Origin of the sequence: Silvibacterium bohemicum, from assembly GCF_001006305.1 — a bacterium.
Lineage (GTDB): Bacteria > Acidobacteriota > Terriglobia > Terriglobales > Acidobacteriaceae > Silvibacterium > Silvibacterium bohemicum.
This window is the reverse complement of the sequence record NZ_LBHJ01000020.1, coordinates 749,731-807,401: the sequence shown is the minus strand read 5'-3', so window position 1 is coordinate 807,401 and position 57,671 is coordinate 749,731. Positions and strand designations below refer to the sequence as shown.

General features: G+C 59.5%; 50 protein-coding genes and 1 pseudogene (2 of these 51 only partly in view). 26 read left to right on the top strand and 25 right to left on the bottom strand.

What is annotated here, in order from left to right:
* The 11 genes from malQ to XX99_RS26365 form a co-directional block, all read right to left on the bottom strand.
* Positions 1-211 carry the beginning of a 4-alpha-glucanotransferase gene (malQ, locus tag XX99_RS26415; RefSeq protein ID WP_050062372.1) on the bottom strand. Its footprint begins 1,322 nt before the window's first position, so 211 of the gene's 1,533 nt are visible here — the first part of the coding sequence; the start codon lies at positions 209-211; the stop codon falls past the left edge of the window.
* Between the two features lie 124 nt (positions 212-335).
* The gene (locus tag XX99_RS26410) at positions 336-2,309 is read right to left on the bottom strand and encodes a peptidylprolyl isomerase (protein WP_050062371.1); all 1,974 of its coding nucleotides are present in this window, start codon (positions 2,307-2,309) and stop codon (positions 336-338) included.
* Between the two features lie 149 nt (positions 2,310-2,458).
* Positions 2,459-3,325, bottom strand: coding sequence for a metallophosphoesterase (locus tag XX99_RS26405; protein ID WP_050062370.1), 867 nt, complete (start codon positions 3,323-3,325; stop codon positions 2,459-2,461).
* 440 nt (positions 3,326-3,765) lie between these two features.
* On the bottom strand, positions 3,766-5,046 hold the full coding sequence (locus XX99_RS27905) for a BON domain-containing protein (RefSeq protein WP_050062369.1): 1,281 nt from the start codon (positions 5,044-5,046) through the stop codon (positions 3,766-3,768).
* 169 nt (positions 5,047-5,215) lie between these two features.
* Complete coding sequence (gene pgi / locus XX99_RS26395) at positions 5,216-6,859, bottom strand: glucose-6-phosphate isomerase (RefSeq protein WP_050062368.1); 1,644 nt, start codon at positions 6,857-6,859, stop codon at positions 5,216-5,218.
* Positions 6,860-6,990: 131 nt separating this feature from the next.
* Positions 6,991-7,371, bottom strand: a complete 381-nt coding sequence (locus XX99_RS26390) for a cupin domain-containing protein (RefSeq protein WP_050062367.1) — start codon at positions 7,369-7,371, stop codon at positions 6,991-6,993.
* A gap of 171 nt (positions 7,372-7,542) precedes the next feature.
* Positions 7,543-8,985 carry a phosphoglucomutase/phosphomannomutase family protein gene (locus XX99_RS26385; protein WP_050062366.1) on the bottom strand — a complete coding sequence of 481 codons (1,443 nt, stop codon included), beginning with the start codon at positions 8,983-8,985 and terminating at the stop codon, positions 7,543-7,545.
* 121 nt (positions 8,986-9,106) lie between these two features.
* Complete coding sequence (locus tag XX99_RS26380) at positions 9,107-9,514, bottom strand: PIN domain-containing protein (RefSeq protein ID WP_050062365.1); 408 nt, start codon at positions 9,512-9,514, stop codon at positions 9,107-9,109.
* Positions 9,504-9,734: an AbrB/MazE/SpoVT family DNA-binding domain-containing protein gene (locus tag XX99_RS26375; protein WP_050062364.1), complete on the bottom strand. Its 231-nt coding sequence runs from the start codon at positions 9,732-9,734 to the stop codon at positions 9,504-9,506. The genes XX99_RS26380 and XX99_RS26375 overlap by 11 nt, the downstream gene beginning before the upstream one ends.
* 71 nt (positions 9,735-9,805) lie before the next feature.
* On the bottom strand, positions 9,806-10,915 hold the full coding sequence (locus XX99_RS26370; RefSeq protein WP_050062363.1) for a mannose-1-phosphate guanylyltransferase: 1,110 nt from the start codon (positions 10,913-10,915) through the stop codon (positions 9,806-9,808).
* A 166-nt stretch (positions 10,916-11,081) separates the two neighbouring features.
* Entirely contained in the window at positions 11,082-12,029 is a 948-nt protein-coding gene (locus XX99_RS26365; RefSeq protein WP_050062362.1) for a type I phosphomannose isomerase catalytic subunit, read from the bottom strand.
* 113 nt (positions 12,030-12,142) lie between these two features.
* Here XX99_RS26365 and XX99_RS26360 point away from each other — a divergent pair, with 113 nt between their 5' ends.
* The 4 genes from XX99_RS26360 to XX99_RS26345 all read left to right on the top strand — a co-directional run bounded on the left by XX99_RS26360 (position 12,143) and on the right by XX99_RS26345 (position 15,387).
* On the top strand, positions 12,143-12,364 hold the full coding sequence (locus XX99_RS26360) for a hypothetical protein (protein ID WP_050062361.1): 222 nt from the start codon (positions 12,143-12,145) through the stop codon (positions 12,362-12,364).
* A gap of 79 nt (positions 12,365-12,443) precedes the next feature.
* The gene (locus XX99_RS26355) at positions 12,444-13,406 is read left to right on the top strand and encodes an SDR family oxidoreductase (protein ID WP_050062360.1); all 963 of its coding nucleotides are present in this window, start codon (positions 12,444-12,446) and stop codon (positions 13,404-13,406) included.
* A gap of 470 nt (positions 13,407-13,876) precedes the next feature.
* Entirely contained in the window at positions 13,877-14,635 is a 759-nt protein-coding gene (gene aqpZ / locus XX99_RS26350; protein WP_050062359.1) for an aquaporin Z, read from the top strand.
* A gap of 224 nt (positions 14,636-14,859) precedes the next feature.
* A complete protein-coding gene (locus tag XX99_RS26345; protein ID WP_050062358.1) occupies positions 14,860-15,387 on the top strand; it encodes a hypothetical protein in 528 nt (175 codons plus the stop codon).
* Between the two features lie 130 nt (positions 15,388-15,517).
* Here the strand turns inward: XX99_RS26345 and trxA are convergent, their stop codons facing one another.
* The gene (gene trxA, locus XX99_RS26340) at positions 15,518-15,964 is read right to left on the bottom strand and encodes a thioredoxin (protein ID WP_050062357.1); all 447 of its coding nucleotides are present in this window, start codon (positions 15,962-15,964) and stop codon (positions 15,518-15,520) included.
* A gap of 170 nt (positions 15,965-16,134) precedes the next feature.
* Between trxA and XX99_RS26335 the strand changes: the two genes are divergently transcribed.
* Positions 16,135-17,286, top strand: coding sequence for an FUSC family protein (locus tag XX99_RS26335; RefSeq protein WP_050062356.1), 1,152 nt, complete (start codon positions 16,135-16,137; stop codon positions 17,284-17,286).
* Positions 17,287-17,349: 63 nt separating this feature from the next.
* On the opposite strand, the gene XX99_RS26330 is transcribed toward XX99_RS26335, so the two are convergent.
* The 4 genes and pseudogenes from XX99_RS26330 to XX99_RS26315 form a co-directional block, all read right to left on the bottom strand.
* Positions 17,350-18,855, bottom strand: coding sequence for an alkaline phosphatase family protein (locus XX99_RS26330; RefSeq protein ID WP_050062355.1), 1,506 nt, complete (start codon positions 18,853-18,855; stop codon positions 17,350-17,352).
* Between the two features lie 267 nt (positions 18,856-19,122).
* Positions 19,123-19,842 (bottom strand): annotated as a pseudogene (locus XX99_RS26325) (YoaK family protein); the annotation flags it as partial.
* 122 nt (positions 19,843-19,964) lie between these two features.
* Positions 19,965-20,654, bottom strand: a complete 690-nt coding sequence (locus XX99_RS26320; protein WP_050062354.1) for a hypothetical protein — start codon at positions 20,652-20,654, stop codon at positions 19,965-19,967.
* Positions 20,655-20,947: 293 nt separating this feature from the next.
* On the bottom strand, positions 20,948-22,144 hold the full coding sequence (locus XX99_RS26315; RefSeq protein WP_231581632.1) for a VWA domain-containing protein: 1,197 nt from the start codon (positions 22,142-22,144) through the stop codon (positions 20,948-20,950).
* A 134-nt stretch (positions 22,145-22,278) separates the two neighbouring features.
* Here XX99_RS26315 and XX99_RS26310 point away from each other — a divergent pair, with 134 nt between their 5' ends.
* The 7 genes from XX99_RS26310 (at position 22,279) to XX99_RS26280 (ending at position 33,926) form a co-directional block, all read left to right on the top strand.
* Positions 22,279-24,159, top strand: a complete 1,881-nt coding sequence (locus tag XX99_RS26310) for a SpoIVB peptidase S55 domain-containing protein (RefSeq protein ID WP_050062352.1) — start codon at positions 22,279-22,281, stop codon at positions 24,157-24,159.
* A gap of 103 nt (positions 24,160-24,262) precedes the next feature.
* Positions 24,263-25,270: an NAD(P)-dependent alcohol dehydrogenase gene (locus tag XX99_RS26305; RefSeq protein WP_156186222.1), complete on the top strand. Its 1,008-nt coding sequence runs from the start codon at positions 24,263-24,265 to the stop codon at positions 25,268-25,270.
* Positions 25,271-25,450: 180 nt separating this feature from the next.
* A complete protein-coding gene (locus tag XX99_RS26300) occupies positions 25,451-27,676 on the top strand; it encodes a ligand-binding sensor domain-containing protein (protein ID WP_050062351.1) in 2,226 nt (741 codons plus the stop codon).
* A gap of 81 nt (positions 27,677-27,757) precedes the next feature.
* Complete coding sequence (locus XX99_RS26295) at positions 27,758-29,011, top strand: FtsX-like permease family protein (protein WP_050062350.1); 1,254 nt, start codon at positions 27,758-27,760, stop codon at positions 29,009-29,011.
* Positions 29,008-30,294: a zinc dependent phospholipase C family protein gene (locus XX99_RS26290; RefSeq protein ID WP_050062349.1), complete on the top strand. Its 1,287-nt coding sequence runs from the start codon at positions 29,008-29,010 to the stop codon at positions 30,292-30,294. The genes XX99_RS26295 and XX99_RS26290 overlap by 4 nt, the downstream gene beginning before the upstream one ends.
* Positions 30,295-30,532: 238 nt before the next feature.
* Positions 30,533-31,249 carry an ABC transporter ATP-binding protein gene (locus tag XX99_RS26285; protein WP_050062450.1) on the top strand — a complete coding sequence of 239 codons (717 nt, stop codon included), beginning with the start codon at positions 30,533-30,535 and terminating at the stop codon, positions 31,247-31,249.
* Between the two features lie 223 nt (positions 31,250-31,472).
* Positions 31,473-33,926, top strand: a complete 2,454-nt coding sequence (locus XX99_RS26280; RefSeq protein ID WP_050062348.1) for an ATP-dependent Clp protease ATP-binding subunit — start codon at positions 31,473-31,475, stop codon at positions 33,924-33,926.
* A 74-nt stretch (positions 33,927-34,000) separates the two neighbouring features.
* Here the strand turns inward: XX99_RS26280 and XX99_RS26275 are convergent, their stop codons facing one another.
* Together XX99_RS26275 and thiC are read right to left on the bottom strand one after the other, a co-directional pair.
* The gene (locus tag XX99_RS26275; protein WP_050062347.1) at positions 34,001-34,270 is read right to left on the bottom strand and encodes a YtxH domain-containing protein; all 270 of its coding nucleotides are present in this window, start codon (positions 34,268-34,270) and stop codon (positions 34,001-34,003) included.
* A gap of 466 nt (positions 34,271-34,736) precedes the next feature.
* Positions 34,737-36,206: a phosphomethylpyrimidine synthase ThiC gene (gene thiC, locus XX99_RS26270; protein WP_050062346.1), complete on the bottom strand. Its 1,470-nt coding sequence runs from the start codon at positions 36,204-36,206 to the stop codon at positions 34,737-34,739.
* Positions 36,207-36,472: 266 nt separating this feature from the next.
* Between thiC and XX99_RS26260 the strand changes: the two genes are divergently transcribed.
* The 5 genes from XX99_RS26260 (at position 36,473) to XX99_RS26240 (ending at position 39,928) form a co-directional block, all read left to right on the top strand.
* The gene (locus XX99_RS26260) at positions 36,473-36,973 is read left to right on the top strand and encodes a cytochrome c maturation protein CcmE (RefSeq protein WP_082125984.1); all 501 of its coding nucleotides are present in this window, start codon (positions 36,473-36,475) and stop codon (positions 36,971-36,973) included.
* A 48-nt stretch (positions 36,974-37,021) separates the two neighbouring features.
* Positions 37,022-37,870, top strand: a complete 849-nt coding sequence (locus tag XX99_RS27900) for a biopolymer transporter Tol (protein WP_231581631.1) — start codon at positions 37,022-37,024, stop codon at positions 37,868-37,870.
* A gap of 141 nt (positions 37,871-38,011) precedes the next feature.
* Positions 38,012-38,743 (top strand): heme ABC exporter ATP-binding protein CcmA, encoded by a 732-nt coding sequence (ccmA, locus tag XX99_RS26250; protein WP_082125983.1) that lies wholly within the window; start codon positions 38,012-38,014, stop codon positions 38,741-38,743.
* A 19-nt stretch (positions 38,744-38,762) separates the two neighbouring features.
* Positions 38,763-39,257 carry a Cys-tRNA(Pro) deacylase gene (gene ybaK / locus XX99_RS26245; protein ID WP_050062344.1) on the top strand — a complete coding sequence of 165 codons (495 nt, stop codon included), beginning with the start codon at positions 38,763-38,765 and terminating at the stop codon, positions 39,255-39,257.
* Entirely contained in the window at positions 39,254-39,928 is a 675-nt protein-coding gene (locus tag XX99_RS26240) for a heme exporter protein CcmB (RefSeq protein WP_050062343.1), read from the top strand. The genes ybaK and XX99_RS26240 overlap by 4 nt, the downstream gene beginning before the upstream one ends.
* A 307-nt stretch (positions 39,929-40,235) precedes the next feature.
* Here the strand turns inward: XX99_RS26240 and XX99_RS26235 are convergent, their stop codons facing one another.
* Positions 40,236-40,448 (bottom strand): hypothetical protein, encoded by a 213-nt coding sequence (locus XX99_RS26235; RefSeq protein WP_050062342.1) that lies wholly within the window; start codon positions 40,446-40,448, stop codon positions 40,236-40,238.
* A 113-nt stretch (positions 40,449-40,561) separates the two neighbouring features.
* On the opposite strand from XX99_RS26235, the gene ccsA reads away from it, so the two are divergent.
* The 8 genes from ccsA (at position 40,562) to XX99_RS26195 (ending at position 50,092) form a co-directional block, all read left to right on the top strand.
* Complete coding sequence (gene ccsA / locus XX99_RS26230) at positions 40,562-41,266, top strand: cytochrome c biogenesis protein CcsA (RefSeq protein WP_311732213.1); 705 nt, start codon at positions 40,562-40,564, stop codon at positions 41,264-41,266.
* Positions 41,263-41,394: a hypothetical protein gene (locus XX99_RS28480; RefSeq protein ID WP_260315235.1), complete on the top strand. Its 132-nt coding sequence runs from the start codon at positions 41,263-41,265 to the stop codon at positions 41,392-41,394. Before ccsA ends, XX99_RS28480 begins: the two co-directional genes overlap by 4 nt.
* Before the next feature lie 83 nt (positions 41,395-41,477).
* Positions 41,478-42,161 carry a peptide-methionine (S)-S-oxide reductase MsrA gene (gene msrA, locus XX99_RS26225; protein ID WP_050062448.1) on the top strand — a complete coding sequence of 228 codons (684 nt, stop codon included), beginning with the start codon at positions 41,478-41,480 and terminating at the stop codon, positions 42,159-42,161.
* A 328-nt stretch (positions 42,162-42,489) separates the two neighbouring features.
* Positions 42,490-44,574: a S9 family peptidase gene (locus XX99_RS26220; protein WP_050062340.1), complete on the top strand. Its 2,085-nt coding sequence runs from the start codon at positions 42,490-42,492 to the stop codon at positions 44,572-44,574.
* Between the two features lie 208 nt (positions 44,575-44,782).
* Complete coding sequence (locus XX99_RS26215) at positions 44,783-46,798, top strand: M1 family metallopeptidase (RefSeq protein ID WP_050062339.1); 2,016 nt, start codon at positions 44,783-44,785, stop codon at positions 46,796-46,798.
* Positions 46,799-47,151: 353 nt separating this feature from the next.
* Positions 47,152-47,586: a hypothetical protein gene (locus tag XX99_RS26205; protein WP_050062337.1), complete on the top strand. Its 435-nt coding sequence runs from the start codon at positions 47,152-47,154 to the stop codon at positions 47,584-47,586.
* A gap of 1 nt (position 47,587) precedes the next feature.
* On the top strand, positions 47,588-47,959 hold the full coding sequence (locus tag XX99_RS26200) for a hypothetical protein (protein WP_050062336.1): 372 nt from the start codon (positions 47,588-47,590) through the stop codon (positions 47,957-47,959).
* Positions 47,960-48,031: 72 nt separating this feature from the next.
* On the top strand, positions 48,032-50,092 hold the full coding sequence (locus tag XX99_RS26195) for a beta-N-acetylhexosaminidase (RefSeq protein ID WP_231581630.1): 2,061 nt from the start codon (positions 48,032-48,034) through the stop codon (positions 50,090-50,092).
* Between the two features lie 30 nt (positions 50,093-50,122).
* Here XX99_RS26195 and XX99_RS26190 read toward each other — a convergent pair whose 3' ends face one another.
* The 3 genes from XX99_RS26190 to xylB form a co-directional block, all read right to left on the bottom strand.
* Positions 50,123-52,009 carry a sensor domain-containing diguanylate cyclase gene (locus XX99_RS26190; protein ID WP_050062334.1) on the bottom strand — a complete coding sequence of 629 codons (1,887 nt, stop codon included), beginning with the start codon at positions 52,007-52,009 and terminating at the stop codon, positions 50,123-50,125.
* Between the two features lie 319 nt (positions 52,010-52,328).
* Entirely contained in the window at positions 52,329-52,667 is a 339-nt protein-coding gene (locus XX99_RS26185) for a hypothetical protein (RefSeq protein ID WP_050062333.1), read from the bottom strand.
* A gap of 81 nt (positions 52,668-52,748) precedes the next feature.
* Positions 52,749-54,218: a xylulokinase gene (gene xylB, locus XX99_RS26180; RefSeq protein ID WP_050062332.1), complete on the bottom strand. Its 1,470-nt coding sequence runs from the start codon at positions 54,216-54,218 to the stop codon at positions 52,749-52,751.
* Positions 54,219-54,448: 230 nt separating this feature from the next.
* On the opposite strand from xylB, the gene XX99_RS26175 reads away from it, so the two are divergent.
* Positions 54,449-54,886: a DoxX family protein gene (locus XX99_RS26175; protein ID WP_050062331.1), complete on the top strand. Its 438-nt coding sequence runs from the start codon at positions 54,449-54,451 to the stop codon at positions 54,884-54,886.
* Between the two features lie 49 nt (positions 54,887-54,935).
* Here XX99_RS26175 and XX99_RS26170 read toward each other — a convergent pair whose 3' ends face one another.
* The 3 genes from XX99_RS26170 to XX99_RS26160 form a co-directional block, all read right to left on the bottom strand.
* Positions 54,936-56,021, bottom strand: a complete 1,086-nt coding sequence (locus XX99_RS26170; RefSeq protein ID WP_050062330.1) for a YeiH family protein — start codon at positions 56,019-56,021, stop codon at positions 54,936-54,938.
* Positions 56,022-56,351: 330 nt separating this feature from the next.
* The gene (locus XX99_RS26165; protein ID WP_050062329.1) at positions 56,352-57,116 is read right to left on the bottom strand and encodes a hypothetical protein; all 765 of its coding nucleotides are present in this window, start codon (positions 57,114-57,116) and stop codon (positions 56,352-56,354) included.
* A 223-nt stretch (positions 57,117-57,339) separates the two neighbouring features.
* Positions 57,340-57,671: the final stretch of a malectin domain-containing carbohydrate-binding protein gene (locus XX99_RS26160; protein ID WP_050062328.1), read on the bottom strand. Its footprint extends 2,962 nt past the window's final position; only the last 332 of its 3,294 coding nucleotides appear in the window; its start codon lies beyond the right edge, outside the window; its stop codon occupies positions 57,340-57,342.

The window sequence follows — 57,671 nt, the reverse complement described above, 5'->3', positions numbered from 1 at the left end:
GCAGCGGATTCCCGGCGAAAGCGGAGAGCGCGGCATACGGCGAGTTGCCGTATCCCGTGGGACTCAGCGGAAGCACCTGCCAGAGCCGTTGCTTGCCGGCAGCGAGAAAGTCCGCAAACTCATAGGCTGCGGGGCCAAGATCGCCGATGCCGCCGTTAGAAGGAAGGGAAGTGATGTGAAGCAGAAGTCCGGACGAGCGGTCGAAAGGCATAGATAATTTCCCAGGCAGACGTTCCAAAGAAAAAAGGCCCGCGCTTCGAGAGATTCGAAAACCACGGGCCCCGGTTGCTTATTTGCCGATTGCTCGTTCCGGTTGCCTGTATTCAGGCTGGGAATTAGCCCGGCAGATTCATGCCGCCCGGCCCTTGCTGCGCCTTGCGGTTGGTGCGAATGCGGCCTTGCTTCTGGTAAGTCTGCTCCAGGTTCGAGACGAAGACCGAGAACATCTCCTCGCGGCGCTGATCGAGAAGCGCTTCCCGCGTCGAGTCGAAGTTCTTCGCCGCTTCATCGCTGGTAGGCTGCTGCTTGTCGACGATCTTCGCCACCACCCCGCTATGGCCGGTGCTGATGGCCGAGCTGATCTGCCCGGGGTTCAGGTCGAAGAGCTGAGGCGCGGCAGTAGCCAGCGCACCGATCTCAGGAACCTGCGCGTCACGGCCAACCAAATCGCTGGTCTTGATGGTCGCGCCGACCTCCTTGGCAACCTTGGCCAGATCGTTCTCGGCATGGGCGCGATCCGCCAGCTCTGCGGTCTTCTTGGCCAGCAGCTGAGGCAGCTGCTGATCGCGGAAGTCCTCAACCAGATGCGACTTGTAGGCATCGAACGTCGGCGCGTGTGCCGGCTGAATATCGGTGACCTGATAAACCGCATAACCGCCGCCGGTCGACGAGCTTTGCGGAGCCGCACCCTTCTTCGCGGCGAAGGCATCCGACAAAAGCTTCGAGCCATCGGGAAGACCCGGCACCACCGAAGCCTGCGACAGGAAGTCCGTCGTCACAACCTCCAGATGGTGAGCCGCGGCAGTTGCCGCCAGCCCCGTCTTCTGCGCTTCGGCAGCCAGCTGCTGCGCAAAGGCCTGCTCCTGCTGGCCTTCCTTCTGGCGGGTCAGCAGAGCCTGAATCTCAGGCTTCACTTCGTCCAGCGGACGTGTGTGCGCGGTCTGCTTCTCTTCCGTCTGGATGATGTGATAGCCGAACTTCGACTTCACCAGGCCGGAAGTCTGCCCCGGCTGCAAGGAGAACGAAGCCTGGTCGAACTCCGGCACGGTCACTCCGTGCTTGATCCAGCCCAGTTCGCCGCCCTGTTCCTTGCTGCCCGGATCGTCCGAGTTCTCTTTGGCCAGCTTGGCGAAGTCGCCGCCATGATGCAGCTGATCGAGAATGCCCTGCGCCTTGGCCTTGGCCGCGGCATCGGCCTTGGGATCGTTGCCGTCGACCTTGATGAGGATATGCCGCACCTTCACCTGGTCATCGATCTGATAATCCTTCTGGTGCGCCTGGTAGTACTGCTGGATCTCCGCATCGCTTACCTGCGGCGCTCCCTGCGGCAGATTGCTGTCCGTGAAGGCGATGTACTGGATCTTGCGCGCTTCGGGAATTGCCGTCGCGTAGCGGGAGGCATTCTGCTTGAAGAAGGCCTGCAGCTCGGTATCGGTGGGATTGATGGTCTTGCGCAGGTCGTCCGAGCTCAGCACCGCGTAATCGAACTTGATCTTCGTCGCCTGCTGCAGGTAGCTGGCGCGAACCTCGGAGTCGGAGACCGTCACGCTGCCGGTGATGAGCGAGCGCAGGCGATTCTCCAGGATCTCCTTCTTTACCTCGTTCTCGAACTTGTCGCGGCTGAGGCCGAACTGTTCGGAGATGAACTCCGCATACTGCGCATCGCCGATATACTTTCCGCCCGGAAAGAGCATCATGCCCCACTGTCCGGAGTGCAGGAAGCGGCGAATATCCTCGTCCGTCACGTTCAGGCCAAGCTGCTTCGCCTCCAGCAGTTCAATGTGCTGCTGGACCAGTCCCTGGCCCACGCGCTGCATCATGTACGGCAGCAGCATGTCGGGCAGCTGCTGGCGCTGCAGCATGCGCTGCGCAAGCTGCTGGACGTCGGTGTTCGAAATCTCATCCTGAGCGGGCATGAAACGCCCCAGAACTCCGCCGTGGCCGATGACCGCGTAGGTGTCGGCGGAGCTGGCATCGTCCTGGAAAATTCCCGGCACCAGGGTGACGACCATGGTGATGCAGGCGACCGCGATAATGACGACGAAAACGCCTTTCACAAAGCGGCTATCTTTTTGAAGGAAACGAATCATGGATGGGTGACGACCTTTACTGTCAAAAGCTCGGCTGCAGCACCAGGCCCACGGCATCGGGCTGCGCGAGAAGATTTTTCCTGGCTTTTACAGGAAGTGCCTTCAGTATAAATGACCCGGTAGCCGGTAGTGTGAACTGTCAGCGACAGTTAGGCCAGTGTCAACACCGTAATCTCAGGCGGGCAGTTGAACCGGAGCGGCAGGCCGACCGACCCGATTCCGCGATTGACGTAGAGATTGGTATTGCCCACCCGGAACAGCCCCTCGATGAACTCCGCGCCCAGCTGGGGAAGAAAAAGCGGGGGTAAAAACGGTATCCGAATCTGCCCGCCGTGGGTGTGTCCCGAAAGCATCAGGTCGACTCCGTAAGGCGCAACATATTTCACGATATCCGGCTCGTGGGTCAGCAGAATCACCGGTTCGCCGCCCGTGATTGAGGCCCGGGGAATGGCGCGATCCAGATCCGCCGAGTGCGAAAGCGCGTCGCCGGTGCCGGCAAACCACAGCCGTTTCCCATCCCGCTCCAGGGGCTCGGATCGGTTGGTCAGCACGGGAATGTTATGGCTTAGTAGCGCATCTGTAACGATCTTCGAGTTGAAGGCGTAGTCATGATTTCCCAAAACCGCATAGCGAATCGGGCAGGTCACGCCGCTCAGGATTTCGGCACAGCTATAGGCAAAGCGGGCAATATCCTGGGGAGTCCATAGGCCGACGGAAATATAATCCCCGGTAAAGACGACGATGTCGCCTTTCAGCCGGTTCACATGCTCCACAACCTGCTTGATGAAAAACGGCTCGGTGTAATTCGCGTAATGCAGATCGGAGATCTGAATCATCCGCGTGCCGCGAAAGACATCCGCCATTCGAGGCATGGGAATCGTCACATGCTCGACGCTGATCTCATGCCGGGCAATCTCCGCCGAATACAGTGGCAGGCCGATCGCCAGGGCGCCGGACAAAGCCAGAAAGCGGCGTCTGGAGATCGCTGGGTTCGGCTCCGGAGCAGGTATGCCCATCCTTTAATTCTAGCTGGACCTTAGGCAAGAGCGCATGAAAAGCACCAGAAAGGAAAGGCCAGCGTTATCCACAATGGATAAAGATCAGTGTGAATCCCAGTTAAAGAATTCCATCCGGTCATCGGTTGCGAATCAATCGGCGATTCTTTTCAGAGAGGTTCGGAGGGAGCGTGAGGCTTCAGCCTCACGAATAAATTGCCGACAAAGTCCGGTCTTGGTAGATACGGCCTTCAGGCCGTACATAAACCAAACAAAATGAGCGCGGCTTCAGCCGCTGAGGGAATGCTCTTGCTCGCGAGATAGAGGAGGGTTTGTAGACAATTTCACGGCTTCAGCCCCGGAAATTTGCTTCCCAAACCCAGCGCAACGGCATCATAAAAAAGGCCAGATGGGAGATCCCATCTGGCCTTTTCCACGCTGATTCAAAATAGCTTAGCTGATTAATAAGGGTAATATCCCGGAGGCGGCGGGGGCGGATACCCGTAGCCATACGGATAGGGATAAGCCCGCCGAACCAGCCGCGGTTGCTGCGGCGTGCTGGCCGTGGCCAGGCGCTGCGCCTCCTGCCAGGAGACCGGCTGCACCGTGACCGGAGTCGTCAGGTGAAAATCCACCTGCGCTTCCGTGGGCAGCACCAGCCGCGGACCGTTGGTCGCCGCGGATGCTCCCAGGCCTGCGGCTCCGCCTACGCCTGCGCCGATAGCCGCTCCCGCGCCGCGTCCCACAATGCCGCCGATGATCGCGCCAATGGCTGCTCCACCAACGGTATTCGCGGCAGTGTAGCCGGCCTTATTCGGTCCCTTGTTCGACCACACGTCGGTCGCAATCGGATAGCTGCGGCCTTCGAGATTGATGTTGGTCAGGTTGAGGCGCAGAATCGCCGATCCGCCCAGTGCGCCGCCGTCCTTTGCTTCGACGACCTGCCCGGTCAGCACAGCGCCGCGCGGAATGGCCAGCACGCCACCCTGGTAAACGTCCGCGGCGGCGGTTGCCTGGAAGTAGGCTCCATTCTTCACGTGCGCGGTATCCAGCGGCTCACTCAGGCGGACTCGCACCAGAGTCCCTGCGCCCAGCGTAACCGGACCGCTCGGTTGCTGGGGCGGAGGAGGTGCGTTGTAGCCCTGCTGTTGGTAGGGATAAGGCTGTTGCTGATAGCCGGGCTGCGCTTGGTACTGCGGCCGTCCCGTGCCAGGATAGGGCTGGGCGGACGGCGGCGGAGCGCCGTAGCCCTGATTCTGTCCAGGCTGCTGCGCGCCGGTAGCCGGATCTGGCGGCGGCGGCGGAGCCTGATCTTGCGTCGCAGGAGGAGCCTGGTCCTGCGCCGTAGTATCTTGCTGCTGCTGTGCGCTGATGGCGGACGACGGCAGAGGCGAGTTCGGATTGCTGACCGCAATATTGTTCAGGATGCCGCTGACTCCCTGCATCCCGGCCACGATCGTCTCCGCCTGCAGGCGCTGCGCATTGGTCTGCACCGTTCCGCTGAGCGTCACCTGCCCGCCCGAGACGGCCGCGGTAATCTGCTGCCCTTGCAGCGTCGAATCCTTGCTCAACGCGCCGGCGATATTTGTTTGCAGGTCTTTATCGTTCTGCGACATCTGCTCCGATGCCGGAGCCGTCTGCGCCAGCAAGACAGGTGCCGCTGAAAACCACAGGCAGCCGGACAGAAGAACAATGGAACCTGTCCGACGGATACTTGGAATATTGCTGCGATTGATACTCATGTCGCTGACCCTCTTGACTTCATGACTTTCCGCTCCAAGCCACTTCAACATGGACGCGGATTCTGTCCAAAGCGTTACCAGTTTGAACCCTGGACGGCCGAAAAAGTTTTGGGAACGGCTCCTGAGTATTCCCAGAAGACCGTCCCCGGAAGTTCTTGCTCCTGATGCTCTAACCGCGCTGTTTCTTGTAATGCGTAATCAGAGTATTGGTCGAGCTGTCGTGCTTGTCGGTGGGCTTCGGACCCTCCAGTTCGCCAATGATGCGCTTGGCCAGAACCTTGCCCAGCTCGACGCCCCACTGATCGAAGGAATCGATCTGCCAGATGGCTCCCTGGGTGAAGACGCTGTGTTCGTAGAGTGCCACCAGCTTGCCCAGAGATTCAGGAGTCAGCTCTTCGAGCAGCAGCGTGTTCGATGGACGATTGCCCTCAAAGACGCGGTGCGGGACCAGCCAATCGGGGGTTCCCTCGGCCTTCACTTCCTCCGCGGTCTTGCCAAAGGCCAGCGCTTCCGTCTGCGCAAACACATTCGCCATCAGCAGGTCATGATGATTCCCCAGCGGATTGAGCGTCTTCGCGAAGCCGATGAAGTCGCAGGGGATCAGCTTCGTTCCCTGGTGGATGAGCTGATAGAACGAGTGCTGGCCGTTGGTTCCGGGCTCACCCCAGAAGATCGGTCCGGTCTCGTACTTCACATGCTCGCCGGAGAGCGTCACATGCTTGCCGTTGCTCTCCATGGTCAGCTGCTGGAGATACGCAGGGAAGCGTTTCAGGTATTGGTCGTAAGGCAGCACCGCCACCGTCTGCGCGTCGAAGAAATCGTTGTACCAGATGGAGAGCAGACCCATCAGCACCGGCAGGTTCTGAGCAAAAGGCGTGCTGCGGAAGTGCTCGTCCATCGCGTGGAAGCCGGCCAGCAGCTTGCGGAAGTTTTCCGGCCCAACCGCCAGCATGGTGGAGAGCCCAATCGCCGAATCCATCGAATAACGGCCGCCGACCCAGTCCCAGAAGCCAAACATGTTCGCCGTATCGATGCCGAACTTGGTCACCTCTTCGGCGTTGGTCGAGACGGCGACGAAGTGCTTCGCGATTGCCTTGTCGTCGCCCAGCTTCTTCAGCGCCCACTCCCGCGCCGTGTGCGCGTTGGTCATGGTCTCGAGCGTGGTGAAGGTCTTCGACGAGATGATGAACAGGGTCTCTTCGGCGTCGAGATCGATCGTGGCTTCGGCAAAGTCCGTTCCATCGACGTTGGAGACGAAGCGGAAGGTCATATCGCGCTGGCTGTAGTGCTTCAACGCCTCATAGGCCATTACCGGGCCGAGATCGGAGCCGCCGATGCCGATATTCACGACATTCTTGATCCGCTTGCCGGTGTGCCCCTTCCACTCGCCGCTGCGGATGCGCTCCGAAAAGGCCGACATGTGGTCGAGAACGGCATGCACCTCGGGAACCACGTCCTGCCCGTCGACGACAATCTTCTCGCCCTTGGGAGCGCGCAGCGCGACATGCAGGACGGCGCGCTTCTCCGTGATGTTGATCTTGTCGCCGCGGAACATGGCCTCGATGCGCTCTTTCAGTCCGCTCTCCTCGGCCAGTTGCAGAAGCAGCTTGATCGTCTCATCGGTGATGCGGTGCTTCGAGTAGTCGAGATAGATGCCCTCGGCTTCGGCCTTCAGACGGGTGCCGCGGCTGGGATCTTCCGCGAAAAGCTCGCGCAGGTGCCTGGTATGAATCTTCTCGTGATGGGAGGTAAGGGCTTTCCAGGCGCTCAGTTCGGTCAGTGGAGTCTGGGTAACAGCAGGAGATGTGCTCATGATCGTGCCTCAAACCTTTCGGAGTTAACTCTTCGAGCTTTATATACCTTTGATTCCGCTACCGTCCGGCAGGCAGCGCGAAAATGCAAAGATCGGATGAACTTTAAAGCATCAGCATGTCATTTTGATTCCTAGTCGCCGGTCGGGATAATCCCGGCATTCTCGACCATCAAGATGACCGTCCTCTGCAGTGCGCGGGTGCGGTGAACCACCCCCTTGGGCACCACGTACCCTTGTCTAGGCGACAGCGCGATTTCGCGGTCCTCGAAATCGATCAACAATTGCCCTTCGACCACGTAAAAGAATTCGTCGTCCTCGTCGTGCTTATGCCAGTGATACTCACCCTCGATCACGCCCATGCGGACGACCGAATCGTTCACCTTGCACAGCGTCTGATTGAACCACTTGTACTGGTTGCCATCGGCGATCGCCTTTTCGTCGATCACTTCCATCGCCGGAAAGAGAATGTTTAAGCGGGTTTCGTAAGGATAAGCAGGAGCGGAATCGGCCATAGTTGCACCTCCTGGCAGCTTCACTCCATGTTAGCGCTATCGACGAGCCGGGTGCCCCACATCTCGCTTCTGAGATGTGGGATGACACAATCCCGCAGCGCAAAAGGCGCGACCGCCTGGACGGCCAGTCCTGCCCCACGTCTGGTTTTCAGACGTGGGATTCACATTCCTTTACGAATTCATCGCAAACGCCCGCGCCGCTTCCAGTAACTTCGTCACTGACTCCTTCGAGCATGACTCGGAGTAGATGCGCATCAGCGGCTCGGTTCCCGAGGCGCGCAGCAACAGCCAGGTCTTCGCGGCATTCGGCTTGGTCTTGGCTTCGGGATTGTCGAGGAAGAACTTGATGCCGTCGAGAGTCTCGACATGCTCAACCTTCATGCCGGCGAACTCCTTGACCCCGGCCCTGGCGCGAGCGATCGCCGCATTCTTCTGCGCATCGGGAATATGCAGATCGATCCGCCCATACTGATGCTCGCCATACTGTTCCTGAAGATGCTGAACCAGTTGCCCCAGCGTCTTGCCTTCCTCGGCCATCACGTTGGCTAACAGCAGCGAGTTAAGCAGTCCATCACGCTCCGGCAGGTGGCGCGAGATGCCGATGCCGCCCGACTCCTCGCCGCCGATCAGAATGTCTTTTTCGAGCATCAGGTCGCAGACATACTTGAAGCCGATGCCATGCTCATACAGTTTGCGCCCATAGCGCTCGCAGATGCGGTCCAGCATGCAGGTGGTGTTGAAGGCGCGCGTCACGTCGCCCGGCCACTTCTTGCGCGAGAGCAGCCACTCCAGCAGCACCGCATAAATTTTGTGCGGATCGACGAAGTTTCCATGTTCGTCCGCCGCGCCGATGCGGTCGGCATCCCCGTCGGTAGCCAGCCCGGCCGCGCACTTGTGCTCGACAACAGCCTTTTCCAGGGCATTGATGTGCGGCTCGATGGGCTCGGGATTGATGCCCGGAAACAGCGGATCATGCTCGGCGCGAATCTCGACGTGGTCCACGCCGATCTCCTGAAAGATGCCGGAGATGATCCCGCTGCCCGCGCCGTACATGCAATCCACGGCAAACTTCATCCCCGATTTCGCAATCAGCGGAAGATCGGCGAATTTCTTGATCGCGGCAAGGTACTCGGGTAGAAAGTCGTAGCTCTCGATGGCCGCCGGCTTCTCCGCCTTGCGAACCGGATCGCTGAGGTGCGACTCAATTGCCGAGATGATCGAAGGCTTGCCCGATCCGCCGTAGTAGGCCTTGTACTTCACGCCATTCCACTGGAAGGGATTATGGCTGGAGGTAATCATCACTCCGCCCGCTGCGCCGAGATTCCGAACTCCATAAGACAAGGCAGGCGTGGGGGTAATGCCCGTCGCCAGCTTCACCGGAATCCCCGAAGCAGCGATCACCTCGGCCACAGCTTTCGCGAAGCGGTCCGAAGCAAAGCGCGTGTCGTACCCGATGCAGACACCCTTCTTCGGATCTTCCTTGGGATCGGTGCTCGCATGCAGATAGTTGGCGATCGCTGATGCCGCGACCCGAACGTTGTCGAAGGTAAAGTCGTCGGCGATAAGTCCGCGCCAGCCGTCGGTTCCAAACTTGATGGCAGTGGGTGTACCCATGCTCCTCCTTATGTCTACCGGTAGGATGTATCGAGTCAATTAGGAATTACGAACCGCGACGCAAAGACGATGATCCGGTTCTAAGGCTGAAAGGTCATCGACATCGCTTCGAAGTTAAACACTACACGTGAAGAAAGGGGTTCTGGATCGTGAGCGAACCAATCTTCTGTCCATGCTGCAGGTCTTCCGAGTAAAGGATTGCGCATCCTGCTTCGATGGCAGATGCAAGAATCAGCGAGTCGTAAATATGAAAACCATAGCGCTGCGCTATTTTGAACGCCGCCTCGTGGGTTTCGAGAGTAAGCGCCGCTGCGGGCGAACACAGGTCGCGTAAACCTTGCAGTGCTTCTCCGATCGAATGCCAGTCCATCTTCAGTTTGAGACGTGTGACATTCACGAATTCATTCAGTACCTGCACGCTGATGAAGCCGCCGGAGGAAAGTAAATGTTCGGCCGTCGCCGCTCGCGGATCATCCTTTTTCAAGGCATAAACTACCACCGACGTGTCGAAAAAAACATTAGCGGGCATTCGCCTCTTCCCGATCGAACTTGAAGTCGGGAGGGAACGGCCGACGCAGCTCTCTCAGTTTTGCCAGTGCCCGTTCCCGTGTCTCGTCGCGGCTCACTTCAAACTCGCGTTCCCCCGCAACCCTGATCTCGATCTGGTCGCCTTCCTTCAGATCGAGAGCCTCCACGACAGCGGCGGGCAGCCGCACCGCAAGACTGTTACCCCATTTTGCAACCTGCATAACTCAACCTCCCGGCTGGATATACGTCGAGGAAAGTATATCAATCGAAGCGCGACCGTACCGGAAGTTGACTATATGAGGTCTTTACGTCCGCGCGCCGCCAGCTCTTTCACCACCTTGCCGACGTCCTGTGAGTGATGGCGGCTGGTAATCAGCACCGCGTCTTCGGTCTCCACCACCACCAGGTCATCGACTCCGACCAGCGCTACGAATTTATTGGGGGCGAAGACATAATTGTTCCTCGCGTCGAAAGCCAGGCTGCCGGTGCTCTCGCTCACATTGCCCTGCTCATCGGTATTCACCTGCATGCCATGCTGGTGTTCGAAGAGAGCGGCCCACGACCCCAGGTCGTTCCAGCCGAAGTTCGCTGGCAGGCAATACAGGTTCGAATGATGCTCGCCCTTGGCCGAACGCGGTTCGAGAATCGCGTAATCCACGCTGATGTTCTCGCACTTCGGGTAGTTCTCGGCAAAGACTTCCTGGAAACGTGGCGTGCCGAATGCCGCCGCGATCTCCTCGAGCAGCGGAGTCATCTCCGGCAGATGTTCGCGCACCGCGTTGGCCAGGGTTCGAGCGCTCCAGATAAAGATGCCGCTGTTCCAGTGGTAATTCCCGGCAGCGACGAACTGCTCCGCGCGTTCCTGGTTCGGCTTCTCGGTGAAGCGGCGGACGCGGGCCATGCCGCCCTCCAGCACGTGGCCGGTTTCGATATAGCCGTAGCCGGTCTCGGGACGCGTCGGCGTCACGCCCAGCACAACCATAGTTTCGCCGGACGCCGCGACTTGAATCGCACGCTCGATCACCGCGCGGAAGCCCGGCTCGTCGGCAATTACATGATCGGCGGGGAACATCCCCAGCACCGCGTCGGGATTGCTGCGCTCGATGATCAAAGCCGCCAGTCCCGCTGCCGGAGCGGTATTGCGCGCAGCTGGTTCGCAAACCACCTGCTCGTCGGGAACCACCTCGAGCTGCCCGCAGATGGTGTCGGAGAGCAGATCGTTGGTGATCACCCAGACGTCTTCCGGCTTAGCCAGCGGCTGCAGCCGGTCGACCGTCCGCTGAATCATGCTGCGCTCGCCGTCGAGGGTCAAGACCTGCTTGGCGCGGGCTTTACGGCTGCGTGGCCAGAAGCGCGTACCGCTGCCTCCGGCAAGAATGACTGGGCGGAAGTCGATCGTCAATCGTTGTCGCCTTTCTTTGGAAGAAGGGACTGCTAGTTATACATCTGCGAGGCGGACTGGCCGGCGCGATTGCCGCCCAGTCCGTCTCATGCTGAAGGAACACCAGCGAACGCTAAAAATTCATGCCGAGTTTGGCTGGCACTTTAAACAGAGTTTGGCCAGCACTTCATACAGAATTGGGATAGATCCGGATCACGGTCGCTGGAGACTCAGCCTCGATGCGCACCTCGTGCGACTCGGCAGGAACCACCGCGAGTTCGCAGCGCCCAACCGTAAATATCTCGCCGCCTTCGGCCGAAATGCGCAGCGCCCCGTCGACGACGAAGAACATCTGCACCGATCCCGTGCTTGCGGCAAGCCTGCCGGTGTCGCCCGGCTTCGGCACATCCCAGCGCTCGATCTTGAAATACTTCTCGTCGATCAGCACGCTGTGGCCGTTCTCCGCGTGTGCCGGAATCTTTCCCGCCCGCGTCTTCACCCGCATCGCTTCCAGGGACTTGTCGATGTGCAGCTCGCGCGGCCGTCCGTAGTCATACATGCGATAGGTGCGGTCGCTGGTCTGCTGCGTCTCGAGGATGACCACCCCCGGCCCCATGGCGTGCACCGTGCCGGCATCGACAAAGAGCATGTCGCCTTTGCTGACCGGCACCATCTCCAGCAAATCTTCGAGCGTGGCTGATTCGATGGACGCGCGAATCTGGTCGGCGGTCACTCCGGGACGCATGCCCAACGCCACCGCTGCGCCGGGTTTCGCATCCAGCGCATACCAGCACTCGGTCTTGCCGCGCGGCTCACCGTACTTCTGTGCCATGGCATCGTCGGGATGCACTTGCACGCTCAGTTTTTCCTTGGGAAACAGCAGCTTGATCAGCAAGGGAAACTCGCCCGTGCCGTAAGCCGTGCCCAGCAGTCCGCGGCCCAGCTTTTTGGTGATCTCGGTGAGCGATTGTCCAGCCAGCGGCCCGGTGGCCGCGGTGCACATCTCTCCGGTAAGCCACACCTCGCCGATGGGCTCGCCATCGGTCTTGTAGTCGTACCAGGGGTTTAAATCGTTGAATCCCCAAATGCGGGTGCGAAAGTAAGGTTCCAGTCTGAATGGGAGGAGTTCGTTCATGCATCTCCAGTATGCCTTAGCGCGTGTCATGATTCCAGAAACACAAAGGAAGGGGAAAATTGCCTCGTGTATCAGGTCGTGCGACATACGAGCATACTGTTGAAGGATCTGCCATGAAGACGATTCAACTGCCGGACGAAATCTATCAACAGGCCGCGAAACTTGCGGAATCAGATCACGTTTCCGTCGACAGGCTGGTAGCAGCTCTGGTGAGCGAAGGCGTTGGCGATTGGTCGAAGGTGCAGGCGCGCGCCACGCGGGGTTCCGTCGATAGACTGAAGCGTGTTTTGTCGAAGGTTGCCGATACTGTGCCCGAGCCCCCAGATTGGATATAGCCCGGGTATAGCCCCGGCTGTAGCGCTGTCGAGATCTGCAGAGGCATTCGCGCCCGCCAAGCAATTACCATAATGGAATATGCCCCGTTATCTAGTCACCGGCTGCGCCGGTTTTATTGGTTCATGGCTCACCCAGGCGCTGGTCGAGCGTGGAGAAGACGTCCGCGGTCTCGATAATTTCGAGACCGGCAAGCGCGAGAATCTGTCCGCCATCGAGAACAAATTCGACTTCGTCGAATGCGACCTGCGCGACGCCGAACGCACCGCCCGGGCCTGCGAAGGAATCGACGCAGTCTTCCACGTCGCCGCCCTGCCCTCCGTCCCGCGCTCGGTTACGGATCCCCGCACCAGCCACACCGCCAACATCGACGGCACCTTCAATCTCCTCGAAGGAGCGCGTGCCGCTGGAGTCAAGCGCGTCGTCTACTCGGCGTCATCGTCGGCTTATGGAAACCAGCCCGGCTTTCCGCGCGTCGAGACCATGGTCCCCATGCCCATCGCGCCCTATCCGGTGCAAAAGTTGACCGGCGAGTTCTACATGAAGAGCTTCTGGCAGGTTTACGGCTTGGAAACGGTCTGCCTCCGCTACTTCAATATCTTTGGTCCGCGCCAAGTGCCTGACTCGCCCTACAGCGGCGTGATGGCCAAATTCACTTTGCAGATGATGCGCGGCGAACGGCCCAGCATCTTCGGCGATGGCGAACAGGGACGCGACTTCACCTATGTCGAAAACGCCGTCTCCGCCAACCTCAAAGCCATGGCCGCCCCGGCCGAAAAGGTGTCGGGAAGGGTATTCAACGTGGCCTGTGGTGATCGGCACACGCTGAACAAGACATTTCAGGTACTGGCCGATCTCTTGGATTTCAAAGAGCAGCCAATCTATGGACCCGTGCGCGCCGGCGATATTCAGAACTCTCTGGCAGATATCTCCGCCGCCCGCGAAGCCTTCGGCTACGCCCCGGCAATCGGCTTCGAGGAAGGCCTGCGCCGAACGGTCGCCTGGTACAAGGAGCAATACGCGGCAGAAAGCGTTCGCGCCTAACCGCCGAAATGGTTGACCAAACCGGTCAATGGAAAGGCCGCCGATGTTGCCCAGCAAATGACCACTATTGCATGATCCCAGTGGGGGCCAATCAAAATGGATTGGAAGGGTACGGGCTTCATCCCGTTCCCTTCAAATCAGGCAGAAAGACAGGGCTTTAACCCCTGAGGGCGACCAGAGGTCCTACCAGCAACCAAGGCCACCATGGACTCCCGGAGCATTTGGGTTCGAAGAACAAAAGGGTTTGAATAACAAAGATTTTAAAGGGTAGGTACGGGCTTCAGCCCGTACATTAAATCCAATAGAAACGATCCGGCTTCAGCCGCTGAGGAATGGGTTTGACTTTGCCAGACCTATCCTTTCTTTCCCAATCCGGAACAATTTGCAGCCGCGATTTTTTCTATGGTCTGTCCGAAATCGGGCGTATAGTGACCTCGCCGTACGATCCACTCCCTCGCGAGGTCACAAATATGAAGAAATATGCAGCGGAACTGATCGGCACCTTTGTGCTGGTCTTCGGCGGTGTGGGCAGCGCGGTGCTGGCTGGCACTCACATCGGATTTCTCGGCGTCTCCCTGGCCTTCGGCCTCACCCTGCTGACCATGGCCTACGCCATCGGTCCCATTTCGGGATGCCACATCAATCCCGCCGTGACCCTTGGCATCGTCATCGCCAGGAAGATCGGGATCAAGGATGCCATCGGCTACGTCATCGCCCAGATCATCGGAGCGATCATCGCCGCGGCGATGATTCTCTTCATCGCCCAGGGCGCGCCGGAGGGTTACAGCGCAGCCGTCTCCGGCCTCGGAGCCAACGGCTTCGGGCTCCACTCTCCTGGACAGTACTCGCTTGCCGCCTGCTTCCTCACCGAAGTCGTCCTCACCGGCTTCCTGGTCCTCACCGTCCTGGGATCGACGGACATCAAGGCTCCCGTAGGTTTCGCCGGAATCCCTATCGGCCTGGTGCTGGTCCTGATTCATCTCGTGGGCATTCCCATCACCAACACCTCGGTCAATCCGGCGCGCAGCATCGGACCGGCGCTGTTTGTCGGTGGCTGGGCCATCCAGCAGCTATGGCTGTTCATCGTCGCTCCGTTGATCGGTGCAGCATTGGCAGCTGTCGTCTACAGCGTCATTCGCACCTCTGACACCATCATCAGCGTGCCGCAGGCCGAGCGCGCTCTGCCCAGCGAGCAGAGGGAGCGAGCAGCCGTCGCCAGCCGCAGTTAGCGATGAAACATCCCGTCATTATGAGGAACACTGGAAGAAAGAAAATCGGCGATATATCGGCGATATATCGCCGATTTTCCCCGCTGCGCTCGGAATGAGGGTCATTGAGGAGCCAAGCTCAAGCTGCAAGTTTCTAATTTCACGAGGCTTCCGTTTCGCCGCAACCTGCTTCTTACGTCCAGATGAAAGAACGAGGGACAAGAATGCACGGCAGGATAACAGGAATGGCTCTTTTTTTTGGACTTTTAGCAATCGCTGGCTGCGGCCCCGATACGAAACCGACCAACGCCAAGCTGGAGAAAGCGATCGACGCCTATTACGAGAGCCGCAACGAATGCCTCTTCCCCACTGGCCTCAAATTTCCCTACGAAGTGAGCCCGGGCAGTGACGCGAAGGAAGAGAAGAAGCGGATGGACGCCATGACCGACGCCGGGCTGCTGAAGCGGCAGGATGCTCCGGCGATTCATGTAGAGAACTACACGCTGACCCCGCTCGGCGAGCGTGTCGCCCCACGTTTCTGCTACGGCCATCGCGTCGTCAAGAGCATCGATTCATTCACGCCGCCCGCCAAGCAGAACGGCTTCGTAGAGAGCAACGTCAGCTACCACTACACCATGATGGACGTGCCGGTGTGGGCCAAGACCGATGCCATGGAGGCGGCATTCCCCAAGATGGCAAACTCCATCTCCGACAATGCCGGCGACCAGATCGTCCTGGCCACGGTAGGAGCAGGCTGGCAGGTTCCGGAGTGATTACCTAGCTCCCCGAGTCATTTGTTTCTCGCATACCGCACTTCATTGTCATCCCGACCGGAGTGGAGGGACCTGCAGTTTCAGCCAAGCTCAATGCCACAGCTCGGCCATGGGAAGGCGCGCTCCTGCCTCAGTGCGCAACAGTGGATGCGGCCGATTTCAGCCACGCTTCCATCTGCTCCGCGCCGACCAGCCCTGCCTGCTGCTGCACCAGCTTACCGTTCGCAAAAACCGCGAAATTAGGAATGCCGCGCACGTTGTATCGCGCGGCAAGCTGGGGATTGGCCTCCGTATCCACCTTGAGCACTACCGCCTGCCCCGCCATATTCGCCGCGGCACGAGCCACGTTTGGAGCGGCCATGCGGCACGGTCCGCACCACTCGGCCCAGAAATCGACGAGCACGGGAACGCGCGCATTCTGAATCACGTCGTCGAAGAGCGCGACGTCCGCAGCCAAAGGCTCATGAACCGGCGGCAGACTGGCCTTACAAGACCCGCACTTTCCGGTGTCGGCGAGATGCGCGGTGGGAGTCCGGTTCTTGGTTCCGCAGTTCTTGCAGCTTTGAATAATTGCCATGGCGCGCCTCACGTTCTTTCTTCCTGAAATCCCGGCCGGCCCTCGAGCGAACGGAGCCGGGACCGTCATTATCCGAAAAATTGGATGCGGCTGCCCGCAAATTCGGCTCATGGCCTTCCTCGCTCGGCGCCTACCCTTGGGACGTTCGTGCCATCCTTATTGAGATAGCTATGCCTTCTGAATCCATCGGCGAGATCGCCGCCCCGGCTCCCCAAACCTCCCGCATCCCGGCTTTTTTCCGCGACGTCCTGATCTTCGACTGGAAGAAGCAGACTTTTACCGCCGATCTGGTCTTCGTTCTGCCCGTAGCGCTCTGCCTGACCATCGGATTGCTTATCGGCCATCCCGGCGCCGGCCTGATCTCGGCCGGAGGCGCCATGACCATCGGCTTCGGCGCCAAACAGCAGATTGGGGAATCTCGTTTGCTGCCTATGATTTTGGCCTCGCTGGGCATCGCTTTTTCGACATTCATCGGCATGATCGCCGGCCACGGCAACGCCATCCTGATTCCTCTGGCCGCCCTGTGGGGCTTCGGCTACGGCATGCTCACCGCCCGCGAGGCAGGCTATGGATGGGTAGGGCAGCAGTGCGTGGTGACCCTGCTGGTGGGCTCGGCCTTCCCCTTTTCGGCGCGGGCCGCCCTGGTCAGAGCTTCTCTTCTGCTGGCCGGCGGATTCATCCAGGTGCTGTGGTCGACCCTGGCCCTGAGCCTGTGGAGTCAGCTCCGCACCGATTTGACGGAGCTGCACCATTACATCCGCGACGAGCAGGAGGCGCTGCGCGCCATGCTCGCCGAGGTCGCCGGTCATGTGAAGACCGGAAGTCTCCCCGGATCGGCCACCGGCTCGGTCGTACCCTACGCGATCCGCCTCATGGTCACCCTGGCGGTGAGCACGGAAATCTATCGCGAGTTGAATTTTGCCAGCGGCTACTGGATTCCGATGACCGCGCTGCTGGTGCTGAAGCCGGCCATCGCCGACACCGCCAGCCGCGCCATTGCCCGCACCCTCGGCACCATCGCCGGAGCCTGGCTGGTCACGATTCTGGTCGCCCACTTCACGCCGTCGCTGTTGTGGCTGGCCATCTTCACCGTGATCTTCGCCTGGCTCTCGTATGCCACCCTCAACGTGAACTACGCCCTCTTCGCCGTCTTCATCACCGCATACATCGTCTTCCTGCTGGCGCTGGCCACCATTCCCGAAACGGAGATCGCCCACCGCCGCGCCCTGTGCACCGCCATCGGCGGAGCGTTGGCGTTGATGGTGCGGCTGGTGGTGATCTGGAGGAGGAGCGCAAAGGTGCGGGAAGCTGCAACAGTCTAGCGCGGATGAGGTGCGATTCATCGCTTCATCCGCTGCCTGCCTAAGCCGCATCAAACCGCAACCTCAACGGGGTGGCTGACCCAGGGCTGCCTTTCGTTTTGCTGAAACGCTTGCCAGGTAGGCGGCCGCGTCGGAGCGCGTCTTCAGGGCCGCAACCCGCGCGATAATGCCTTCCCGCTCTGCCAGCGGCGAGAGTTCGAGATCCTGCTGCATGGCAGCTCCAACCACGACAGGAAGGTTGCCGTCGTCAACCGAATCCGTAGGCCTGACTGGGAACGATGGAGCCTCGTTTGCATCTGGCATGGCCGCGGGTGCGAACGCCCCGCCAGCCGGGGACGCCGCCGGCGCCGGCAAGACGGTTGGAGTATCGGTGCGCGCCGCATTGAGTGAAAAAAGGGAAAGCAAGTCGTTTGCCGCCTTGTCGCGCTCTGTCAGCGACGGCATCCCAAACAGTCTTTCCAGGGTCGCCGGAACGGACGAGTGGTCATAGAGTCGATGGTCCACGATGTTCTTGGGAATCCACGGCGAGATGATGACAGCCGGAACCCGCGGTCCATATTGTTCAAAGGTGAATCCGAACTTGCTATGACTGTTCGTCGGAGTGGTGTCTCCCGGAGCGATTGCCGGAGGAGGAACTGCATGGTCGTAGAAGCCGCCATGCTCATCCCACGTCACGATCAGTACACACTTGTCCCAAACCGGCGAATTGCGGATAGCTTCGTAGGTCGCCTTAATCAGGGCTTCTCCGAGCCTGACATCGTCGAGCGGATGTTGGGATGTGCTGCCTTTGTAGTCGTTGAGCAGGCTGTAACTCGGTTCGATGAAGATGTAGCTATAAGGAAAGGGAGACTGCAGGTCGGCAGCGAAATGCTCATATTGCCGGATATCGCCCAGCCGGATCCCCTTCAACGCAGACATCATCGGGAAAAGGTCACCCGCGTAGAGGCGCCGCTGCAACCCCTTCGCGGCGATACGGTCGAAGATATCTCCATTCGGGAAAGCAAAAGGAGCTATGGTCTCCCATTCGGCTATTTCGGCAGTGGTGGGACTGTGATCGAGGCCGCCTGATGAGGCCGCATGGACGAACATCCTGTTGGGCCACGTAGGGCCAGGCATGGACGCATGCCACTGATCGCAAATTACGAACTCCCGTGCGAGAGCATTGAGAACGGGAAGCTGATCGGCAGAGTAGCACTTTAATATTTCCGAGACATCTCTCGTCTGCCGCGCTTTCTGACAGGCTGCAGCATAGGAAGCGACGAAGCCGGAATCATCAATCGGGGGATAAGCTCCCCCGGAAGTGTACTTGGCATCGGAACCGCAAAGTTGGCCAAGCACATCCGGGAATTCGTGACCTGGATCGACGACCATTGCGTAGTCCGCAGGGGAAGAGACTGTCGAGGTTATTCCATTGAAGGAGTTCGTTTCTTTCCCCGACAATCCATTCAAGGCTGTTGGAACACCGGAGGCGGCGTCGGTTCCGGTGATGCCGGAAAATCCAAGCAGATGGTCGAAGGAGCGATTTTCAAGCATTAAGACGAAGACGTGCTGAATTTGATCGAATGCCATACATTGCCTTTCAGGCCTGGAAGCAGATGGAACAAAGTGAAGCCACTTGCGGCGCGAGAGAAAGGTCACATTCCTCCGCCGCATGACTCCTAACTAATGAACGGCCAGTGGGACAAGTTATTCCCTCATGATCGATGTGTATGGTTTTTCTGTCGATGGGCTCAAGGACTTCTTGGATGGAATGTACCCACGTCGAACGAACGAAATTCAATTTCCTCGAGTGAATAGGCTACGAGCCGTTGCTCAGGCCGCCGTCTGGCGGTAGCGGCGCACGTCATCGATGACCGGCATGACTGCCATCAGAAGCAATATCGCGGCGAGCGGCAGGGTGAAGAGGAAGCCTGCGTGTTTGAAGCCGAGGGCGCCGGTGAACCCTCCCGCAAAGAACAGGCCGACCAGCGAGGTGTGGAGGCGCAGCTTCGCATAATCCGCATCGAGCGAATCGCCGTCGCGTCGATAGAGCGTGGTAACGATCCGTCCCAGCGAGATGCCGATATCGGTCACCATCCCGGTCATGTGAGTGGTGCGGATCACGGCGTCGGAGATCTTGGTGATGATGGCGTTTTGCAATCCCATGGTGAAGCAGAGCAGCATCACCGTATCCAGAAAGGCGTGGCCCACCACGAAGACCCGCCCGGTGAGGCCGAAGACCACCAGCAGCGCCGACTCAAGCATTAGAGGCAGGGCATACTCGCTCTCCAACTGGCGGGCGCGCGCCCATCGAATCAGCAGAGTGGTGACGAAAGCGCCGGAGAGAAAAGATCCGACCGCGCCGAACCCGCCGAGAACCAGCGAAAGGCTTCCGGTGGAAAGATTGTCGGCCATCGACGAGATGATGCCCGACATGTGCGAGGTATATTGTCCCACCGCCAGCAGGCCTCCTGCATTGACTGCTCCGGCGATGAAGGCCAGGATGCGTGCCAGGTGGCGATTAGCGGATTCGGTGCGCCGGGTGCCGATCAAGCCGCGGAGATAGACAAGAGGCATGACCCATGATGGCAGGCCAAAGACGCGGAGTACAGGAGGACTGGCCGTCCAGGCATCGCGCTGCGCGCCAAAGCTCACCCGATCGGTCAGACGTCGAATCGTCCTTCAGGATTTCCAGCTCTCTATTGCCTGCTGAGAGGATGTTCAACGGAAGTACTATCTTGAGAAATTGGTTGAACGGCGGAAAGTTTGCCGCCCCATGTCCGGTGTATAGCCGCGTCCAGCCGCGAGAATGACTCGTCACCCAGTTCTTCATGAATGCGATTCATCGTGCTCATCACCAGCGCCCATCGTTCACTGTCTAACCTGCGTGCTTCGGGCAGAACGGGCAGCCGCGACCATTCGTAGGGGGTATATTTCTTTCTCTCAGCCTGGATGAAGTCGTTAAATTCCTGGTCTTTTGCGTGGATGGAATAATATCCGTCGATGGCCGTGCTCAGCATCTGAGCCGTCTCTTCATCGCTTAAGTTAAATATCTTGGCATAATCCCAACGTATGCTCGAGGTATCCTTCCCAGCCGCTTCCGCCTCGCGGAAGCGTTCGTCTTCGTCTCCTACATGCTGAAGAAAAAAACGATATATGGCGCGATCCGGCACTACCAGCTTTGCCGGCTTATTGCTCTGATCTGTCTTTGAGATATTAGGGTCGTTCGCGGAGCTTGGATTCGGCTCCTCTGGGGCAGTCTGCTGTGTTTGCGCTTGAGTACTATTTGACTCAATGGCACGTTGCTGCGCTTGAGAGTTGACCGGATAGACAAACGCTGCAAAGACGACGGGCAATATCCACTTTGCGCCTGGAACTTGCGTAGTCATACTCTTTCCCCTTTGTGCGGGTCGCAACGAAGTATCTTCCCGATGCTGTTCGTGAAACGCCGCTGAGATTCTACCTCCCGCTGGTCGTCAAAATGACAGTCGGTTGGGGAGGGAACTGCAGTCTCCCATGATTTGCGCAACTATGGAATAGCAAAAGAATGTGATCCAGCGGATGTGGAATCCCAGGTCTCAGAAGCGAGACCTGGGCACCCATAATATCGAGCGCGAAACGATCGGAGGGAGTGCAGCTGGATGATCTGGCGGCGAAGCCGCGTGTGCCTGGACGGCCAGTCCTATTCCACTTCTTGCTTGGCTTTGTACCCGTCCCTGGAGATCACGTCGTACTTCACCGGCTTGTGCTTCTCGTCCTGCATCTTGAGCGGATGGCCTTCGTTGTCGACCAGCTCGACATGCAGCTTGCGATAGGTGCCATCCTGCTTGTTGTTGCTGGGCTTGTAGGTGAGCACGTACTGGTTGCGGATGGACTCGTTGATGAGCCCGAAGTCGTCAGGCAGCTCTCCGGCGAAGCGGGGAAAGAAGGCCATGCCGCCGGTCATGCGGGCGAAGGTGGTCATCTGGTTGTCGGCCTGGAGATAGTCCATTTCGCGGATCTGGCCGCCCATACCGCCGCGGCCTTCGGTCATCAGGCGGGCGAACTGTCCGGTGCCAATGGCGAAGATGGTGACGTTGGGAGTGGCTTTGATCTTCTGCAGCACCTTGTCCAGAGTGATCTTCGAGAAGGTATCACGGCCCGAGGAGACCAAAACGACGTACTTCCGGCCTTCCACGCGGCTCAGGCGATCGAGCGTCTGGTACAGCGCGTCGAAGAGATTGGTCTCGTGCCATGTGGGAATGGTGAGCTGGTTAAGAGAGCTCATCACCACGCGCTTGTCGGTAGTGAAGTCGGTCAGGATCTCGGTGTGCATGTCATAGGTCATGACGGCGACGTAGTCGTCCGGCCGCAGCTGCTCAGCGAAGGTGTACGCCGCGTTCCGCATATCGTAGATGAAGGAGTAGCTGTTGGCTGCGAACTCGACCAGCAGAACGGCGGTGATGGGCGCCTTGATCTGCTGAAAGCTGGCAATCTCCTGAGGCTTTCCATCCTCATAGACGCGAAAATTCTCTTCTTTCAGGTTGGGCACAAACTGGTGGGTCTTCTCGAGGATCACACCCACATCCAGCGTGACCACCGGGACATCGACGCGCAGGGAGAAGTTCTGCAATCCGGGAGGGTTCTTCACCGTCGGCTCGGGCGGTGGAGGCGGCTCGGGCTCCTTTTCTTTCTTTTTAGGAATGGCGATGGAGCCGTTGTCTCCGGTGGGTCCTCCAGCCTCGGGCGCGGTCTGATCCTGCGGATTGGGAGGTTGGGTGCTGGGCTGCTGCTGAGCCGGAGGAGTCGGGCTCGAAGGAGTGCTCTGCTGCGCGAACGCCGGGCTCGAGAGCACCAGCGCGGTTAACGCAGCCGCGGACAGACCGGAGACAAATTTCATAACTAGCCTCAATTGTGGGACTACATCAACTTTGCGGCAAGGGCTACCTTGCGACATCGTCAATTCCGTATTTCCAGTTCGCGGAATTCTCTTCCCCGATACGGAAAATTCGGAATTGCTCTAGTCTAAGAGACGTGCAAAGCCTTCGAAAGGACATCTCCCTGGCGGCCGTGCTGCTGGGCGTGATGCACGCTTCGTTTATGACTGGCCAGAATGCCACCCCCGGCCAGAACGCTCCGCCTCCGTCTGCCACTCATTTTTTCCCGCTGAAGGATATCCATCGCGGCCTGCGGGGGACGGCATATACCGTTTTTGAAGGCACCCAGCCGGAGCCGATGGACGTGGAGATTCTCGGCGTACTGCACAACGCCATCGGCCCGCGTCAGGACATGATCCTGGCCCGGCTGCATGGAACCAAGCCCGAATATACCGGCGTGGTGGCGGGCATGAGCGGCAGCCCCGTGTATATCGATGGCAAGCTGGCCGGAGCGCTGGCCTTCCGCATTGGAGAATTCAGCAAGGAGCCGATTGCCGGCATCACCCCCATCGAAGAGATGCTCCAGGTGCGCGACCAGAGGGGCGGCGATAAGGAAGCGGGCGCAGGGAACTGGATCCCCAAAATTGGCGATGAAGCTGCAGGGAAGCCGGTTCTCACCGAGACTTCGCTCGCTGCCGATCTCTCCAGCAGCAGCCACATCGGCGACGCACACAGCCCCGATCCGATTCGGTCCGACTTGATCCGGCCTATCGACACGCCGCTGGTCTTCTCCGGCTTCAGTCCCGAAGCGCTGGCGCTCTGGAAAGATCACACTCCCGGGCTAGGCCTGACGCCGGTCGCGGGATTGGGTGGTGCGGGCAGCGATGCACCCACGCCGGATCCCATCGTTCCCGGCTCGGCGGTGAGCGCCATCCTGGTTCGTGGCGACCTGGATATCTCGGCAACCTGCACCGTCACTTACGTTGATCCCAAGACACTTCTGGCCTGCGGTCATCCCATCACGCAATTCGGTCCCGTCTCCATGCCCATGACCAAGGCCGAGGTGGTGGCGACCCTGCCCTCGCCTTACAACGCCTTCAAGATCATCAATACGACGGAGACCGTCGGCTCCTTCACCGAAGATCGCGAGACCGCCATCAAGGGCGAGTTCGGGCTCAAGGCGCAGATGATCCCCCTGACCGTACACATCGCCCAGGACGGCGCGGAGGCGGCGGAAAAGACTCTGCATCTCGAGGTCATCGACCAGGAGCAGATCACGCCTTCGGCAGTGATGGTGTCGGTCTTCCAGGGGCTGATGCAGTCGAACTGGTACGGTGCGGAGACCACCTACCGGGTGCGCGCCGCCGTCCGGCTAAAAGGCTATCCCGCGGTGAAGTTCGAAAATTTAGTCGCACCCAGCGACTTTGCACCCTCCAACCTGCTGACCGCTCTGGAACTCGGCGAGCGCTTCAACCGGCTCTACGCCAACGCCGCCCGCCGCACCCCGATCGAAGGCATCGAGCTGAGTGTGGATGCTATGCCCGGCCGGCGCACCATGCAGATCCAGGCCGTGCAGTCCAGTCAGTCCGAGGTGCGCGGAGGCGATACGCTTTCGATTGAAGCAACCTTACAGCCCTGGCGCGGCGAGGTCAGAAATGTCCGCATTCCGGTCAAACTGCCCTCCACTCTGCCCGCAGGCAAGGTGCGCCTGCTGGTGAGCGACGGCGGCACGCTCGATCGCCTGATGCAGCCGGCGCAGCTGGGAGGCACGGCTCTGGATGTGGCGGCCACCATCGCCCAGCTGAACAGCCAGCACGCGACCGACCGGCTCTATGTCACCCTTCTGGCCCCGGATGCGCAGGTGGCCATCGATGGCCGGACATTGACCGCCGTTCCCTTGTCCCTGGCCAATGTTTTAGAGCCTGCGCGTGAGAATCACAGCATGTCCTTGAGCGGTGAATCGGCGGTCCCTCTGGGGTCGGTCGGCACCGATGCGGTATTAAGTGGTCAACAGGTGATCACACTCCGGGTAGAATGAGTTGATTCCTCACGGGTTGCAAAGCGATTCCAGAATGGGCCATCATGGGGGTCGCAATTCCGGATATCGCTCCGAATAGAAGGACACAACAGGTCGAATTCCAATGGCATTGATACAGGGCTATGCTGCACACGCGGCCGGGGCTGAACTTCTGCCTTTCAAGTACGATCCCGGTGAACTTAATCCTTACGACGTGGAAGTGCGGGTGACGCATTGCGGCGTCTGCCGTTCCGACGCCTCCTTGATCGACAACGATTGGGGCACCAGCCAATATCCGCTGGTTCCCGGTCACGAGATTGTCGGCACAGTCTCGGCGTTGGGCTCCGCCGTGCACGGTCTTTCCATCGGCGAGCGCGTGGGTATCGGCTGGCAGGCCAACTCCTGCGGACGGTGCGAGTGGTGCCGCCAGGGTAAAGAGAACCTGTGCGCGACCGCCCAGCCCACCTGCGTTCATCGCCACGGCGGCTTCGCCGAAGCGCTGCGTGTGAACGCCCGCTTCGCCATCCGCCTCCCCGACGCCCTGAACAGCGAGACCAGCGCGCCTCTGATGTGCGCGGGCATCACGGTGTACACCCCGATCCGGCAGATGGGGATCAATCCTTCGTCCCGCGTGGGCATCATCGGCATCGGGGGACTTGGCCATCTCGCAATTCAGTTCGCCCGGGTCTTCGGAGCCGAGGTGACGGCCTTTTCAACCTCCGCAGCTAAGGAGCAGGAAGCGCTGGAGCTGGGCGCACACCACTTCGTGAACTCGCGGGAGTCGAAATCGGTGAATGGCCTGGCTGGCAGCTTCGATCTGATCATCTCCACGATCAATGCCGATCTCGACTGGGCGGCCTTCGTCAACACCCTGCGTCCGCACGGAACGCTGTGTTTCGTCGGCGCGCCGGCCAAGCCGATCTCGCTACCAGCGTTCCCGCTCATCTCCGTGGCGCGCAGCGTCTGCGGCTCGAATACCGGCAGTCCGGCCGGAATTGCAGAGATGCTGGATGTAGCCGCCCGGCACGGTGTGAAGGCGCACATCGAGAAGTTCAAGATGTCCGACGCCAACCAGGCAGTCAACCGGCTCAGGAAGAGCCAGATTCGCTATCGGGCAGTGTTAAGTGCTTAACTACAGCTGGAAAGCGGGTGGTTGAAAACCGGTCAGCTAAAGTCCGGTCAGCTAAGAAGCGGATAGCAAAAACCACTCCTCTCAGCTTTGCAAGCTTTTCGCCAACCGCTTTATAGCCAACCGGACTTGAGCGGCCCGCTTTATAGCTACCCGCGACTTAGCTGCTAGACTTTCTCCAGCATGATGCGCCGCTTCTCTCCGCTCTTTCTTACTCTCCTCTCGTTCTCTCTTCTCCCGTCGCTGGCGCATTCTCAGGGCACGCGCCTGTGGTCGCAATCCAGGTTCGAAGAGCTGGAAAAAGGGAAGCCGAATGGCGTCGCCATCACCAGCGACGGACATCTGGTTGCCGGTCCTGAGAGCCGTATGGTCTTCACCACGCCTTCGACCTACGTGTGGTCGGTTGCGGCCGACCGTGACGGCAATGCATATGTGGCGACGGGCACGCCCGCGACCGTGCTGCGCGTGACGCCGGATGGAAAGTCCACCAAGCTGGTCACCTCCGCCAAGCTTTTCACTTCCAAAGACCTGAGCGTGCAAGTGGTGCGCGTAGGACCAGACGGCGCGGTGTACGCTGCCACGCTGCCCTCGGGCAAGGTCTACAAGCTCGATCCGCAGGTCGCCGACCGCAATGAGGACAACGCCACCGTGGTCTTCGACCCGGCTGCGACGGCGGAGAAGCCGAAGTACGTCTGGGATATGGCCTTCGATCAGGAGGGCCGCCTGTACATCGCCACCGGAGGACCGGCCGCGATCTATCGGATCGCAAAGAATGACAGCCAGAAGCCGGAGCTGTTCTTCAAGAGCGACGAGCAGCACATCCGCTCGCTGGCCTTCGACGCCAGCGGCAACCTGATTGCCGGCTCCGACGGCACGGGGTTGGTCTACCGCATCGACAAGAGCGGCAAGGGCTACGTGATCTTTGACGCCCCCAAGCGCGAGATCACCTCGGTCGCCGTCTCGCCGCAGGGCATCGTATACGCCGCTGCGGTCGGCGAAAAGGGGCGGTCGTCCTTGCCCGCGCTGCCGGTGCAGGGAAACGCAACTGTGACTGCGACGATTACCATTGTGCAGCCGGGTTCCGTGCAGGCATTTAACGGCAATACCGTAATCCCGGATGGTTCGGAGGTCTACGAGATCGCTGCCAACGGCGCTCCGCGCAAGCTTTGGGCCGGTCATGACGACATCGTCTACGCCCTGCGCTGGACGCCGGAGGGATTGGTGGCCGCCACCGGCAATCGCGGCCGTGTCTACCGCATCCATGAAGACGGCACCTTTGCCGATATCGCGCACCTCGAAGCCTCGCAGGCCACAGGCTTTGCCGACAGCAGCCGCGGGACCTATATCGCGACCGCCAACACCGGAAAGCTTTATCTGCTGTCACATGGCGACGCGCCGGAAGGTACATACTCGAGCGACGTCTTCGATGCCGGCGTGTTTTCGCAGTGGGGACGCCCCGAAGTCAGCGGCACGAGCGGCGACTTCGATCTCTATGCGCGTGCAGGCAACGTCGACAATCCCGAGCGCGCCTGGACCGAGTGGAAGAAGGTGACGCCGAATGACGGCGCGTTAGGATTGGAACCGGCCCGCTTTGTCCAGTGGAAAGCCGTGCTGCATCCCGGCGCAGACCTTGCTTCGGTGGGTCTCAACTATCTGCCGGTCAATGTAGCTCCGGCTGTTGATGAGCTGGTTGTCGAAGTAGGGGCGCGGGTGAACTCTCCGGGAATGCAGCCATCGCTCCCGCAGCAGACCACCATCAATTTCCCCTCCTCGCAGAACGCCAACGTCATCAGCTTCGTGCAGGAGCCGGGACGCGAGCCGCTGCCCGCAGTGAAGGACAAGACCTCCGTGACGGCGCGCTGGCTGGCGCATGACGACAATGGCGACGAGCTGATTTTCTCCGTCTACTATCGCGGCGACGGAGAGCAGACCTGGCGTCTGCTGAAAGACAAGGTGACGGAGCGCTACCTGAGCTTCGACGCCGGTACCTTGCCCGATGGGCATTACCGGCTCAAGGTGCTGGCCAGTGACGCGCCCTCGCATAATCCCGGCGAGGCATTGACCGGCGACCACGTCAGCGAGCGTTTCCTGATCGACACGACTCCGCCGGTCATCAGTGGCCTCGAGGCTCATTTCATCGGCGGCAGGATTCATGTCGAACTCACCGCCACGGATGCGGCCACGCCGATCGCTCATGCCGAATATTCCGTCGACGCCGGTCCCTGGCAGTATGTGCAGCCTGTAGGCAGCATCTCCGATTCGCTAGCCGAGAAATTCGCCTTCGATGCGCCCTTGAATCCGCCTGCGCCGGGGCAGCCTTCACCGGCAAACGCTGCGGAGCACCTGATTACGGTGCGCGTCTACGACCGCTATGATAACGCCGTGACGGCGAAGAAGGTCGTGCGATGAGTGAGCTGATCCCACGTCTCAAGGACGAGACGCGGGGCGCCCAGTCTAAGGGGACACGAAGCGTCCGGCTGACAGGGAAGCATGCGTTTTGAATTCTTCGTCGCCGCGCGATATCTGAGAGCCAAGCGCCGCCAGGCCGTGGTGGGCGTCATTACCGTCATCTCCATCATTGGCGTGGCGGTGGGCGTGGCCTCGCTGATCGTCGCGCTGGCCATCACCAATGGCATGAGCCGGGACCTGCGCGACCGCCTGGTCAGCTCGACCGCGCACGTCGATCTGTTGCGCGTGCAGAATGACGGCATCCGCGACTGGCGCGAGCTCACCGACCGGCTTCGTCGTCTGCCGCACGTGACGGCGGACGCGCCGGGACTCTACGAGCCGGTGCTGGTGTCGCGCGGCTCGCTCTCGGGCGGAGCTTATCTCAAAGGCATCATTCCAAAGGACGAGAGCACGGTCAGCGGCATCCTCGCGCATCTGGAATCGGGCTCTGCCGCTGACCTCGACCCGGCCGCAGCCGAAACCACCGACAGCGCCGGGGAAGCCACGCCGCCGATCGTCGTAGGTTACGACCTGGCCAACACGCTCGATGCCAAGGTTGGATCGACGGTGATGGCCATCAGCCCCCAGGGCGAGCTCACTCCCTACGGATTGGTCCCCAAGTACCAGCGCTTCCGCATCGTGGGTGTCTTTCATTCCGGCTTCTATCAATACGACGCCACCTTCGGCTTCGTCCGCCTGAAAGACGCGCAGGCATTGTTCGGCGAGCCCGATCTCGTCTCCGTGATCTCCTTCAAGGTCGACGATCTCTACCACGCGGACCGCATCGGAAAAGAAATCGAGGCCGCGGCTGGCCCGGGCTTCGAGACCACCAGCTGGATGGAGCAGAACCGCGAGCTGTTTCGCGCCCTAAAGCTGGAGCAGGTGGTCACGTTCATCGTGATCGGCTTGATTGTCTGCGTCGCTGCGTTGAATATCCTCATCGCGCTGACCATGATGGTCATGGAGAAGACGAAAGACATCGCCGTGCTCATGTCGCTGGGGGTGAAGCCCGGCCAGATCCGGCGTATCTTCCTGATGCAGGGTTTTCTGATCAGCGTGGTGGGAACGGCTCTGGGACTGGTGCTCGGCTATCTGCTCTCGTGGATCGGCGGACACTATCAGTTCATCCATCTCTCGGCCGAGGTCTACTCCATCGACTACCTGCCCTTTGCGCCGCGCCTGATCGACGGCATCACGGTCACGGTGGTGTCGCTGGGCGTCTCGCTGCTGGCGACGATTTATCCTTCGAGTTCGGCGGCGCGCGTGCTCCCGGCGGAGGCTTTGCGATACGAATGACACGGCGTCTCGGGGCGGTCCTTCTCCTGTTGTTGGCATGCTGCGCCCCATCGGGGTTCGGCTACTCGGTGCTCACCCATCAGCAGATCATCGACCTGGCATGGCGGGAATCGATCCGGCCGGTGCTGCTGAATCGCTATCCCAACACCACCGACGAAGAGCTGCGCCGGGCCGAGGCCTTCGCCTTCGGCGGCTGCGCCATCCAGGACGCCGGCTACTATCCCTTCGGCAAGGTCTTCATGAGCGACCTCACCCACTATGTGCGCACCGGCGATTTCGTCGCAGCGTTCATTCGCGATTCGCGCAACGTGGATGAGCTGGCCTTCGCTCTGGGCGCGCTTTCGCACTACGTGGGTGATAGCTACGGGCATCAGGACGCGGTGAATCCGTCGACGGCTGTTGAATTTCCCAACCTGGCGGCGAAGTATGGGCCGGTCGTGACCTACGACGAGAGCCCGCACAGCCACGTGCGAACCGAGTTTGCCTTCGACATCAACCAGCTCAGCAAGCGGCGCTTCGCTCCCTCGGCGTATCTGCAGCACATCGGCCTCAGGGTGCCGATGCGGCTGCTGGAGCAGGCGTTTTACGAGATATATGGACTTCGTCTGCAGACCATGGGAGTCGACCGCAGAGCCGCAGTTGACAGCTATCGATGGTCGGTGCGGAATTTCCTCCCGTCGTTCGCCCATGCCGAGGTTCTGTTGCACAAGAAGAGCTTTCCCGACGATCTGCCGTCGCCGGACTTCGACCAGTTCCAGAAGCGGCTGGCCGATGCGGATTTCAGCAACGGCTGGGAGAAATACCGCAAGAAGGCGGGAGTGAAGACACACCTGCTGGCGTTTGTCATTGTGATTGTGCCCAAGATCGGTCCGGCATCGGATCTGGCCATCCGCGGTCCGTCGCAGGCGACAGAACAGAGCTATGTGGTCAGCGTCAATCGGACCCTGAATCGATATGAAGAGCTGCTGAAGGATCTTGTTCAGGCTCCAGCAGCCGATCCGCTGGTCACCATGAACCTGGAGAACCGCGATCTCGATACCGGATACCGGGTAAAACCGGGATCGTATCCCTTGACCGACCAGACCTACGCGAAGCTGCTGGACCGTGTGGTCAAGGTAGGCGAGCCGATTCCGGATCGCCTGAAGCAGGATATCGAGGGCTACTACGCCGATCCTGCCGCTCCGATTACGACCAGGAAGAACAAGAAGGCCTGGCGCCGAGTGCAGGCGGAGCTGCTCCAACTGCAGGCGATCCCGGCTGTTCCTGTGCATCAGGCGGAATAAACGCGGCGGCTTTCTTTGCCCGGCCTTCCCTCGTCGCAATCAAATTTCATGTTGAAGCGCTGAATTATCTTGCGAATCTATTCCGATTGGGATGCCTGTATCTCATTGGGAATGCGTGTGCGGAAAATTAGACGGCATGGAATCGTTTCCTTCCCTTTCGTGTTCAGGAGTGATACAGGTAGATATGGAATCCTCCTTATCCGCGCCGCAGCCTGACCCGCAGCCTTTTGGCGCTGCGATGAGTCGTTTCGCGGCTCCGGAACATCCAATCGTCATAAAAATTGGGAACTTGCGTAAGGAATACACCACAGGCCGGGGACGGCTGGTGCTGTTCGACGGGTTGAGCTTCGAGGTCGCCGAGGGAGAGATGCTGGCGATCATTGGCGAGTCGGGAGCGGGTAAAAGCACACTTTTGCACATCCTGGCCGCTCTTGATACCCCTTCCAGCGGTGACGTATACTCCGCCTCAACCCAGTTGAGAAACCTGTCTCCCAGTCAAGCAGCCTCCTTTCGCAATTGCGAGGTCGGCTACGTGTGGCAATTTCACTATCTTTTACCGGAGTTTACAGCCCTTGAGAACGTCGCCATGCCCCTGCTGGCGCGGGGCGAAAATCGCGGCACTGCTTTGAAGAGCGCAGCTAAGTGGCTGAATGAAGTGGAGTTGGCGGATCGCGCCAGCCACCGCGCAGGAGAGCTTTCGGGTGGAGAACAGCAGAGGGTATCCCTCGCCCGTGCTCTGGTTACCGAACCCAAAGTGTTACTGGCCGACGAGCCAACGGGGGATTTGGACCGCCGGACAGCAGGTGTAGTTTTTGATCTAATTCAGCGGTTGCATAAATCGCACCGTCTAACATCGGTTGTAGTAACGCATAACGAAGATTTGGCATCTCGATGTAGCAGGATTTTGCGCCTGGATAAGGGGCGCTTGGAAGAAGTTGCTCCGCAGCTGGCTTAACCGCGGAGGAGTGAAGGGGCCGAAGGCGAAAGCCGTCGGTCTGGATGTGGGATGGATGCAGAAGAGTGCACCCAGCCTGGGGGCCGCACCACAGAGCAGCATTTCTGGACCCACTTTTTGGTCTGGCGCGGTGATATAGGACGAAGGCTCTCAAAGTCTTCGATACCCGGAGGAAAGCTTCCGCGATCGAAGATGAGGCGAGCCGGGCATTGCCAGGGGGAACATGTTCGAACGCTATACGGAAAAGGCACGGCGCGTAATCTTCTTCGCCCGTTACGAGGCAAGCCAGTTTGGTTCCCCGTACATCGAGACAGAGCATCTGTTGCTCGGTCTTCTGCGCGAAGACAAGGCGTTGACCAATCGCTTCCTTCGCTCACATGCATCGGTTGAATCAATTCGCAAACAGATTGAGGGACACACCACCATTCGCGAGAAGGTGTCAACCTCGGTCGATCTGCCACTCTCGAATGAATGCAAGCGGGTTCTGGCCTATGCAGCGGAAGAGGCCGAACGGCTCTCGCACAAACACATTGGAACGGAGCATCTGCTGCTCGGCCTGTTGAGGGAAGAGAAGTGCTTCGCCGCGGAGATCCTGCACGAGCGCGGATTGAAGCTGCTCGCTATTCGCGAGGAGCTGGCCCGCACCACACAGGAGAAGGCTCCGGCGCAGCAGCGCAATCGCGAATCCAGCCTGCTGGCGGAATTCTCGCGCGACCTGACCCAGGCCGCTCTCGACAACCAGCTCGATCCGCTGGTGGGACGCGATCAGGAGCTGGAGCGCGTGGTGCAGATCCTGTGCCGCCGCACCAAGAACAATCCGGTGTTGATCGGCGAGCCCGGCGTAGGCAAAACCGCCATCGTCGAAGGCCTCGCGCAGCGCATCTCCGATGGAGACGTGCCCAGCTTCCTCGCCGACAAGCGGGTGCTGGCGCTCGACCTGTCGCTGATCGTTGCCGGAACCAAGTATCGCGGCCAGTTCGAAGAGCGTCTCAAGACCATCATGAAAGAGCTGATGGAGAATCAGAACTCCATCATCTTCATCGACGAGCTTCATACCCTGGTGGGTGCGGGATCGGCCGAGGGCTCGCTCGACGCCGCTAACATCCTCAAGCCGGCTCTCTCGCGCGGCGAGATTCAGTGCATCGGCGCAACCACGCCCCAGGAATATCGCAAGTCGATCGAGAAGGATCGTTCGCTCGAACGGCGTTTCCAGGCCGTCAAAGTGCCGCCTCCGAACGAGGAAGACGCGATCAAGATCATCATGGGCATCAAAGACCGCTACGAGAAGTTCCACGCGGTCAGCTATACCGATGACTCCATCGAGTTCGCGGTCTCGCACTCCAACCGCTATATCCCGGATCGCTTCCTTCCGGACAAGGCCATCGATCTGATCGACGAAGCCGGCGCGCGCGTGAAGCTGCGTCAGACTTCGTTGCCCGAAGAGATCACGGAAGTCCAGAAGCGCATCAAGTTCATCGTGCACCGCATGGAAAACGCCATCGCGAATCACGAGTTCGAGAAGGCGCGTTTCTACTCCGACGAAGAACGCAAGGAGCGCGAAAACCTGCGCGCACTGCGCGACAAATATCATCTCGATGATTCGACCGCCGGCATCGTCGGCCGCGAGGACATCGAGGACGTGGTCAGCCGCTGGACCGGCGTGCCGATCACCTCGATCAAGGAAGAGGAAACGCAGAAGCTGCTACGCGTCGAGGAAGAGCTGCACAAGCGCGTGATCTCGCAGGACAAGGCCATCTCGGCCCTGGCCCGCGCTATCCGCCGCTCACGTGCCGGCCTCAAGTCGCCGAACCGGCCGATCGGATCTTTCCTGTTCCTGGGGCCGACAGGCGTCGGCAAGACGGAAATGGCGCGCACTCTGGCGCAATTCCTATTCGGCTCTGAGAAGTCGCTGATCCGCTTCGATATGTCGGAGTTCATGGAGAAGCACTCGGTCTCGAAGCTGATCGGTTCGCCTCCGGGATACGTCGGCTACGAGGAAGGCGGTCAACTGACGGAGCGCGTCAAGCGCTCACCCTACTCCGTGGTCCTGCTGGACGAAATCGAGAAGGCGCATCCCGATGTCTTCAACATCCTGCTGCAGGTCTTTGAAGATGGCCAATTGACCGACGGTCTGGGCAACACCGTCGATTTCAAGAACACCATCATCATCATGACCTCGAACATCGGCGCGCGTCACCTGCAGCGCAAGCAGGGTCTCGGCTTCCAGAGCGAGCGCGAAGACATGGTGATGGACAAGATCGAAGATCTGGTCAAGCAGGAAGTGAAGCGAACCTTCAATCCTGAATTCCTGAACCGCGTCGACGAAATCATCCTCTTCCAATCGTTGACCGACGCCGACCTGATCCAGATCGTCGAGCTGCTGATGGCCCAGCTGAACGCCAACCTCGTTCAGAAGGCGATCACCATCTCGGTCACCGAAGACGCCAAGAAGTGGATTCTCGACAAAACGCTGATCGACCGCAGCTACGGAGCGCGTCCGCTGCGCCGCGCACTGCAGCGGTATGTCGAAGATCCGCTCTCCGAGGCTCTGATCGCAGGCGGCATCACCGAACGGCCGGCGTTCCTCGAGGTTTACCTCGAGAACAACCAGCTCTTCTACCGCCCAATCGGCCAGGAAGGCGCAGACAAGGTCGAAGGGGTGCTGCTCTATAGCTAGTTTTCAATCGACGAACAAAAAGGCCCTGTTCACCAACCAGTGAACAGGGCCTTTTCCTTTCTCTGTAGCGCCTCTTAGATCTGGACGACCTTCTTGGCGGCGCTGACCGCGTTGGAGGCGGTGTCGACCACATCGTCCACGATGTCCTTACCGCGCTTGACGTATTTCTCTGCTTGATCGGAGAGGTTCTCTGCGGCGTCCTTGAGGTAATCGCCTGCGTCTTCGAATCCACGGCGCAGCTGGCGGCGAGTCTTCTCCCCGGACTGCGGTGCGTAAATCAATGCGACAGCCGCGCCGGCCGCCACTCCCACGGTAAACACTGCCCAAAACTTAATAGCATTCATAAGGACGCTCCTATCTCTTTATTCGACCGTCTTCAAACGGTATACCCGCTATGAGATAGCTGCAAGCCTTGATTGGGTTGCTGAGAGGGCATTCTTTCCCCGAACTGTACCGAACCCGAACCAATCCCGGATCGGACCCGCCCTCCAGCCTCGCGATGCCATCCGATTGCCGGTGTACTCCAAGGTGTTAGCTACCTTTAACACCTTCCGGAAGCCGCGGGATCGGAAGTGCTATGGCCGGCTGCGCTCGATTGAACGATTCTGATTGAGAAAGAAAGCAGCGTCATTTTTGTAAGCAGCAAAACCAGTAAGAGGAAGCTAGTCAATTCCCATCGATCGCAGTCCGCAATCCTTCGTTCACTCGTTGTGAGGTTTCAGTAAAGCCCCGTCGTTATCCAGATACTATGCATAGCACGAAAGAAAAAGGCCGCTAACCAGCGGCCTTTTTCTTTCGAGGATTTCTTATCTAGTTCTTGCCGGCCAGCTGTTGCGCCTGCAGCACCACGAGCTGGCTCAGGTCTTTTTTCTCCAGGCCGTGAACCTGCTTGTTGAACTCGTCCACCTTGCTCGACCAGTTCATGGAGCAGAACTTCGGCCCGCACATGGAGCAGAAGGCCGTCTCCTTGTAGTAGTCGTCAGGCAGGGTCTCGTCGTGCATGGCGCGCGCCGTCTCCGGATCGAGCGAGAGCGCGAACTGCTTCTCCCAATCGAAGGTATAGCGGGCATAGCTGATGGCGTCGTCGCGGTCCTGCGCGCCGGGGCGATGACGCGCGATGTCCGCAGCGTGGGCGGCGATCTTGTAGGCGATCATGCCGTCCTTCACGTCCTGCTCATTGGGTAGGCCAAGATGCTCCTTAGGCGTGACGTAGCAAAGCATCGCCGCGCCGTGCCAGCCGATCATGGCCGCGCCGATGGCGGACGTGATGTGGTCGTAGCCGGGGGCGATGTCGGTCACGAGTGGGCCGAGCACGTAAAAGGGCGCGCCGTCGCAGAGCTCGACTTCCTTGTCCACCTGCTCCTTGATTTTGTCCATGGGCACATGGCCGGGGCCCTCGATCATCACCTGCACGTCGGACTTCCAGGCCTGGCGGGTGAGCTCGCCCAGGGTCTTGAGCTCGGCGAACTGGGCTTCGTCCGAAGCGTCCGCAACCGACCCGGGACGCAGACCGTCGCCCAGCGAATAGCTGACGTCGTACTTGGTCATGATGGCCGTGATGCGGTCGAAATTCTCGTAGAGGAAGTTCTGCTTGTGGTGGTGGGTCATCCACTGCGCCATGATCGCGCCGCCGCGGCTGACGATGCCGGTGATACGCTTGGCCACCATCGGCACGTACTGGATGAGCACGCCGGCATGGATGGTGAAGTAGTCGACGCCTTGCTGCGCCTGTTCCTCGATCACTTCGAGGTAGACGTCGATGTTGAGATCTTCAAGCTTCTTGACGCGATTCAGCGCCTCATAAAGGGGAACAGTCCCAATCGGCACCGGCGAATGGCGCAGGATGGAGTCACGAATCTCCGGAATGCTGCCGCCGGTGGAGAGATCCATGACAGTATCTGCGCCGTGCTGGACGGCCATGTGCAGCTTGCGCAGCTCCTCGGCAATATTGGAGGTGATGGCGGAGTTGCCGATGTTGGCGTTGACCTTGCACCGGGTGGCCACGCCGATGCCCATCGGCTCCAGCTCAGGGTGGTTGATGTTGGCCGGGATGATGAGGCGGCCGGCTGCGATCTCATCGCGCACCAGCTCTGCCGCGATGCTCTCGCGCCTGGCGACATACGCCATCTCTTCGGTGATCTTCCCCTGCCGGGCAAAGTGCATCTGCGACATGTTCATGTCGCCGGTGCGAGCCGCCTCTTCTTTGCGTTTCACGATCCATTCGGCGCGTGGCTGGAGAATTTCGAGAGTTGCATTCTTGGTAAGGCCGTTGGTCGTCATATCCACTCCTGATGTTTACCTTTGGAGAAAAATCGTTCCTAAATGAATGAGCTATTGTCTCGGATTGAGGATTCGCTCTTGTCTTGGATTAAGTTAGATGAGGCCCGGGCTCGTTCGCACGCCGATTTGTTCGAGGAAATGTCTTTTGGGGATTATAAATTGATGCGGCAAAGAGGGCGGCAGCGATGTGACCGCCGACACAGCGCAGAGGGCTCACGGCCGCGTAGTCTTGCCATAGACCGGATTGCGGTAAACTTGAGAGAGCCATGAAGAAGTCGAACCAAGGCGTAAAGATCGGTGTCGCAGTCGTCATCATTTTGGGCGCTATCGTCTATCTGGCGGTGACAGGAGCGAGCGCAACCAAGAGCTACTACGTGACCATCCAGGAGCTGAACGCGATGGGGCAGAAGGCCTACACGCGTAACCTGCGCGTGGCCGGAAACGTAGTGCCGGGGTCCATTACGCACAATGGCACCAACGCCGACTTCGTTCTGGTCGAGAACACCAACAAGCTGCGCGTCTCGTATCAAGGCGAAGAGCCTCCGCCGGACACCTTCAAAGACAACGCCCAGGCGCTGGCCATCGGCACCTACGGACGTGACGGCGTTTTCCACGCCACCCAGCTGCAGGCCAAATGTGCGTCGAAGTACGCTCCCGCACCCGGAACAAATCCGGGAGCAAATCCCGGAGCGAAGCCGGGCGCACCCGCCGCTGCCGCCGCCGCCGGAGCGGCAACCGCGATGATGTCCGTGCCAACCACCAAGTAAGACCGGTCGCGACGCTCGCCGTCCATGATTCTGCTACAGTTCTCTGCAATGGCGATCTCTATTGTTCACCAGGCAAAGAAAATCGCATGCCACGGGGCTGTTTTGGGTTTGATCCTATGTACAGGGCCGAACCTGCTTCGCGCGCAGGCCCCCGATCCGCAGGCCGCGCAGAAGCCGGCTGCGCCAGCCTGGGCCGCTCCGGGTTCGGCCACGCATACCCAGGTCGCGCCTCCTGCTGATTTTCATCGGCCCAGCAAGAATTTCGACACGCCCATCGGCATATTCGACGGCCAGTCGGACATCGGCAGCGCCCTGGTGCCGGGCAGCGCCAGTTATGACGCGAGTAAAAATCAGTACACCATCCACTCCGCCGGCTACAACGTCTGGTACACGCGCGATGAGTTTCGATTCCTCTGGAAGAAGATCTCCGGCGATGTCTCGCTTGCGGCCGATATCGCATTTCCCGATCCAAGCGGCTACGACGACCGGAAAGCGGTGCTGGTGATCCGCCAGGACCTCGACGATGGCTCCAAAGAGGTCGTCGCCGCACTGCATGGCGCAGGCATGATCCAGCTCGCGCAGCGGCCGGAGAAGAATATCCGCGTGAAAGACATGGAATATCGCATCGGAGGCCGAGGCCGTCCGGGCGGAGCCAGTCCCGACAGCCTGGTTCCGGTCTTCGCCAGGCGCATCGGCATCGAGAAGCGCGGCGACTTCTTCTCGCTCTTCGTCAGCCTGGAGGGTGAACCGATGCACCCGTTCGGGCCGCCGATCGAGCTGCACATCGACGGACCGTTCTACGTCGGCATCGGCTTCTGCTCGCACCTGCCGGAGAAGTCGGACACGGCAGTACTGTCGGATGTGATCCTGGAAAACTCCGCCGGCAAGGTTCGCTAAGGCGCGGTTTGCCTCGAAGACTTTCGAGACCCTAGCCGAAGCAGGCATAGGCGACCGCCGTTCCGATGAGAGAGGGAAGGATGAGGGCGTGTCATCACATCAGTCTCCCCTGAGCGGCCGCCTGTTTATACTCCGAAGAGCATGGCGTCTCTGGTAGAGCTCGACAAAGTATCGAAGCTATATGGAAGCTTCGTGGCGCTGCGCACCATCTCGCTCCAGTTCGAGCGCGGCCGCTGCTACGTTCTGCTGGGCGAGAACGGCGCTGGGAAATCGACGCTGTTGCGCATGATCGCCGGTCTGCTGCGGCCTACCTATGGCAGCGTGCGCGTCTTTCTCCGGCAGAGTGGGGATGGCGGGCCGCCGGCTGACGCCCGCGACCGCATCGGCTACATGAGCCATGCTCCCATGCTCTACGACGAGCTTTCTGCCGCGGAAAACCTGCGCTATTTTGCCAGCCTCTATCGCGAGCAGCCGTGTCTCACTCCTGCAGAGGCGCTTCAGGCCGTCGGATTGGACCCGGCGTTGCCTCGGCCCGTGGGCCAATATTCGCAGGGCATGAGGCAGCGAACTTCGCTGGCCCGCGTGCTGCTGGCGCAGCCCGAACTGCTCTTGCTCGATGAGCCCTTCTCGAATATGGACGCGGCCAGCGCGCAGCAGATGCTGGCGCTGGTGGGGCGCTTGCGCGGAGAAGGGAAGACGGTGATCCTCACCACGCACCAGCGCGAGCTGGCCGAGCCAATCGCCGATTTTCTGCTCACCTTGCAGGCAGGCAGCGTGGCTTCGCTGGTCGAGAGACAGTCTTATGCGGGTGGAATGAACGAGCGCACGCTCTTCGACTCAGTCGCTCAAGATGACAGCCTCAAGTATTTGTAACGGGAGATAGTAAAAGTTCATGAAGACCAACGCGGCGCGCTATCTCGACTCGCTGGGCATCAAGTATGAGCTGCGCGAATATACCGTCGACCCCGAAGAGTTCTCGGCAATCATCGTCGCAGAAAAAATCGGACTGCCACCGGAGCAGGTCTTCAAGACGCTGCTGTGCGTGACCGGCGACCGCGAGCACGTCTTCGCCGTAGTGCCCGGCAATGACGAGCTGGACTTCAAGAAGCTGGCGCGGGCTGCTGGGGCGCGCAAGGTCGAGATGGTTTCCCTCAAAGAAGTGGAGCCGCTTACCGGCTACCTGCGCGGCGGCGTCACGGTCTTCGGTGCGAAGAAGGATTATCCAGCGTATGTCGATGAGACCATCGAGCTCTTCGACGTCATCTCCGTCTCGGCCGGCACGCGTGGGGTGCAGATGCTGCTCGCTCCCGGCGACTATCTGAAAGCCTCGAACGCACAAATCGCGTCGCTGACCAAAGATGTGCTCCCTGCGGATGGACTGCGATGAAACGGCCTTATTTCTGGGTCCATCTGGCCAAGGATCTGCGCATCGAATGGCGGTCGCGCGACGCCATCAACTCCATGCTCTTTTTCGCGCTGCTGGTGGTGGTGATCTTTTCGCTGGCCTTCGATCCCACGCGATCGTTTGCGCGGCAGATCTCCGCGCCGGTGTTGTGCGTGGCGATTCTCTTCGCGGCGGTGAGCGCGCTGAACCAGACCTGGGCGCGCGAGCTGCGCCACAATGTGCTGGACGCGCACCGCATGTCGCCGTCACCCGCCGGCGCGCTCTTCTTAGGAAAGGTGCTGGCCAATTTTCTCTTTGTCAGCGTGATCGAACTGATCCTCGCGCCGCTCTTCGTGATCTTCTACAACCTGCATGCGCTGGGAAATGTCTGGCTGCTGCTGCTCGCGGTTCCGCTGGGGACCTGGTCGATCCTGATCAATGGCACATTCTTCGCTGCGCTCTCCATCCGGTCGAGGAACCGGGAGCTGCTGCTGCCGCTGATCCTGTTTCCCATCTTTATGCCCGCACTGCTGGCCATGGTGCTGGCCATCGCAGCCATCCTGAGCGGGGAGTCCGACCCGTCGCTGTGGATCAAAGTACTTCTAAGCTACGACGTGATCTTCACCACCATAAGCCTGCTCTTATTCGACACAATCCTCTACGCCGAGGACTAGCCGTCCAGGCTTTGCGCGCCTTTGGCGCCTTTACACATTGGACTGGCTTTCTGTGTTCATCAGGACTTTGGTTGCGCGGAGATGCCGCGGGTCTTTCGATTCGCTGCGCTCGCCTAGGATGCCAACCCTATAAATAGAAAGAGGATTGGCCAGCTAAGGAGATGTTGATCTGCCAAGACACACGACTCAATACACCCTGTCCATGGCACTTCAACCGAGCTATCCGCTCAGCGACTACAGGTTAGAAGCAGAGGCAAGTCCAATGTTCAAAGGCGCCAAAGGCGCGCAAAGCCTGGACGGCCAGCCCCTACCAGTGGCCGGTGTGGTGTAGGTGGAGCAGGCGGGCGGCGGAGAAGGCTACGAGCCAGAGCCCTACGACTGCCGAGCCGATGGTCATGACCAGCCTACGCGCCTGCCGGTCGTGTGGGTGTGAGGGCGCGCCACGCCGGATGCCGAAGATCTGTCCCGAAAGACCGATGAGAAGAATTATGCCGCCGAAGATGAGTGTGAACCATGCCATGGGCGACCTTTCTACTCCTTTCCACTAAGTCTTGAAAAGCGTTTTTCTCACTTTTTCGAGGGTTTTTCGTAACCCTCTGTCCAGTAAACTGATACGTACGCTCTAAAGGATGGATGATGAAGGTCTTTCGCTGGTTGTGGGCGGCAGCTACTCTGGCAGTGCTAGCCAATGGATTTCGCGTCGCGATGTACGTGGTTCCGGCGGACCGCGACCAGGGCGACCTTTCGCGGATACTCTACTACCATGTGCCGTCGTGGTGTGGCATGGCCATCTTCTTTGCGCTTAACCTCATTTGTTCCATCGTTTACCTCGCCCTCCGCAACCGGAACAAGGTAATCGCGCTGAAGGCGGATGCCCTGGCGCTGACCTCGGCGGAGATGGGCGTGGTCTACTGCCTCATCGGCATGACCACCGGCTCCATCTGGGGACGCGCGGCATGGGGTATCTGGTGGACCTGGGATGCACGGCTTACCACCACCCTGGTTCTATGGCTCATCTACGTGGCCTATTTGCTTTTACGGCGTTTCACCAGCGGAGCCGAGATGCGCACGCTGGCCGCGGTTCTGGCCATCTTCGGCTATGCCGACGTGCCGATTGTTTACATGTCCACGCGCTGGTGGCGCACCCAGCATCCCTCGCCGGTCTTCTTCGGTGGACCGAATTCGGGCCTGGATCCAAGCATGCTGCCGGCTCTTTTCTGGAACATGGCGGGCTGGATCATGTGGGGGATTCTCATCGTCAGCCTGCGCTACTCGGCTGAAATCCGCGCCCAGCGCGCTCAGGAAAAGGCCGCGGTCGCGGCGCTGGAGGTTGCATGAATCCCGTGAACCCGATGTTCCACCGTCACCTGGTTGCGGCTTACACGGTTACCTGGGTCTTCCACCTTGTCTACCTGGCATACGTTGCATGGAAGTGGCGTGAAGCCAAGCGCAGCGACCGCTCGTAACGCTGGCTAGCAAAGAATTCGTAACTTCGGCGCAGTGGCAGCGTCTCATGATGTGGGCCGGAAAAATGGCTCAGGAGAACGAAATGCCGCTCGTATCGAAGCTTCGTAACCAGGTTGTCACTCTTATTACCGCTCTCGCCCTGGCTCCCATTGCACTCGCGGCGGGTCATCCTGCGGTTCCCGCACCCAAGGCCGATGTAAACCTGTCCGCCAAGCCGGCCAAGGAGACCGCCATTTTCGCCGGAGGCTGCTTCTGGGGCACGCAATCGGTCTTTGAGCGGGTGAAGGGCGTGGTGGATACCACGGTGGGCTACTCCGGTGGCTCGGCATCTACCGCGACTTACGACCAGGTATCCTCAGAAACTACCGGCCATGCGGAATCAGTGAAGGTAGTCTACGATCCATCGAAGATTACTTACGGTGAGCTGCTGCGTATCTTCTTCTCGGTGGCGCACGATCCTACACAGGTCAATCGTCAGGGCCCGGACGTGGGCTCGTCCTACCGGTCGGTCATTTTTTACAGCAATGAAGATCAGCGCAGGATCAGCATGGCCTACATCTCTCAACTGAATGACGCGCACATTTTCCCCCGGCCGATTGCAACGCAGGTGGTGCCGCTCAAAGCGTTTTATGACGCCGAGTCTTACCATCAGGATTACGCCCTGCACAATCCCGACAATCCCTACATTCAGGTCTGCGATCGCCCCAGGATCGAGGCGTTGAAGGAGCAGTTTCCGGAGCTGTTCAAGGATTATCGCGGCAAATAAGGCAGGGTGTAGCGGATAGGGCTGAGGTTGTAGATTTCGGTCCGCAGTCTGGTGTCGCTCCTATCTCCCGCAGGTGGTTCTGACAATCTTATCCCCGGCATTCTGACAATTTCATCCACCTTATTCTGAAAAGCTATCCCCGTCATTCTGGCGAACGAAGTGAGCAAGAATCTCGGCGAACCTTTGTTACGAGGGATCGCCGGGATTCTCCGGTGCATTCAGGGCATCGCTCGCCTCGGACCATATCGGCATATCCTTGCAGCTGGAGCCTTGCGACCTCATCAAACTGCGTCTGCGCGCCCTCCATTTATAGTGTTCACAATCCACTATGAAAGTTTTCGGCACGGTCTCTCTTTTAGCCCTGGGTCTTCTGCCTTTTGCGAATGGACAGTCGCAAAAGCCCGCCATCTCGCTCGATGAGTTCATGAACGCCACCGAGATCCATGACGCGCGCATCGCGCCCGATGGATCGGCAGCGGTTCTCGCGCTCAGCTCTCCGGACTGGCAGCACAACCGATTCAAGGATGAACTATGGCTGTGGACGAAGAGGACGGGGAAGCTTATTCCGCTCACTCAGTCCGGGCATGACTCTTCGCCTGCGTGGTCTCCGGACGGACGCTACGTTGCGTTCCTTTCGGATCGTTCTTTGAATGACAGCGGCAGCGATGACGACAAAGATGGCGAGCCCAGCCGTATCTGGCTGATCCCTGTGAATGGCGGAGAGGCCTTCCCGCTCTATCGGGAAAAGCTCGACGCGCACACCTTCGCTTGGTCGGCGGATAGTTCGAACATCGATTTTTCCGTGACCGAGCCGTTATCCAAGGATCAAGACGAGGCGCACAAAGCGGAGTGGAAAGATGTGATTCGCTGGCGCGAGCAGGAGCGCGGCGATGTCCTCCTGGCCATCCCCGTCTCTACTGCCCTGCAACAAAGCAGCAAGACGCCCGAGGCGCATCAGGAAGAGAAGACCGCCGCAGATAAGCCACAGCTGCCAGCGGCAGCGCGAGTGATCGCGCACAGCTCGCTGGCTATCGATGAGATTGTGCCATCACCCTCCGGCAGCCAGATCGCCTTCGAAACAGGCTCGATCTCGCATCGCCTCGAAAATCCGTCGGAGACCGAGATGTTTCTCGTCGCCGCGAGTGGAGGAGACGCGAAGCAGCTCACGCATAACAATGGCTTGGAGAGTCACCTCACCTGGGATCCCGCGGGCAAGCGAATTTACTTTCTGGTTCAGGCCGGCGGAGGGTCCATCGAAGGCCCCTATCAGGATGCGCAGGGGCGCATCTACGCGCTCGATCTGAATTCTGAGAAGCCTGCCCGGCTGGGAGCCGATTTCCCAGGATCGTGGGGAGATTTCACCGTCATGGCCGATGGCAAGCTGATCGCCGCAGGCTTGACCGGCATCGACCAGCATCTCTATCGCATCGACGGCGCTCACGCCGAAGGCATAGCGACCGTCTCCGGCGACTACGCCCATGTGGACGCCGCACTGCACGGCAACACGATCCTCTTCACGCACTCGACCATCACCGATCCGGCGCAGCTTTATGTCGCGGATTCTGTTTCGAAGCTCGACGAGGTCAAGCCGGTCACATCGCTGAATCCCATCTTCGCCGAACGTGCGCAGGTGAGCTGGGAGCCTTACCGCTGGAAGTCCGACGACGGCACCAGCGTGGAGGGAGTGCTCATTTATCCGCCCGGCAAAAAAGGCGAGAAACACCTGCGCATGCTCACGCTGATCCATGGCGGACCGGAAGACGCGGACGGCAACCGCTTCGGCGCCGACTGGTACGACTGGGCCACGCTGGCCGCGACCAACGGTTGGCTGGTCTTCCGGCCCAACTATCGCGGATCGACCGGCTACGGGGACGACTTCTCGCAGGCCATCATGCCGCATCTGGTCTCAGCACCGGGACGCGACATCCTGTCCGGCGTCGATGCGCTGGTGAAGGATGGCATCGCCGATCCCGATCATCTGACCATCGGCGGATACAGCTATGGCGGCTATATGACCAACTGGCTCATCACGCAGACCACGCGTTTCAAGGCTGCGGTCACCGGAGCCGGCGCGGTCGAGCACGCCGCGAATTGGGGCAATGACGATCTCACCTTCGACGACGCATGGTATCTCTCCGGCACGCCGTGGGAGAAGCCCGATCTTTACCAGAGCGAGGCCGCTCTCTTCCAGATCAACAAGGTCACCACGCCCACGCATATCGTCGGAGGCAACGCGGACGTGCGAGTCAGCTATCTCGAACAGGTCTTGCTGGAACGCGCATTGCAGCGGCTCAACGTCCCGCACACGCTGCTGGTCTTTCCCGGAGAGAATCATCCTCTGGATAAAAATCCCTGGCATGGATACATCAAAGTGCGCGAAGAGCTGAAGTGGCTCGAGAAATATGGCAAGTGAGGGCGAGGGAATTTCGGCACACGAACGGAGTTTATCTTGAGGCCGTCATTCTGACGACCCAAGGCAGTAAGGGTTTCAGCGATACCGGCTCGCCATCTTCGCTCCGTTCAGAATAAGGGCCTTCATCGTTAAATAAGAATGACGAATCATTAGCGCGGCGACAACAAACTGACCCGAATCGAAACGATAACCGCTGAAAGAGAGCTCCATGCCCGTTCGCACCTCCTCTTCATTTCTTTTGATACTTGCCGCATCTTCTCTTCTGCTGCCGGCATTCGCGCAGACAGCGTCTTCCTACAATCCTGAGAAGACCTTCGCGCCTCTGACTTTGCCCGATCCTGTGAATGCCTATCGTTCGAGCAACGGAGCGCCGGGGCCGGCGTATTGGCAGAACGAGGCCGACTATGAGCTGCACGCCGATCTCGACATAGCCGCGAAGCAACTCAGCGTGACAGAGGTCATCACCTATACCAACAACAGTCCGGACACGCTGCCCAGCTTGTGGGTGCAGCTCGACCAGAACACGTATCGCAAGGATTCACGCGCGCAGGAGATGAACGGCGGCGTGCGTCTGAGGCGCGGCGCGGTCATGGCAAATGATCCCGTGCAATTATCAACCGAGGGCTATGTCTTCGAGTCGGTCGCGATCGAGTCGGGCAAGGAGACGAAGGAGGTCAAGTACCTCATCTCCGACACCCGCATGCAGATTCGCCTCGCCGAGCCGCTGAAAGGCCACGGCACGCAGCTCAGGATTCACATCAAGTATCACTACCAGATCCCCGGCGTGTGGGGCGGCCGCACCTCCTGGGGCACGACGACAGGAACGATCGAGGGTTCGACCGCAAAGCCCACTGTGACCGGCGACATCTATGACATGGCGCAGTGGTATCCGCGCATGTGCGTGTACGATGACCTGCGCGGCTGGGACACTCAGCCCTACATCGGCAGCGAGTTCTATCTGGAATACGGCCACTTCGATTACTACGCGACCGTTCCCTGGAACATGATCGTCGCCGGCTCGGGCGAACTGGTGAATCCGAAAGAGGTGCTGACTGCGGCGGAAATCTCGCGTCTCGATCAGGCGCGCAGCAGCGATAAGACCATCGTGATCCGCTCTGCAGCTGAAGTCACCGATCCCGCCAGCCGCCCGAAACAGAGCGGCACGCTCACCTGGCACTTCCACATGGACAGCACCCGCGACGTGGCGTGGAGCGCCTCGCCTGTGTTCGTGTGGGATGCGGCCCGCATCAATCTTCCCGATGGAAAGAAGTCGCTGGCCATGTCCGTCTATCCGCCGGAGAGTGTCGGCGAAGACGCGTGGTCGCGTTCGACCGAGTATGTCAAAGACACAGTCGAGCGTTTCTCGAAGGACTGGTATCCGTACCCGTGGCCTGCGGCGATCAACGTGGCCGGCTTCTCCACTGGCATGGAGTATCCGGGTATTGTCTTCGATGGCATTCCGGATAAGAGCAAAACCCTCTTCTGGATTACCGCACACGAGATCGGGCACAGCTGGTTTCCCATGATCGTAGGCTCGAACGAGCGCCGCAATGCATTCATGGATGAAGGCTTCAACACCTTCATCGATATCGACGAGTCGGCGCGCTTCCAGGGCGGTGTCTATGGACCCAAGCGTGACTCTGAGTACTCCGCCGCCGGCGAGCCGCAGGATACGATCCTCAAGGTGCTGGACAATCCCGACGCGCCGGTGATTCTCAACCGCGCCGATGCCTATTCTTGGGCTCAGGGCCATCCTGTCAGCTACTTTAAAGGCGCGTATGGCATGGTGCTGCTGCGCGAGCAGATCCTCGGGCCGGAACGCTTCGACTGGGCCTTCCGCAAGTACATTCGCGACTGGGCGTTCAAGCATCCTTCGCCATCGGACTTCTTCCGCGAGATGGAGAGCGAAGGCGGCGAGGACCTGAGCTACTTCTGGCGCGGCTGGTACATGAACAATTGGAAGCTGGACCTCGCCGTGGACAAGATCGAAGGTGACAAGGTCACCATCAGCAATCGCGGACAGCTGGTGCTGCCCGCAACCATCGAAGTTGCATTCCAGGACGGTACCAGCATTCGTCAGAAGCTGCCCGTCGAGACCTGGTTGTCCAAGGGCGTTTACGTGTGGAACGTCGGCGGCGGGAAACCGATTGCCTCGGCCGTGGTCGACCCCGATCATGTGCTTCCCGACGACGACCGCAGCAACAATATGAAGAAGGCGGAGTAAGAGATGACTGGGCAGTTCCAAATGACTCTTCGGTTTGCCCCGCTCGGTTTGATTTTCCTCGCGATCCTATGTGTTGTCGCGGCTGCGTTTCAACCATCGTCACGATTCAAGGGTAGAACGCGGCTTTTAGGCTCGCTTTGCGTAGGTGCGGCCCTGTGTCTCGGTCCCTTGCCGCAAATTATTAAGAGTGGCCGTTTGTGGCCCGGGATTCTTGGGGTGATCTTCGGTATCTTCCTTGGATGGCTTGGGCTGAGAAAGTATCGTAGAGATCCGGAAGGGCATACCCTTGCGGCCGCAATACTCTGACCCTCACTTTAGTTACAATGCTTACAGTAGCAACAACGTAGGAGCCTATGTCAGCCACCCGTTCTACGGTCATCAGCATGCGCCTTCCGGTGGAGAGCGAAAAACGCCTGAAGCGCATGGCCAATCGCCATGGATGGACTCCAAGCGATGCGAGCGCGCGACTGGTCGAGGAAGGTCTGCGCCGTTCGGAATTTGCCTTTATCGACTTTCGCGATTCGCCCGCTGGCCGGCAAGCGTACATCCAGGGAAGCTCGCTCTCCGTGTGGGAGATTATGCTGCTCGTCCGCAGCTATAAGGGCAACGTCGCCGCGGGAGCAAAGCATCTCGGATGGCCTGCCGCCAAGGTTCAGGCCGCCGTGCATTACGCCGAGGCCTTTGGGGAAGAGATAGAGAACGCACTGGCTGAAAACGATGCGACGGATTTCGACGCATTGAAGCGTATGCTCCCGCAGGCAGAAGAGTTCCGTTCCGCTAAGCGTTGATATGCTCCAGCTGCTGCTCGACGAGCACATATCGCCGGATGTAGCCAAAGGCTTGCGGCGCAGGGATGAGCCGCTTACCGTCTATGCCATGACGGAATGGCAGGACGGGAATTTTCTGGGCCGGGATGACGCTGCTTGCCTGACCGAAGCTGCCGCTCGGAAATTGACGCTCGTGACGTATGACCGGCGCACGATCCCGCCCCTACTCAAGACCTGGGCAGAATCTGGACTCAGCCACACCGGTGTGATCTTCATCGATGACAAGACAATCGCCCCATCGGACATTGGAGGATTGGTAGTGGCATTGGCTCGCCTCGCGAAGGATGCCCGGCATTGGAATTGGACCGACAGAATCTGCTTCCTCACTCGGTGATGAGAACGTATAGACAGGTATACTGATCCTTCTTTTTACCCGCATCGCAGCTTGCCAGCGAAAAGAGGAATCGTGACTGTAAGACTTGCAACAGCCTTTCTGTTTGGAACACTTCTGGGAACCGGCGCTATGGCCCAATCCTCGAGCCCGCAATTCGTGAACACACTGATGCCCCAGCCGGCGCACCTCTCCGTGCAGTCCGGAACGCTGGAACTCACGACGCAATTCACCGCATCGGAAGACAAATTCCACGATGCCCGGCTCGACGGCGCGGTCGCCCGGCTGTTGAAGCGGGTCGAGAACCAGACCGGTCTGCAGATTGCGACTGCGCCTGCATCGGGAAGTGCAACGCTCACGGTTACAGTTGATGGCGCGGGCGAGGTAATTCAATCCGACGATGAGAATGAATCCTACTCGCTCGATGTAACCGCCTCTGGTGCGCATTTGCAGGCTGCCACAGTGGTGGGAGCCATCCACGGCCTCGAAACTTTCTATCAGCTCATTCAGCCGCAGGGCGCGGGCTTCATCCTGCCTGCCGTCTCTATTCAGGACTCGCCGCGCTTTCGCTGGCGCGGCCTGATGATCGACAGCAGCCGTCACTTCCAGCCCATCGAGGTCATCCGCCGCACCATCGACGGCATGGCCGCAGTGAAGATGAACGTCTTCCACTGGCATCTCAGCGACGACCAGGGCTTCCGCGTCGAGAGCAAGGTTTTCCCCAAGCTCACTGAGTTGGGATCGGACGGCGATTTTTATACGCAGGACCAGGTGCGCGCGATCGTTGCTTACGCGCGCGACCGCGGCATCCGCGTGGTGCCGGAGTTCGATATCCCCGGCCATGCGCTCTCCTGGCTGGTTGGCTATCCCGATCTAGCCAGCGGCGTGGGCTCCGACGGCAAAGGCAACAACCAGGGACCGTATGCCATTTCGCGGATCTATGGGATCTTCGATCCGGTGCTCGATCCCACTCGCGAAAATACATACAAGTTTCTCGACAAATTTCTCGGCGAGATGGCCGACCTCTTCCCCGATCCCTACATGCACATCGGTGGCGACGAGAACAACGGCGTGCAGTGGAAGAACAATCCGCGCATTCAGGAGTTTATGAAGGCGCATAACCTCGCCGACACCGCTGCGCTGCAGACCTATTTCAATCACAAACTGCTGCCTATCCTGCAAAAGCACGGCAAGAAGATGATCGGATGGGACGAAATCTTCGCTCCCGGCCTCGATAAGGAAGCCGTCATTCAATCGTGGCGCGGCTTCGATTCGCTGGCCGCCAGCGCCAAGGCCGGATACAGCGGCATTCTCTCCGCGGGCTACTATCTCGATCACATCAACTCCGCGGAGGAGCACTATCTGGTCGACCCGCTGCCAGCGGGCAGCGATCTGACGCCCGAGCAGTCGGCGCATATTCTGGGCGGCGAGGCCTGCATGTGGAGCGAGCACATCTCGCCGCGCAGTGTGGACTCGCGCATCTGGCCGCGCACGGCGGCCATCGCCGAGCGGCTGTGGTCTCCGCAAAACCTTCGCGATGTCGACGACATGTATCGCCGGCTGTGGGTGGAGTCGGTGCGCCTGGAAGACTTCGGCCTGTTGCATCTCGCGGCTGAGGATATGGGCCTGCGCAAGCTGGCCGGCACGCAGGAGATCACACCTCTGAAAACTTTGGCTGGCGTTCTTCAGCCGGTTGGTTTCAGCGAGCGCTATCAGTTGCAGCATACTTCGCAACTGACGCCGATGGATCACCTCATCGATGCGGTGCGTCCCGATCCACCGTCGCGTTATCAGGTAAAAATCACGGTCGCCGAATATCTGAAAGATCCTGCCGGCGCAACAGCAGCGCGGGCGCAGTTAGCAGCATGGTTTCAGCAGTGGGTCGATGCTGCGCCGAAGGCGCAGCAATTGATGGCCGCTCCGCTGCTGGAGAGCGCTGCTGCACGCGCGCAGCAGCTCGGCGATCTGGGCGCGACAGGCCTGCAGGCGCTCGACTATCTGGATAAGAAGCAGAACGCACCGGCAGACTGGAAGCAAAGCAAGCTGGCCCTGATCGAAGAGGCGAAGAAGCCGGTGGGCCTGGTGCGCTTCACGGTTCTCGATCCGCTGCAGGAGCTGGTCAACGCCGTTCCCTAATTCGAGCGGGCACGAACTAGGCGATCAACATCAGGACGAGACTGCGTTGGAAGGTGGCAGCTGCGGAGAGGTTGGATCTCCGCAGCTGCCGTCAGCGGAGTGCGCAACCTCAACGCGGTTGCGTCCCAGAGCTTTGGCTCTGTAGAGCGCGGCATCCGCTGCCTCCAGCGCGATGCGATAACTCGAATCGTCACGGGCAATGCAGGTCACGCATCCGGCACTTACCGTCACCACTGCATGGGGATTGGCGTTGTGAACGATACTGCGTTTGCGCACCGCGGCAAGAATCTCGTTGCATATCTTCAGGGCGCCGTTGCGGTCGGTGTTGGGCAGAATCAATGCGAACTCCTCGCCGCCGTAGCGCGCAGCCAGGTCGGCGGCTCGGGTCACCACATTCCGGATGGATTCGGCAATCTGGCGCAGGCAATCGTCCCCGGAGAGATGCCCATAGAGATCGTTGTAGAGCTTGAAGTGATCCACATCCAGCAGCACCAGGGATAACTGCCGGCCATCCCGCACCGCGCGCCGCCATTCCCGCTCCAGCGTTTCGTCGAAGAGCCGGCGATTGGCGATGCTGGTGAGGCCGTCGATGCTGGCCAGGTTCTGCACCATGCGGAAGGCCCGGGCCAGCTCTTCCTCGGCGGTCTTGCGTTCGGCGACGTCCCGCAGGATGCTCACAATTCCGGCGGGTTCGCCAGTCAAGGGGTCGTGATAGAGCCGGGGATTCGTCTCCAGCCAGTGGTATTCGCCGCCCTTGGTTCTGCTCCGGTAAGCGAGAGGCCGGGTGGGTTTTCCCGCTGCGCAATCTTCGAGCAGTTGCGTCAGTTTCTGCGCGTCCTCCGGATGCACCCTGTCGCGGAAGGTCTCTGCGAGTATCTCCTGCGGCTGCCATCCCAGCACTTCGGTGATAGCCGGAGAGACATACAGCCGCTCCCCATGCAGACCCAACATCACGATAATGTCGCGGGACGATTCTGCGAGCAGCCGAAAACGCGACTCGCTGGCCTTGAGGCTGAGCTGCAGGCGCGTGCTCTCTGACGTCACCACTTCTGCGATATAGAGCAGCAGCATGGCAATGGCGATGAAAATCTGCAGCGACAGATCGCGGAAGGCCAGGGTGCTGTTCTGGATCAGCATGGCGGGTCCGTGGCCCCAGGTCGTGAGCAGGCCGCCGATAACCGAAACCATGAGCAGCCCCAGAGCCGAAGCCGCGAGACCGAGCCGCACTCCCAGGAGCAACAGAACGGGCAGCAGCAGAAACAGCAAAGGCACTCGAGACTGCAGGAAGACCAGCAGGGTAGCAGCAATCACCAGCAGGAAAAGGCCGATTCTTTCCCCCCACGAACGGCTGTTATAGCCAACCCGGAAGCGATAAGACCAGTACAGCGGAGTGACGGTGGCGGCTCCCAGGGCATCGGCCAGATACCAGGTGCGGAAAAGGAGAAATTGATGTCTGAGGTAGGGAGAGCTATGGTGTGCAAAGAGTAAAGACGTCAGCGCCGCAAGACCGCTGGCGACGGCCGGGGCCACGACCATTCCGTAAAGGATCAGCGCCGTCAGCTGTTTCCTTTGCGTGAGGTCCGGCGGAGAGGAGATCGAGCGGTACATCAACGCCACTGCCAGGCCGACCTCGACCATGTTGCAGAGCGCGAGATAAGGCGAGGCCCAGCTTTCTCCCAGGAGGAGATTGACGCCAAGATCGACGAGAAAGCCAATTGCCAGATACGCAGGCCAGCGGCGACGCGGTGCGCACAGCAGATAGCCCATCAGGAAGCCGTTCGTAGGCCAGAGGAGGGTGACACCTCCCGCGCGCCAGCTCTGCTCACTGATAAGCGAGGACGCGGCCGAGATAACAGAAAGCAAAAAAGCCAACAGCAACAGTTCCCGGTATAAAGGCTTTTTGCCTTCCCCTGCCATGAGTCTCCCTTTACCTAAAATTATTCGCCGGGCTCGCTTTGTTGGTTGGCGCGCATTTTCCGGGCGGCGAAGATGCCATTGCTATGCAGTTGCGAAGAGGCCCGGTGAGCCCTGAGGAATGAGCTGAATTTCGTCTGATTCAGTTGAAATTCTAATGCTCCGCTCCGCATTTGCGAACCTTTTCTGGGGCTTCTTTGGGCATGCGAGTTGCCAGCTGCCGGAGACACCCGGCTCTTCGCATCCCCTTAATTTTCGTTTTATCGGCACATGAAGGGCTCGAATCGAGAGCCCTTAGCAGCAGAACGTCTACGAAATCGTTTTAGTGCGGCTGATTACGCCACAGCATCGGAACGTAATATTCCTCGAGATACCAGGAGACGGCGAAGAGCAGCGCCATCCCCGCGAGGGACCAGAAGTAAAGCTGCACCGGCAAGGTGTGAAGAACGTCGGAGTGGGCCTCCGGGTTCTTTTGTTCAGGCCAGCTGAAGAGCAGGCCGCTGACGAAGCAGATGCAGCCGGCCAACAGAATCCGCATCAGCGAACTCATCAGCCTCTCGTCCCAGTGGGAACCGGGTACGAAGAAAGCGCTGGTGAGGAGCGCGGCGAGCGAGAGAATGCTCACCAACAGCGAAATGAGCCTGCCGATTTCGAGAAGCATGACCGCCTCCTCGCCTGTCCTTTTTCCATCGACTGAGGTGCGAGGAGTCGCACCTCAGTCGATGATGAAAAGAGCCTGCGGCTAGCCGCGTATCTCGCGCAGTGCGGGATAAACCTTGCGGTAGCCCTGATAGCCAACAGCATACCGCTCTTTTGCCGCGGGATCAGGTGCAATCTGCTGCGCGATGGTGATCGCGGTGGCGCAGGCGGCCTCGGTATCCGGCCATGCACCCGCTCCCACTCCGGCCAGCAACGCCGCGCCGAAGGCACCGCCCTCTTCGGCGACCAGGATGTCGGTCGTGTATCCATAGACCGAGGCCTGAATCTCGCGCCACAAGGGGCCGCGAGCGCCGCCGCCGCCCAAGCGTACTCCCTTGACCGGAATGCCGAGCTCGGAGAACAACGTGAATGTGTCCTTGAGCGAGTAGGCCACGCCTTCCAGCACCGCGCGTACCAGGTGTCCGCGCGTGTGGCCGGCCGTGAGCCCCACAAAAGCCGCGCGCGCCTGGGAGTCCAGATGCGGGGTGCGCTCGCCGAGCAGATAAGGCGTCCAGAGCAGGCCGTCGCTGCCCGCTGGAACCTTCGCCGCCAGAGCAGTCAGCGCATCATAGCTTTCGTCGGGAGCAATCGTGTCCCGCAGCCAGCGCAGCGAAAGGCCGGCGGACTGGGTGACTCCCATCACATGCCAGCGTCCGGGAACTGCGTGGCAGAAGGTGTGCAGCCGTCCCAACGGATCGCGGGTTGGCGTTGCAGTCGCAGCAAAGACCACGCCGGAGGTGCCGATGGTGGCCGAGACCGATCCAGGAGCGAGAATGCCCATGCCGACCGCGCCCGCCCCCTGGTCGCCGGCTCCGGCCACGACCGGAATGCCTGACGTCAGCCCGGTCAATCCCGCGGCTTCGGGAGAAATATGCGCGCAGACCTTAGGCGATTCGAAGAGCTGCGGCAGCCACGCTTCCGGAATTCCCGAGATGCGCGCCACTTCTGCGGACCAGCGGCGATTCGCCACATCCAGCAGCAGCGTTCCCGAAGCCTCCTGCACATCCATGGCGTAAGTTCCGGTCAACCGGTAGCGGACATAATCCTTGGGACAAAGAACGTGCGCGATCTTGGCGAAGATCTCAGGCTGATGCTTTTTCACCCACAGCAGCTTGGTGAGTGTGAAGTTAGGCAGCGCAGGATTGGCTACGAGCTCGATCAGGCGCTCGCGTCCAATCTCTTTGTGCAGCCAGTCGCACTCTTCGTCGGTGCGCTGGTCGCACCAGATCAGCGAGGGACGCAGCACGTTGCCTGCCGCGTCCAGCATGACCGCGCCGTGCATCTGGCCGGTGAGCCCGACGGCGTCGATCTTCGCCCCGCCGCTCGATGCGACCACTTCGCCGATCGCCTTTTTCGCGGCTCTCCACCAGTCTTCGGGATCTTGTTCGGCCCATCCCGGATATTCGCTCCGAAAGGGCGCGTGCTCCTCTGCTGCCGAGGCCACCACGCGGCCCCGCTCATCGACCAGCACCACGCGGGTGCCACCAGTGCCTACGTCCAGACCGAGAAACACGGAAATCTCCTAAGTAAATCGATAAAGTACCCCAACACTCTATCATTCGGAGGCAATCTTCTTACAGCCTCGAAATTTGATGGGACCGCGTTCCCGAATTTCTCGGGCGTTATCACCCTTCTTCCCATCGTGGCATCGGCCGCAAATTTCGCTTGCGCGCCAGATTCTCGATGAACTATCTCTTAGAATCTGCTCAAGATTCATCCCATCTCACGAACAAGAGGAGAAGAATGAAAAGCTTATTTGCAACGACAGACGATCGTACCCTGGCTTTGGTGCGTCTGGTGCTCGGGATCGTCTTTTTCGCGCATGGCGCGCAGTTCGTTCTCGGGTGGTTCGGCGGCTACGGCTTCCACGCCAGCATGAGCGCCTTCGAGTCCATGGGCATTCCCGCCGTCTTTGCTTTTCTAGCCATAGCCGCGCAGTTTCTTGGCGGCCTGGGGCTGATCCTCGGCTTCCTGACCCGCATCGCCGCCTTTGGAGTCGCCGCAACCATGGCCGTTGCAGTGGTCAAGGTTCACCTGGCCGTCGGCCTCTTCATGAACTGGTCCGGCACGCAGAAGGGCGAAGGCTACGAGTACCATCTTCTGGCCATCGCCATCACCATTCTGCTCATGGTGAAGGGTGCAGGCGCATTTTCTGTCGATGGCGCCGTCGCGAATATGTAGATCTCCGAGAAGCCAGAGGCCGATCAGGTCCGATCTGATCAGATTAGGGTCAGAGGTGAAACCAATGATCCGCCCCGAAGACCAGTCCCAGAGTGATCAGCGCAATGGCCACCTCCCCGATGGCTCCCACCAGGAATGGCCTTGCGCCCTGCTTGCCAAGCTCGCGGAGGTTCGTGCGCAGGCCCACGCCGGCGAAGGTGAGCAGGAAGGCCCAGCGCGAAAGATTGCCCACCGCTGCCAGCTGCGGCTTGGTGAAGAATCCGACCGTTGCCAGCAGTGAAATCGCCAGAAAGCCCAACACGAATTTGGGGAACTTGCGCCACAGGAAGGCGCCCTTGTTGGTTACCTGGGCGGCCTGTCCTTTTGAAGCCCAATAAAGCGCGTAACCCAGCACGACAAAGCCGATGAGTGCATTGCGGCAGGTCTTGGCCAGCACCGCTATTTTGCCGGCTGCGTCGGAATAGAGCGCGCCGGCGGCCGTAGCCTCGGCGGTGTTGTCGACTGCCAGCCCGGTCCACAATCCGTAGGCATGATCGCTCATGTGCAGCGCATGCCCGATGAGCGGAAACACGAACAGCGACAGCGCTCCCAGCGCCAGGATTGCGGCGATGGCGTACGACGAATCTTCTTCGTCCGCATCGATCGCTCCCTGGGTCGCAATGATGGCGGATACTCCGCAGACGGAGGATCCGACAGCGAGCAGGGTGATCAGCTTTGGCGACAGCTTGAATCCCCGGCCGAGATAAGTCATGAAGGTCAGCGCCAGAGCCAGCTCGATGAAGACCAGTCCCAGGCTGAGACCTCCCAGGCGCAGCACATCGCCCAGCAGGAAGCGTGCGCCGAGCAGCACGATGCCCGCCTTGAGCCAGAATTCATACGTGGCCACGCCGGAGCGGAAGAGAGCCGGCACGCCGACGGTATTCGAGATGACCAGGCCGATCAGGATGGCCCACAGCACATACTCGATATTCGGCAGGACCAGGTGGTGAGCCTTGCCGTAATGGGAGATCGATTGCTCGATGAACTTGCCGGCATAGCCGACAACAGCGAGCAGAAGAATGCCGGGGATCAGCCCAAAGAAGCTGCCGGCGGTGGGCTTGGTCTGGGTAGAGGGAAGCGCTACGGAGCTGGCCATGATTGTCTCCTTACCAGGGAACCGTTTTGAGAATGCCGAAGCGGACGAGCAGGGCGGCGGCAAACGCGAGCAAAACGGCCCAGGTGTCGAGAGAAATGCGCCGAGTGACGGCAGGTGTTGTCATGGAAAAACTCCGAGGCCGGGGAAGCCGGATTGGAATTACATGGATTCTGGGAGGGAACTACGAACTCAGAAGAGAACTAGCGACAACAACAGGCGGAGAGCCTGCTAGGCATGACGCGAAAAACGAATTGGGAAGGACGCAACATGCTGTGTTCCTGTTTTTAGCATGGATGGACGCGGGGTGGCAAGATTGCAAGATAATACGTATTACGTTTGTTCTTTAGAGGTCGTCAATAACTTCGCATTTTCCCCTTCTACTTCTTGTTTCTTAATGAATTCACCTTTTTCGTGTGGGTGCCTAATTAGGCCGACCGAAGGTACGGAACTGGGCACGTAAATGGCTGTATACGGGATTGAGAGGTAATCGTGAACGCACACTTCTATCTGATGTTGGAGCGATTTAATCTGAGCATCTCTGTTTCCTGGAACAGCAAACACCAGCCTGCCGTAGACTGCTCCTCCTCGTTCAATAGCCTTTTCAGAAGTTTTCACGTTCAATAAGTCGTCGTTTTCGATCGTGAGTCTTTCTTCGCCGATAGTCAGGACCGTCGGGCCAACAAGATAGAAGGGTTTCATCGGTTCTGAGGTCGGACCAAGTTTATAGGTGGCAGACCAACTCAGAGTGATTGACGGACCGCCTCTATTCAAAATTCTCGCGCCGATGTAAAACACGGTCATGTCTTTTTCTGCGTTGTATATCCAGATGATCGTGCTTATAACGAAATCGAAGGCCGGATTTTCTCCATTGCGCCAAATCCCACTTGCTAGAAAAAGCAGAGTTAGCAAAACCAGCGCTGCCGACAGCAACCAAATCGGAGTTATCCAGAGTGCAGGCAAATGGGTGTGATAATTCAGAATTGCCCTCACAGCGGTGCCTGCACCGCCTGCGACTATGGCGGCGAATATTGCATAGGCCCCCTGAAGCCGAATCACCCAATCTATGGCATCTTTCAGCCGTTGAATTTTTAACATAATCGAGATGCTCTCACTGGTGTTAGGACATCGTCCATATATTTCTTGCTATATATTTTCGTCAACGTACTGAAATGCTTGGTGATAGATGCTGTCACATTGATGATATTGTCAATGTTCGGACACGAAAAAAACTGACGTAGTTGAAGCGCGGGGTCCAGACGTTAGAAGGAAAAAAGGCCGGTGAGTTGTAGCTCACCGGCCTTGAGTGTGTAAGGGAGAGTTATCGAATTTCGAGGCCGCTGAGGAGAGGCTGATCGCTTGTTCCCCGGGTGAAGGCGATGACCAGATCGCCGCTGCTGTTGGCAGTTGCCGTAAACGCCTCGACCAGCGCGGCGTTGGCTCCGACATTGGCATAGATGTCGAAGTTGGAGAGCACGGTGGTGCCGTTGATGGAGACATTGAAGACTCTGTCTCCGGCAGCGGTCCAGTAGGTCTCAGCGAAATGCAGCAGCACGGTGTATTGTGTGCCGGCGGTGAGACCGGGGATGGTGTAGGTGAAGACCCCGGCTCGACCGTGCTGGTAGACAGCCATGGGCGCGGCGTTGGGTCCGG

Bases quoted from the DNA above. Each gene is read 5' to 3' on its own strand.
- XX99_RS26175 (WP_050062331.1), top strand. From the start codon at position 54,449: ATGAAAAGCTTATTTGCAACGACAGACGATCGTACCCTGGCTTTGGTG.
- XX99_RS26220 (WP_050062340.1), top strand. From the start codon at position 42,490: ATGAAAGTTTTCGGCACGGTCTCTCTTTTAGCCCTGGGTCTTCTGCCT.
- aqpZ (WP_050062359.1), top strand. From the start codon at position 13,877: ATGAAGAAATATGCAGCGGAACTGATCGGCACCTTTGTGCTGGTCTTC.
- msrA (WP_050062448.1), top strand. From the start codon at position 41,478: ATGCCGCTCGTATCGAAGCTTCGTAACCAGGTTGTCACTCTTATTACC.
- thiC (WP_050062346.1), bottom strand. From the start codon at position 36,206: ATGACGACCAACGGCCTTACCAAGAATGCAACTCTCGAAATTCTCCAG.
- XX99_RS26215 (WP_050062339.1), top strand. From the start codon at position 44,783: ATGCCCGTTCGCACCTCCTCTTCATTTCTTTTGATACTTGCCGCATCT.
- XX99_RS26335 (WP_050062356.1), top strand. From the start codon at position 16,135: ATGCCTTCTGAATCCATCGGCGAGATCGCCGCCCCGGCTCCCCAAACC.
- XX99_RS26170 (WP_050062330.1), bottom strand. From the start codon at position 56,021: ATGGCCAGCTCCGTAGCGCTTCCCTCTACCCAGACCAAGCCCACCGCC.
- ccsA (WP_311732213.1), top strand. From the start codon at position 40,562: ATGATGAAGGTCTTTCGCTGGTTGTGGGCGGCAGCTACTCTGGCAGTG.
- XX99_RS26355 (WP_050062360.1), top strand. From the start codon at position 12,444: ATGCCCCGTTATCTAGTCACCGGCTGCGCCGGTTTTATTGGTTCATGG.
- ybaK (WP_050062344.1), top strand. From the start codon at position 38,763: ATGAAGACCAACGCGGCGCGCTATCTCGACTCGCTGGGCATCAAGTAT.
- XX99_RS26185 (WP_050062333.1), bottom strand. From the start codon at position 52,667: ATGCTTCTCGAAATCGGCAGGCTCATTTCGCTGTTGGTGAGCATTCTC.
- XX99_RS26275 (WP_050062347.1), bottom strand. From the start codon at position 34,270: ATGAATGCTATTAAGTTTTGGGCAGTGTTTACCGTGGGAGTGGCGGCC.
- XX99_RS27900 (WP_231581631.1), top strand. From the start codon at position 37,022: ATGGCGATCTCTATTGTTCACCAGGCAAAGAAAATCGCATGCCACGGG.
- XX99_RS26390 (WP_050062367.1), bottom strand. From the start codon at position 7,371: ATGGCCGATTCCGCTCCTGCTTATCCTTACGAAACCCGCTTAAACATT.
- XX99_RS26315 (WP_231581632.1), bottom strand. From the start codon at position 22,144: ATGAAATTTGTCTCCGGTCTGTCCGCGGCTGCGTTAACCGCGCTGGTG.
- XX99_RS26405 (WP_050062370.1), bottom strand. From the start codon at position 3,325: ATGGGCATACCTGCTCCGGAGCCGAACCCAGCGATCTCCAGACGCCGC.
- XX99_RS26260 (WP_082125984.1), top strand. From the start codon at position 36,473: ATGAAGAAGTCGAACCAAGGCGTAAAGATCGGTGTCGCAGTCGTCATC.
- XX99_RS26295 (WP_050062350.1), top strand. From the start codon at position 27,758: ATGCGTTTTGAATTCTTCGTCGCCGCGCGATATCTGAGAGCCAAGCGC.
- trxA (WP_050062357.1), bottom strand. From the start codon at position 15,964: ATGGCAATTATTCAAAGCTGCAAGAACTGCGGAACCAAGAACCGGACT.
- XX99_RS26345 (WP_050062358.1), top strand. From the start codon at position 14,860: ATGGCTCTTTTTTTTGGACTTTTAGCAATCGCTGGCTGCGGCCCCGAT.
- XX99_RS26290 (WP_050062349.1), top strand. From the start codon at position 29,008: ATGACACGGCGTCTCGGGGCGGTCCTTCTCCTGTTGTTGGCATGCTGC.
- XX99_RS26305 (WP_156186222.1), top strand. From the start codon at position 24,263: ATGGCATTGATACAGGGCTATGCTGCACACGCGGCCGGGGCTGAACTT.
- XX99_RS28480 (WP_260315235.1), top strand. From the start codon at position 41,263: ATGAATCCCGTGAACCCGATGTTCCACCGTCACCTGGTTGCGGCTTAC.
- XX99_RS26410 (WP_050062371.1), bottom strand. From the start codon at position 2,309: ATGATTCGTTTCCTTCAAAAAGATAGCCGCTTTGTGAAAGGCGTTTTC.
- XX99_RS26200 (WP_050062336.1), top strand. From the start codon at position 47,588: ATGCTCCAGCTGCTGCTCGACGAGCACATATCGCCGGATGTAGCCAAA.
- XX99_RS26360 (WP_050062361.1), top strand. From the start codon at position 12,143: ATGAAGACGATTCAACTGCCGGACGAAATCTATCAACAGGCCGCGAAA.
- XX99_RS26280 (WP_050062348.1), top strand. From the start codon at position 31,473: ATGTTCGAACGCTATACGGAAAAGGCACGGCGCGTAATCTTCTTCGCC.
- XX99_RS26330 (WP_050062355.1), bottom strand. From the start codon at position 18,855: ATGGCATTCGATCAAATTCAGCACGTCTTCGTCTTAATGCTTGAAAAT.
- XX99_RS26380 (WP_050062365.1), bottom strand. From the start codon at position 9,514: ATGCCCGCTAATGTTTTTTTCGACACGTCGGTGGTAGTTTATGCCTTG.
- XX99_RS26285 (WP_050062450.1), top strand. From the start codon at position 30,533: ATGAGTCGTTTCGCGGCTCCGGAACATCCAATCGTCATAAAAATTGGG.
- XX99_RS26320 (WP_050062354.1), bottom strand. From the start codon at position 20,654: ATGACTACGCAAGTTCCAGGCGCAAAGTGGATATTGCCCGTCGTCTTT.
- XX99_RS26375 (WP_050062364.1), bottom strand. From the start codon at position 9,734: ATGCAGGTTGCAAAATGGGGTAACAGTCTTGCGGTGCGGCTGCCCGCC.
- XX99_RS26365 (WP_050062362.1), bottom strand. From the start codon at position 12,029: ATGAACGAACTCCTCCCATTCAGACTGGAACCTTACTTTCGCACCCGC.
- XX99_RS26240 (WP_050062343.1), top strand. From the start codon at position 39,254: ATGAAACGGCCTTATTTCTGGGTCCATCTGGCCAAGGATCTGCGCATC.
- XX99_RS26385 (WP_050062366.1), bottom strand. From the start codon at position 8,985: ATGGGTACACCCACTGCCATCAAGTTTGGAACCGACGGCTGGCGCGGA.
- XX99_RS26235 (WP_050062342.1), bottom strand. From the start codon at position 40,448: ATGGCATGGTTCACACTCATCTTCGGCGGCATAATTCTTCTCATCGGT.
- XX99_RS27905 (WP_050062369.1), bottom strand. From the start codon at position 5,046: ATGAGTATCAATCGCAGCAATATTCCAAGTATCCGTCGGACAGGTTCC.
- XX99_RS26165 (WP_050062329.1), bottom strand. From the start codon at position 57,116: ATGTTAAAAATTCAACGGCTGAAAGATGCCATAGATTGGGTGATTCGG.
- ccmA (WP_082125983.1), top strand. From the start codon at position 38,012: ATGGCGTCTCTGGTAGAGCTCGACAAAGTATCGAAGCTATATGGAAGC.
- XX99_RS26205 (WP_050062337.1), top strand. From the start codon at position 47,152: ATGTCAGCCACCCGTTCTACGGTCATCAGCATGCGCCTTCCGGTGGAG.
- XX99_RS26300 (WP_050062351.1), top strand. From the start codon at position 25,451: ATGATGCGCCGCTTCTCTCCGCTCTTTCTTACTCTCCTCTCGTTCTCT.
- XX99_RS26190 (WP_050062334.1), bottom strand. From the start codon at position 52,009: ATGGCAGGGGAAGGCAAAAAGCCTTTATACCGGGAACTGTTGCTGTTG.
- pgi (WP_050062368.1), bottom strand. From the start codon at position 6,859: ATGAGCACATCTCCTGCTGTTACCCAGACTCCACTGACCGAACTGAGC.